Annotated in this window: 47 protein-coding genes and 1 tRNA gene (2 of these 48 cut by a window edge); 20 read left to right on the top strand and 28 right to left on the bottom strand. The window is 60.2% G+C overall.

Features of this window, described 5'->3' with window-relative positions; translation table 11 throughout:
* The 3 genes from GbCGDNIH8_RS00970 to GbCGDNIH8_RS00960 all read right to left on the bottom strand — a co-directional run.
* A protein-coding gene (locus GbCGDNIH8_RS00970; RefSeq protein WP_072571761.1) for a tetratricopeptide repeat protein crosses the window boundary here: on the bottom strand, positions 1 to 1,499 show its 5' portion. Its footprint begins 460 nt before the window's first position; the window shows 1,499 of its 1,959 coding nt (coding positions 1-1,499); its start codon is at positions 1,497 to 1,499; the stop codon falls past the left edge of the window.
* A gap of 51 nt (positions 1,500 to 1,550) precedes the next feature.
* Positions 1,551 to 2,933, bottom strand: coding sequence for an HlyD family type I secretion periplasmic adaptor subunit (locus tag GbCGDNIH8_RS00965; protein ID WP_072571760.1), 1,383 nt, complete (start codon positions 2,931 to 2,933; stop codon positions 1,551 to 1,553).
* A 142-nt stretch (positions 2,934 to 3,075) separates the two neighbouring features.
* A complete protein-coding gene (locus GbCGDNIH8_RS00960; RefSeq protein WP_072571759.1) occupies positions 3,076 to 5,349 on the bottom strand; it encodes a peptidase domain-containing ABC transporter in 2,274 nt (757 codons plus the stop codon).
* A gap of 254 nt (positions 5,350 to 5,603) precedes the next feature.
* On the opposite strand from GbCGDNIH8_RS00960, the gene GbCGDNIH8_RS00955 reads away from it, so the two are divergent.
* Positions 5,604 to 6,155: a GNAT family N-acetyltransferase gene (locus tag GbCGDNIH8_RS00955; RefSeq protein WP_072571758.1), complete on the top strand. Its 552-nt coding sequence runs from the start codon at positions 5,604 to 5,606 to the stop codon at positions 6,153 to 6,155.
* Between the two features lie 23 nt (positions 6,156 to 6,178).
* On the opposite strand, the gene GbCGDNIH8_RS00950 is transcribed toward GbCGDNIH8_RS00955, so the two are convergent.
* The 3 genes from GbCGDNIH8_RS00950 to GbCGDNIH8_RS00940 are packed head-to-tail and all read right to left on the bottom strand — an operon-like array spanning position 6,179 to position 10,007.
* Complete coding sequence (locus GbCGDNIH8_RS00950; protein WP_072571757.1) at positions 6,179 to 6,847, bottom strand: PqiC family protein; 669 nt, start codon at positions 6,845 to 6,847, stop codon at positions 6,179 to 6,181.
* 2 nt (positions 6,848 to 6,849) lie between these two features.
* A complete protein-coding gene (locus GbCGDNIH8_RS00945) occupies positions 6,850 to 8,568 on the bottom strand; it encodes a PqiB family protein (protein ID WP_072571756.1) in 1,719 nt (572 codons plus the stop codon).
* On the bottom strand, positions 8,565 to 10,007 hold the full coding sequence (locus GbCGDNIH8_RS00940; RefSeq protein ID WP_072571755.1) for a paraquat-inducible protein A: 1,443 nt from the start codon (positions 10,005 to 10,007) through the stop codon (positions 8,565 to 8,567). Before GbCGDNIH8_RS00940 ends, GbCGDNIH8_RS00945 begins: the two co-directional genes overlap by 4 nt.
* Positions 10,008 to 10,093: 86 nt before the next feature.
* Here GbCGDNIH8_RS00940 and arsC point away from each other — a divergent pair, with 86 nt between their 5' ends.
* Both arsC and GbCGDNIH8_RS00930 read left to right on the top strand, forming a co-directional pair.
* Positions 10,094 to 10,552: an arsenate reductase (glutaredoxin) gene (gene arsC, locus GbCGDNIH8_RS00935; protein ID WP_253736064.1), complete on the top strand. Its 459-nt coding sequence runs from the start codon at positions 10,094 to 10,096 to the stop codon at positions 10,550 to 10,552.
* A gap of 128 nt (positions 10,553 to 10,680) precedes the next feature.
* Positions 10,681 to 10,755 (top strand) — tRNA-Thr (locus GbCGDNIH8_RS00930).
* Between the two features lie 29 nt (positions 10,756 to 10,784).
* Here the strand turns inward: GbCGDNIH8_RS00930 and GbCGDNIH8_RS00925 are convergent.
* The 8 genes from GbCGDNIH8_RS00925 to GbCGDNIH8_RS00890 form a co-directional block, all read right to left on the bottom strand.
* Positions 10,785 to 11,696, bottom strand: coding sequence for a DMT family transporter (locus tag GbCGDNIH8_RS00925; RefSeq protein ID WP_072573488.1), 912 nt, complete (start codon positions 11,694 to 11,696; stop codon positions 10,785 to 10,787).
* 146 nt (positions 11,697 to 11,842) lie between these two features.
* On the bottom strand, positions 11,843 to 12,541 hold the full coding sequence (locus GbCGDNIH8_RS00920) for a response regulator (protein WP_072571754.1): 699 nt from the start codon (positions 12,539 to 12,541) through the stop codon (positions 11,843 to 11,845).
* Positions 12,538 to 15,237 carry a sensor histidine kinase gene (locus GbCGDNIH8_RS00915; RefSeq protein ID WP_072571753.1) on the bottom strand — a complete coding sequence of 900 codons (2,700 nt, stop codon included), beginning with the start codon at positions 15,235 to 15,237 and terminating at the stop codon, positions 12,538 to 12,540. The genes GbCGDNIH8_RS00920 and GbCGDNIH8_RS00915 overlap by 4 nt, the downstream gene beginning before the upstream one ends.
* A complete protein-coding gene (kdpC, locus tag GbCGDNIH8_RS00910; RefSeq protein WP_216634466.1) occupies positions 15,238 to 15,858 on the bottom strand; it encodes a potassium-transporting ATPase subunit KdpC in 621 nt (206 codons plus the stop codon).
* A gap of 9 nt (positions 15,859 to 15,867) precedes the next feature.
* Positions 15,868 to 17,964, bottom strand: a complete 2,097-nt coding sequence (kdpB, locus tag GbCGDNIH8_RS00905) for a potassium-transporting ATPase subunit KdpB (protein ID WP_072571752.1) — start codon at positions 17,962 to 17,964, stop codon at positions 15,868 to 15,870.
* A 15-nt stretch (positions 17,965 to 17,979) separates the two neighbouring features.
* The gene (gene kdpA / locus GbCGDNIH8_RS00900; RefSeq protein ID WP_072571751.1) at positions 17,980 to 19,686 is read right to left on the bottom strand and encodes a potassium-transporting ATPase subunit KdpA; all 1,707 of its coding nucleotides are present in this window, start codon (positions 19,684 to 19,686) and stop codon (positions 17,980 to 17,982) included.
* 3 nt (positions 19,687 to 19,689) lie between these two features.
* A complete protein-coding gene (locus GbCGDNIH8_RS00895; RefSeq protein ID WP_072571750.1) occupies positions 19,690 to 19,779 on the bottom strand; it encodes a potassium-transporting ATPase subunit F in 90 nt (29 codons plus the stop codon).
* A 292-nt stretch (positions 19,780 to 20,071) separates the two neighbouring features.
* Positions 20,072 to 20,473: a hypothetical protein gene (locus tag GbCGDNIH8_RS00890; RefSeq protein ID WP_072571749.1), complete on the bottom strand. Its 402-nt coding sequence runs from the start codon at positions 20,471 to 20,473 to the stop codon at positions 20,072 to 20,074.
* A 300-nt stretch (positions 20,474 to 20,773) separates the two neighbouring features.
* On the opposite strand from GbCGDNIH8_RS00890, the gene GbCGDNIH8_RS00885 reads away from it, so the two are divergent.
* Positions 20,774 to 21,451 carry a helix-turn-helix domain-containing protein gene (locus GbCGDNIH8_RS00885; RefSeq protein ID WP_072571748.1) on the top strand — a complete coding sequence of 226 codons (678 nt, stop codon included), beginning with the start codon at positions 20,774 to 20,776 and terminating at the stop codon, positions 21,449 to 21,451.
* 24 nt (positions 21,452 to 21,475) lie between these two features.
* Here GbCGDNIH8_RS00885 and GbCGDNIH8_RS00880 read toward each other — a convergent pair whose 3' ends face one another.
* Both GbCGDNIH8_RS00880 and GbCGDNIH8_RS00875 read right to left on the bottom strand, forming a co-directional pair.
* Positions 21,476 to 22,156, bottom strand: a complete 681-nt coding sequence (locus tag GbCGDNIH8_RS00880) for an OmpW/AlkL family protein (protein WP_253736063.1) — start codon at positions 22,154 to 22,156, stop codon at positions 21,476 to 21,478.
* A gap of 100 nt (positions 22,157 to 22,256) precedes the next feature.
* A complete protein-coding gene (locus tag GbCGDNIH8_RS00875) occupies positions 22,257 to 23,288 on the bottom strand; it encodes a LysR family transcriptional regulator (RefSeq protein WP_072571746.1) in 1,032 nt (343 codons plus the stop codon).
* Positions 23,289 to 23,399: 111 nt separating this feature from the next.
* On the opposite strand from GbCGDNIH8_RS00875, the gene GbCGDNIH8_RS00870 reads away from it, so the two are divergent.
* The 5 genes from GbCGDNIH8_RS00870 to GbCGDNIH8_RS00850 all read left to right on the top strand — a co-directional run bounded on the left by GbCGDNIH8_RS00870 (position 23,400) and on the right by GbCGDNIH8_RS00850 (position 30,862).
* Positions 23,400 to 24,659, top strand: a complete 1,260-nt coding sequence (locus GbCGDNIH8_RS00870; RefSeq protein ID WP_072571745.1) for a sarcosine oxidase subunit beta family protein — start codon at positions 23,400 to 23,402, stop codon at positions 24,657 to 24,659.
* A gap of 60 nt (positions 24,660 to 24,719) precedes the next feature.
* Positions 24,720 to 25,001, top strand: coding sequence for a sarcosine oxidase subunit delta (locus GbCGDNIH8_RS00865; RefSeq protein ID WP_072571744.1), 282 nt, complete (start codon positions 24,720 to 24,722; stop codon positions 24,999 to 25,001).
* On the top strand, positions 24,998 to 28,018 hold the full coding sequence (locus GbCGDNIH8_RS00860) for a sarcosine oxidase subunit alpha family protein (RefSeq protein WP_072571743.1): 3,021 nt from the start codon (positions 24,998 to 25,000) through the stop codon (positions 28,016 to 28,018). The genes GbCGDNIH8_RS00865 and GbCGDNIH8_RS00860 overlap by 4 nt, the downstream gene beginning before the upstream one ends.
* Positions 28,011 to 28,532, top strand: a complete 522-nt coding sequence (locus GbCGDNIH8_RS00855) for a sarcosine oxidase subunit gamma (protein WP_072571742.1) — start codon at positions 28,011 to 28,013, stop codon at positions 28,530 to 28,532. The genes GbCGDNIH8_RS00860 and GbCGDNIH8_RS00855 overlap by 8 nt, the downstream gene beginning before the upstream one ends.
* Positions 28,533 to 28,696: 164 nt before the next feature.
* On the top strand, positions 28,697 to 30,862 hold the full coding sequence (locus tag GbCGDNIH8_RS00850; protein ID WP_253736062.1) for a TonB-dependent siderophore receptor: 2,166 nt from the start codon (positions 28,697 to 28,699) through the stop codon (positions 30,860 to 30,862).
* Positions 30,863 to 30,959: 97 nt separating this feature from the next.
* Here the strand turns inward: GbCGDNIH8_RS00850 and GbCGDNIH8_RS00845 are convergent, their stop codons facing one another.
* The 5 genes from GbCGDNIH8_RS00845 to pip form a co-directional block, all read right to left on the bottom strand.
* The gene (locus GbCGDNIH8_RS00845) at positions 30,960 to 32,018 is read right to left on the bottom strand and encodes a WD40 repeat domain-containing protein (protein ID WP_095206396.1); all 1,059 of its coding nucleotides are present in this window, start codon (positions 32,016 to 32,018) and stop codon (positions 30,960 to 30,962) included.
* Complete coding sequence (locus tag GbCGDNIH8_RS00840; RefSeq protein WP_072571740.1) at positions 31,997 to 32,980, bottom strand: CobW family GTP-binding protein; 984 nt, start codon at positions 32,978 to 32,980, stop codon at positions 31,997 to 31,999. Before GbCGDNIH8_RS00840 ends, GbCGDNIH8_RS00845 begins: the two co-directional genes overlap by 22 nt.
* Positions 32,981 to 33,024: 44 nt before the next feature.
* The gene (locus GbCGDNIH8_RS00835) at positions 33,025 to 34,341 is read right to left on the bottom strand and encodes an O-antigen ligase family protein (protein ID WP_081368762.1); all 1,317 of its coding nucleotides are present in this window, start codon (positions 34,339 to 34,341) and stop codon (positions 33,025 to 33,027) included.
* Between the two features lie 5 nt (positions 34,342 to 34,346).
* Positions 34,347 to 35,024 carry a glutathione S-transferase gene (locus tag GbCGDNIH8_RS00830; RefSeq protein WP_072571739.1) on the bottom strand — a complete coding sequence of 226 codons (678 nt, stop codon included), beginning with the start codon at positions 35,022 to 35,024 and terminating at the stop codon, positions 34,347 to 34,349.
* A gap of 69 nt (positions 35,025 to 35,093) precedes the next feature.
* On the bottom strand, positions 35,094 to 36,047 hold the full coding sequence (gene pip, locus GbCGDNIH8_RS00825; RefSeq protein WP_072571738.1) for a prolyl aminopeptidase: 954 nt from the start codon (positions 36,045 to 36,047) through the stop codon (positions 35,094 to 35,096).
* Positions 36,048 to 36,110: 63 nt separating this feature from the next.
* Here pip and GbCGDNIH8_RS00820 point away from each other — a divergent pair, with 63 nt between their 5' ends.
* Entirely contained in the window at positions 36,111 to 36,503 is a 393-nt protein-coding gene (locus GbCGDNIH8_RS00820) for a DUF423 domain-containing protein (protein ID WP_072571737.1), read from the top strand.
* Positions 36,504 to 36,645: 142 nt separating this feature from the next.
* On the top strand, positions 36,646 to 36,921 hold the full coding sequence (locus GbCGDNIH8_RS00815) for a hypothetical protein (protein WP_072612669.1): 276 nt from the start codon (positions 36,646 to 36,648) through the stop codon (positions 36,919 to 36,921).
* A gap of 26 nt (positions 36,922 to 36,947) precedes the next feature.
* Here the strand turns inward: GbCGDNIH8_RS00815 and GbCGDNIH8_RS00810 are convergent, their stop codons facing one another.
* Both GbCGDNIH8_RS00810 and GbCGDNIH8_RS00805 read right to left on the bottom strand, forming a co-directional pair.
* Positions 36,948 to 38,096, bottom strand: coding sequence for a DegT/DnrJ/EryC1/StrS family aminotransferase (locus GbCGDNIH8_RS00810; RefSeq protein WP_072571735.1), 1,149 nt, complete (start codon positions 38,094 to 38,096; stop codon positions 36,948 to 36,950).
* Between the two features lie 9 nt (positions 38,097 to 38,105).
* Positions 38,106 to 40,061: a polysaccharide biosynthesis protein gene (locus GbCGDNIH8_RS00805; protein ID WP_072571734.1), complete on the bottom strand. Its 1,956-nt coding sequence runs from the start codon at positions 40,059 to 40,061 to the stop codon at positions 38,106 to 38,108.
* A 152-nt stretch (positions 40,062 to 40,213) separates the two neighbouring features.
* Here GbCGDNIH8_RS00805 and GbCGDNIH8_RS00800 point away from each other — a divergent pair, with 152 nt between their 5' ends.
* Positions 40,214 to 41,266 carry a glycosyltransferase family 4 protein gene (locus GbCGDNIH8_RS00800; RefSeq protein ID WP_072571733.1) on the top strand — a complete coding sequence of 351 codons (1,053 nt, stop codon included), beginning with the start codon at positions 40,214 to 40,216 and terminating at the stop codon, positions 41,264 to 41,266.
* A 6-nt stretch (positions 41,267 to 41,272) separates the two neighbouring features.
* Here GbCGDNIH8_RS00800 and dnaA read toward each other — a convergent pair whose 3' ends face one another.
* From dnaA to mutM, 3 genes are all read right to left on the bottom strand, one after another.
* A complete protein-coding gene (gene dnaA, locus GbCGDNIH8_RS00795) occupies positions 41,273 to 42,805 on the bottom strand; it encodes a chromosomal replication initiator protein DnaA (protein ID WP_253736061.1) in 1,533 nt (510 codons plus the stop codon).
* Between the two features lie 430 nt (positions 42,806 to 43,235).
* Positions 43,236 to 43,505 carry a 30S ribosomal protein S20 gene (gene rpsT, locus GbCGDNIH8_RS00790; protein WP_072571732.1) on the bottom strand — a complete coding sequence of 90 codons (270 nt, stop codon included), beginning with the start codon at positions 43,503 to 43,505 and terminating at the stop codon, positions 43,236 to 43,238.
* Between the two features lie 142 nt (positions 43,506 to 43,647).
* Positions 43,648 to 44,514, bottom strand: a complete 867-nt coding sequence (gene mutM / locus GbCGDNIH8_RS00785) for a bifunctional DNA-formamidopyrimidine glycosylase/DNA-(apurinic or apyrimidinic site) lyase (RefSeq protein WP_072571731.1) — start codon at positions 44,512 to 44,514, stop codon at positions 43,648 to 43,650.
* 70 nt (positions 44,515 to 44,584) lie between these two features.
* On the opposite strand from mutM, the gene GbCGDNIH8_RS00780 reads away from it, so the two are divergent.
* The 5 genes from GbCGDNIH8_RS00780 (at position 44,585) to GbCGDNIH8_RS00760 (ending at position 50,291) form a co-directional block, all read left to right on the top strand.
* The gene (locus GbCGDNIH8_RS00780) at positions 44,585 to 45,364 is read left to right on the top strand and encodes a class I SAM-dependent methyltransferase (RefSeq protein ID WP_072573483.1); all 780 of its coding nucleotides are present in this window, start codon (positions 44,585 to 44,587) and stop codon (positions 45,362 to 45,364) included.
* On the top strand, positions 45,361 to 46,623 hold the full coding sequence (gene coaBC, locus GbCGDNIH8_RS00775; RefSeq protein ID WP_072571730.1) for a bifunctional phosphopantothenoylcysteine decarboxylase/phosphopantothenate--cysteine ligase CoaBC: 1,263 nt from the start codon (positions 45,361 to 45,363) through the stop codon (positions 46,621 to 46,623). The genes GbCGDNIH8_RS00780 and coaBC overlap by 4 nt, the downstream gene beginning before the upstream one ends.
* A 14-nt stretch (positions 46,624 to 46,637) precedes the next feature.
* Entirely contained in the window at positions 46,638 to 47,075 is a 438-nt protein-coding gene (gene dut, locus GbCGDNIH8_RS00770; RefSeq protein WP_072571729.1) for a dUTP diphosphatase, read from the top strand.
* Positions 47,076 to 47,220: 145 nt separating this feature from the next.
* Entirely contained in the window at positions 47,221 to 48,945 is a 1,725-nt protein-coding gene (locus GbCGDNIH8_RS00765; protein WP_072571728.1) for an ABC transporter permease, read from the top strand.
* A gap of 17 nt (positions 48,946 to 48,962) precedes the next feature.
* The gene (locus tag GbCGDNIH8_RS00760) at positions 48,963 to 50,291 is read left to right on the top strand and encodes an ABC transporter ATP-binding protein (RefSeq protein WP_172822868.1); all 1,329 of its coding nucleotides are present in this window, start codon (positions 48,963 to 48,965) and stop codon (positions 50,289 to 50,291) included.
* Here GbCGDNIH8_RS00760 and GbCGDNIH8_RS00755 read toward each other — a convergent pair.
* Entirely contained in the window at positions 50,288 to 50,692 is a 405-nt protein-coding gene (locus GbCGDNIH8_RS00755; protein WP_157692502.1) for a P-loop NTPase family protein, read from the bottom strand. The two genes, GbCGDNIH8_RS00760 and GbCGDNIH8_RS00755, sit on opposite strands and share 4 nt — an antisense overlap.
* A gap of 37 nt (positions 50,693 to 50,729) precedes the next feature.
* Between GbCGDNIH8_RS00755 and GbCGDNIH8_RS00750 the strand changes: the two genes are divergently transcribed.
* From GbCGDNIH8_RS00750 to GbCGDNIH8_RS00740, 3 genes are all read left to right on the top strand, one after another.
* Complete coding sequence (locus GbCGDNIH8_RS00750; RefSeq protein WP_081369024.1) at positions 50,730 to 51,692, top strand: ArsR/SmtB family transcription factor; 963 nt, start codon at positions 50,730 to 50,732, stop codon at positions 51,690 to 51,692.
* A 48-nt stretch (positions 51,693 to 51,740) separates the two neighbouring features.
* Positions 51,741 to 55,232 (top strand): methionine synthase, encoded by a 3,492-nt coding sequence (metH, locus tag GbCGDNIH8_RS00745; protein ID WP_072571725.1) that lies wholly within the window; start codon positions 51,741 to 51,743, stop codon positions 55,230 to 55,232.
* A 145-nt stretch (positions 55,233 to 55,377) separates the two neighbouring features.
* Positions 55,378 to 55,938 carry a NifU family protein gene (locus GbCGDNIH8_RS00740; RefSeq protein WP_072571724.1) on the top strand — a complete coding sequence of 187 codons (561 nt, stop codon included), beginning with the start codon at positions 55,378 to 55,380 and terminating at the stop codon, positions 55,936 to 55,938.
* Between the two features lie 26 nt (positions 55,939 to 55,964).
* Here GbCGDNIH8_RS00740 and GbCGDNIH8_RS00735 read toward each other — a convergent pair whose 3' ends face one another.
* On the bottom strand, positions 55,965 to 57,671 hold the 3' portion of the coding sequence (locus GbCGDNIH8_RS00735) for a protein-disulfide reductase DsbD family protein (RefSeq protein WP_072573481.1). 75 nt of this gene lie beyond the right edge of the window; the window shows 1,707 of its 1,782 coding nt (coding positions 76-1,782); its start codon lies beyond the right edge, outside the window; it ends in the stop codon at positions 55,965 to 55,967.

Below are 57,671 nucleotides of genomic sequence, written 5' to 3'. Positions count from 1 at the left end.
AGTTCTGCAAACGCAACTTCGGCCTCCACCATGCCGGTAGAGGCAGCCCGTTCGATCCAGGAACGCCCGGCCTCGGCATCTACATCGAGACCCCGCCCTTCCAGCAACATACGCCCATACCAGTACTGGGCATTCACCACCCCATCCGCCGCCTTGCGCAGCCATTGAGCGGCGCTGCGCTCGTCTTTCTCGATTCCCACCCCTTCAGCAAGGCAGACGCCGAAATTGAAAGCCGCTACCAGATCACCGTTCGCAGCAGCCTGTTCAAAAATCTTGCGGGTTCTGATGCTCTCTTCTTCCGCAGCCAGCCCGGCCTGAACCAGACTGGCAAGGTCGGACACGGCTTCCTGATCGCCACGCTCGGCCGAAATACGGAACCAGCGAGCCGCTTCCTCCGGATCCCGGCTCATCCCGGCCCCCGTCAGACACATCAGACCCAGCGTGCGGGCCGCCTTGCTGTGCCCCGCATCGGAAGCGCGGCGAAACCACAGGGCCGCCTCGGCATAATTAGGCGGGACATCACCACCCCGCGCGTAAAGGTCGCCAACCAATGCCGCCGCTTCGGCATCACCCTGAAGGGCCGCACGACGCAGCCATGATTCACCTTCCAGCAGATTACGCTTGACGCCTCGTCCCTCCAGCAGCGCCAGACCCCAGCGCGCCTGGGCGGAAACCAGTCCTTTCTCTGCGGCCGCCTTGTAGTAGCCGGCGGCTGCTGCCAGATCATGCGGCACACCGGCGGCACGCTCATGCATCACTCCCAGCAGATAGAGCGCCGTCGGCAGCCCACCATTGGCTGCCACCTGCAACTGCTCGGCTGCTGCCTGAGTGGCTTCCGGCGTCACTGCATCCTTGAGCAGGGCCAATCCCACTCCCAGCGCCCCCTGCGGACAGCCTGAAGCAGCTGCTTTCTGGTACCATACCAGCGCCTGTTCCAGATCACGCACAGATTCCGGGCCCGTCGTCAGAATATATCCGACCAGCGCCTGCCCGTCAGAGGAACCGGCTTCCGCAGCCTTGCTCGCCCAGGCCAGCGCCTTGAGCGGATCGGCCTGAATCGTGGAAGCAGAGGTAAACAGACCTGATCCGGCACGGGAGGCAACTGTTCCTGCTCCCCCGGATCGCGCCTCCAGAGAGGCTTCCACCCCACCCAGCACATCTTCCGAGGCAGCCTTTGCAGGATCGGCGCTGGCTGGTTCCCCCTGCTCCCCGACGCCACGCAGATACAAGGTTGCCAGCAGGGTCTGCGCTTCCACGAAGCCCTGGCTGGCAGCCCTTTCCAGCCAACGTTCCCCTTCCCGGGGACTGAAAGGAACGCCTGCAGCCTCCAGATAGCAACGCCCAACCCGATATTGCGCTTCGGCCACACCTTTTTCGGCCACTTTGGCAAAAAGCGGAAATGCTTTGGGCCACTCTCCTGCTTCCGCAAACGCAGTTGCCTCCTGCATTCTGGCAGCAGGAGAAAACAGACCGGTGACCCGGTTTATCAGACGTGCCACAGCTGCATCATACCCCTCTGATCATGATCCCCGTTATTGATCAGTTACGGATCAGGGCTCCCGCATGCCTTCTGAAAACGCCGGCAAGACCCTGCCCAGAAGATATTTAAGGATCGTACGCTGCCCGACCTTGATGTCAGCCGTGACAGGCATGCCCGGAACAATGTGAAATCCGTCCGGCGTGTCGTGCAACGTGACCTTATCAATCGTTACCCGCGCCTTGTAGAAGGTCCTCTCTGCTGCCATTGAGGATTGCTGGGTCTCTTTCAGCTGTCCATCCCGCGCATCGTTCTGGCTGTAGCTGTCCGGGCTCATCACCCGGACCATTCCCTGGGCTCCGCCATATTGCGTAAACGGGAACGTATCGAATTTGACCGTCACCGTATCGCCAACATGCACGAAACCGGCATCCTCGCCCGGCACATCAGCCTCAACTTCCAGAGGAGCATCCAGCGGGACAATGGTGATAAACTGGGCACCCGACTGAAGAACCGACCCCACCGATACCTTGGCAATACTCTGGATCACGGCATCACTGCTGGCCTTCAATTCGACCAGTTTGTGACGCAGCTGGGCCTTTTTCAGGTTTTCGCTCTGCTCGCTATATTTGCGGCCTTCATCCTGAATATCCTGACCGATCTTGGCATCCCATTCCTTGATGAAACCGTCCCTCTCCGCCACCAGCGCCTGCAGGTCACGGCGGGCGGTTTCCGCGGTGGAGGTCGCAGTGGCCAGATCACGGGACATCTCAAGGCGGTTATCAACCGCCGCCAGTGAATTCAGCTTGCTGCCAACCTGCAATCGCTCCAGCTCATGCCGCATGCTCTCTACATTCGCCGCAATCGCCAGACGTTGGCGGTAGTAATTCGCCTCCGCCAGGCTTTTGGCGACCGTATTCTGCAAACCGCTGATTTTCTGGTTGTAATTCTCGATCTTGAATTTCCGCTCGGCCTGACGCTGTTCGTAGATCGCAGCCTGCAACCTGCTGTCCGGATTATCCGCCTGGGCAATATAGGGCTTGCCGTCAGCCTCCGCGTGCAGCCGCGCCAGTTCTGCCTCCAGACTGCGCACCTGGTCACGCAGTTGCCCCATATCCGCACTGGCAAAGGTCGGATCGAGTTGAGCCAGAAGCTCCCCTTTATGCACCACCTGCCCTTCCGTCACATTGATCGAACGGACGATGGCCGTATCAAGAGGCTGCACAACCTGGATAGGAACCCTGGAAATCACCTTGCCACGGGCAGTCACCACCTTGTCGACCGGCACCAGCCCCGCTGCCAGCAGCAGGGATGTGACCAGCCCGAACACGATCAGGGTGTTATGACGGGCTGTGGGCAAAACCGGCGTGGCAATGACGGCAGCGCTGGGAGATTCAAACTCCAGAAGCTCCGCCGTATCCTTGGCCTGCGCCAATTTAAGCTGTTTGCTGGCCATTGGCCTGCTCCCTTAAGCATTCAAACGGTGCCACTGCCTTGTTTTTCGCAGTGAATGCCGCCCTGAGACTGAGATGCCTTCACGCAGTAGAAGGCAGCCTGTGACAGGCAGAATCACAGGATCCTGCCTGATTTCTGTCGTTTCAGTCGCCCTGCGCGAGCATGGACGCAACCGGACCCTGCTTCTGCGCCGCTTCCATATGACGGTTCTGCTGGTTCCACAGCTGACGATAAATGGTGCACCGTTCCAGCAGCACCGCATGCGGCGCCATATCCTCGACCCGGCCCTGATCCATCACCACGATCAGATCGCACTCTGTCAGGGATGCCAGACGGTGGGAAACGATCACCATGGTACGTCCCTTGCCGATACGTACCAGATTGGCATTGACCAGCGCCTCACTTTCCGGATCCAGCGCGCTGGTGGCTTCATCCAGAATCATCAGACGCGGATCTGAAATCAGGGCGCGGGCAATGGCCAGACGCTGACGCTGGCCACCGGACAGGTTGGCGGAGCCTTCCTGAATGAAGGTTTCATAGCCCTGCGGCATCCGTTCAATGAATTCCTCGGCCCCTGCCAGCCGCGCGGCTCTCACCACATCCTCCAGCGTCAGGCCGGGCCGTCCGGCGATGATATTTTCGCGGATCGTGCCACGGAACAGGAAATTATCCTGCAACACCACACCGAAACTGCGACGCAGATGATGCAGATTGATTTCCCGCAGATCGGATCCGTCAATTTTCACGTAGCCTTCATAGTCCCGGTTGATCCCCTGCAACAATCTGGTGATCGTGGACTTGCCCGAGCCGCTACGCCCCACCAGCCCGAGCATGGTTCCTGCCGGGACACTGAATGTTACCCCACACAGAGCAGGCGCCTTGGAACCGGGATAAGTGAACTGCACATTGTCGAAGCTGATGGCACCGGCAAATTTGGGGCGCAGACCATTCTGAAGGGCATTGCTTTCATTCGGGTTATTAAGCACGGCGCCCACCTCACCAACGGACGTCCGCACCTCCTCGAAATCTTCCAGCAGACGCGCCATGCCCACCAATGGCGCAGCCACGCGTCCACCCAGCATCATGAAGGCTACCAGCGAACCAACTGCTACGCCGCTGTCAGGGTGGGTCAGCGCAAGATAGGCACCAATCAGCAGCACACCCCGGTCAATGAACCGCTCCAGCGGCGTGACAATGGTATTCGGCCAGTTGGACAACCGCCCGGCTGCAAGCCTCGCCCGCGCCGAAATCGCGGCCCGCACGTCCCAGGCTTCCTTCTGCTGGGGCTCCAGCCCCATTGACTTGACCGTACGGATTCCGTGCACGGTTTCCACCATGACAGTATTTTTGGCAATTTCCGCCAGCACAACCTTACCGACTGCGCGCCGCATCGGATTGAGGAAAGTGACAATGGTCAGGGTAATCAGCACCGAGATGCCAATGACCATCCAGGTCAGGGTCGCGCTGAGGTAAAACAGGAAAGGCAGCAGGACAATCAGGGTAAAGAAATCAAGAAATGTCTGAAGCAGCTTGCCGGTCATAAAGTCCCGGATGCGGAACACCTGATACAGGCGCTGAGTGGTCTCACCGGCAGGGTGCTGCTCGAAATATTCCAGGGGCAGCACCAGCAGACGGTTGAAAATATGCAAGGCCAGTTTGGCATCCAGCCGTGCCGCCACGATTTGGGTGATCTCACGCCTCGTATAACCCAGCACAGTCTCGAACACGACACAGACCAGCAGGATCAGGGACACCAGCAACAGGGTGGACATGCTCTGATGGGCAATGACCTTGTCGATAACGGTCATCACCAGCATGGGCGGGATGATGGTCAGCACGCTGAGGGTGATCGATGCCACCCCGATATCCACCAGATTGCGCTTTTCCTTGAGAACCATCCCCAGCAGCCAGCTGAAATTGAACGGTGCATCTTCCTCTGCCACACCACGCTGGGAGCGGATCAGCAGCGTATCGCCATCCCATGCCTGCGACAGACGCAGTTCATCAATAGCAATCGGATCATCGCTGCGGGGGGCCAGGGGGTCTTTCATGAAGACGATCTTGCGCTGGGGATCGACCCCCACCATCAGCCCGGCCCCGCCATCCTTGAACAGCATGACCAGAGGGCTTGTACCCTTCATTTTCATGAGCTGCCCCCAGCTCAGCCGCACCCCCCGCGCTGACAGGCCGCAATCCTTGGCCCATTGCCCGAGCATCGCCGCCGAAGGCGTTTCTCCGCTGATGATACGCAGCAGGCCCCGATCCAGAGTGATGCCATGGAAACGGCCAGCTTCCTCAACCGCAGCCAGACGGGCTTCGACCGCCGGCGGCAGGGCTTCGTTCTCGACATCGACAAGAGCCGCTTCCCGTTGCGGTCCCTGCGCTGAGGAGGGCAAAGCATCGCTGTTATTCTGCAAAAGCGTATCCTTTAAGCGAAATCAGCCTCATCACATGGCACGATGAGGTACATATTATCCAGATTAGATATCAGTGCCAGCTTGGCTTAGGGCTAAAATAAAAATACCGTTCTTGATGTTACAATATCGTGACTGATCTATAACATGCCATGATCATACAAGTCACTACAAAACAACTCATGGTTTACAATGACACGATGACCACTACTCTGAAATTTCAATAATACACCCCGATAACATCAAGATCGTTCATCATGACATACCGCCCTCCCGTTTTCCGCCCGGCGCAGCCTGAGGACAGTGCCTTCATCCAAAGCATTTACGCCCATCACGTGCTCCATGGAACAGGAACCTTTGAGGAAACACCCCCGGCAGTGGAGCAGATGGAGCGCCTGATCCACACCATCAAGAGCCGAGGCTGGCCATTTATCGTCGCTGAAGACCGCACCGGTATCATCGGCTATGCCTATGCAGCACAATTCCGGGACCGCTCCGCCTACCGCTACTGCGCCGAGGACAGTGTTTACGTGCGTGAGGATGTACGGGGACAGGGCGTTGGCAAGGCACTCCTGACCCTGCTGCTTCATGAAAGCGCCCGGGCCGGTTTCAAACAGATGGTCGCGCTGATCGGGGATGCGGAGAATATTGGCTCGATCGGCGTCCATGCCACGCTGGGCTTCAAATCAGTCGGACGCCTGCGGGAGGTCGGGGTGAAGCTGGGGCGCACACTGGATGTCGTGCTGATGCAGCGCGCCCTGAGCGATCTTGAGACAGAATCAGGACGAGAGAGTATCCAGTCGCTTTGACCCGTCATCCCGCATCCGCTTCTTCATCCATCCAGCCGGGGCAGGTCAGGGGCGGTGCGGGCCACCGCGGCGGCCATGGCATCGGCCATCTCTGCCAACGCCGCACTCAGGGCTGCGACCAGGGAAGCTGTATCAGTCGCTGATCCTCCACCTGATATCGGATGGCTGATCCGCACTGGCTGGGCCATCAAGGCAGTATGAGAGCGGGAGGAACGGATCGCGAATTGCGCCAACAGCAGCACAGAGCCATCGCCGGGAGATTCAAAACGCTGCAGATCGGCTTCAACAATGACGGTCGGATCGGCGGAAATAGCCCCCGATTCCGAAAATACCGTCGATCCCGGCAGACGCAGCGACAAATCCTGTCGTAAAACCCGGTCCACCATATCGGTCAGAGGCTCCGCCCAACGCTGGTTGGAGGCCAGAAACACCCTGTACCCATCGCTTGATCGCACGATTTCAGGCCGATCCAGATAGGCCGGCAGGCCAACCCGGCGCAGTTCCACCAACCAGTTACCCTGATAGACACGGGCGGGCGGCATGGTCGCCAGTGTGAAAAGCTGCGGATCGGGTGACGCACAACCACTCAACCCCGCCAGCCCGGCGGCCAGACCGCCCAGCACGGCGCGGCGTTTCACAGCGCCTGCACAGGCATGGCCAGACCTGATCATGGCCGGTTGCTTGAATACCATGATCAGTGCTCTCCTGCTCTGGCACGACCGAGAATCAGGGCCTCCGGGTGACGGTCCAGCAGATCGGCCAGAATCCGGATGGAACGGGCCGTATCGTTCAGCTGGGCCATCAGGCGATCCAGCTCCCGGTTGAAATGGGAATTCGCCCCGTACCCGTTATCCATAGAGCCGACCAGCGTATTCGCCCGGCTCAATGTTGCCTGCAGATCCTGACTGATTTTAGGCAGGCGGCGCAGCAAAGGGGTCGCGCCCTTATTGGCATTGTCCGCCAGTTCCCGCACGCTGGCCATTGTTTTGGATACATCGCGCAGCGTGTTACGAAGCTGCTCCCCTTTGGCGATGGCGGCCACCCCTTCCAGAGTCTGGTTCAGATTGGCACCGATCTCTGCGAAAGGAATAGCGTTCAACTTGGCAGCAATAGCCCCGAAAGAGGCTGTCAGCCCGGCTAAATCCGTCCCGGTGGCCTGTTGCAGCACGACTGCATCGCCTTCGTGCGTCAGCACGCTATCCTGACCGTTTTCATCCATCACCAGCTCGATCGCCTGCGCGCCCGTGATATAGCTTGTCGTCGCCAGTTTGGCGCGCAGGCCGCGCCTGACCAGTGCCGCCAGCCGCGCCTCGCTCTCCTCCTTGGAAACAGGCGGTCCCTTTATTTTGAGCCGCTCGGGCTGGACAACAAAATGAACCGGCACAATGACCATATTCGATTTGCTGTCGAACCCGAGATGAACATCGGTCACAAAGCCGACACGGATGCCGTACATCAGCACCGGAGCATACTTGTCCAGCCCACCGAGATCGCCCTTGAGATAGGTCACGAATTTCAGTTGCTCATGATAATGGGAGGCAGCAGCGGTATCCCGGTCACGGAACAGGAAGAAATTGGTTTTGTCGGTGGCTTCCGGGGTTTCCAGCGCCTCATTGGGCGTATCAAACGCAACCGCGCCGGATAGAAGGGCCTGAAGGCTTTCAATTTCCAGCCGGAAATCTCCCCCGGAGGTGGAAACGCTCATGCCTGAAGCACTCCAGAAGAAGGAGCCTTCATGCACATATTTATCAAACGGAGCACGGATGAAGATGGTCATGGTCCCCGATTCACCGGGTTTGCCCACATCCAGACTCAGAACCTCTCCCACGGGCCGGTCACGGAAAAAAACCGGGGCGCCGGTGCCGATCTGCCCGACCTTGAACGCCTTCAGCGTAAAAGTCTTGCCCGGCTCATCCGACCGCACCGCCGGGGGAGCCTCAAGTCCCTTGAATTGGTAACGATAATTCCCGCCCGGCCGGCCCGGATCGAGTTCGATAAAGGCCCCCGAAACAATGGTCTCCAGCCCCGAGATATCGCCTGCCGAGAGACGCGGGCGCACCACCCAGAAACGGGCATGATCGGTCAGAACGTTCTCCGCCTCCTGCCGCATGGCGATCGTGACCACGACATGAGACATGTCACTGCTCAGATTGATCGACTGGACCGTGCCAAGATCGACCGCCTTGTGCCGCACCTTGGTCTGGCCCGCGACCAGCCCCTCACCGGTCTGGAAAGTCAGGGTGATGGTCGGCCCTTCCTGACTGATGGTGCGGTACCCGATCCAGATCACGCAGATCGCCGCCAGAATTGGCACCAGCCAGATCAGGGAAAAGCGACGGCGCGGCAGACCCTGCGGATAATCCAGCCCGTCATCATCCTCGGGAGACACAGACGGCCGTTCGTTATTGCTCATCGGGACAGACCGCCTTGCACGGAAACACGGGAGGATGATGCCAGCCTGACTCTGTCAGGAACCTCATCAAAAGCCTGATCACGGGAACGCCTTGTGTTCCGTTGCCGGTCAATCGCTGCATCCCACATCAGGCGCGGGTCGAAAGTCTCCGCCGCCAGCATCGTTATGATCACCACACCGGCAAAAGCCAAAGCCCCCGGACCGGGCTGAATAGTTGCAATGAATCCCATATGCACCAGTGCGATCAAAATCGTCACTACAAAGACATCAATCATCGACCAGCGGCCAATCATTTCGATCACGTGAAAAATCCTGGTACGTGCTTTTACCCCCTCCATACTGGGTTTGCGCACCCGCAGGATCATCCAGACCAGCCCGATTACTTTCAGCACCGGCACCATGACGCTGGCAAAAAACACCAGCGCCGCCAGCGGCCACATATCTGCCTCGATCAGCTCCTTCACGCCACCGACAATCGTGTGAGGAGAGGTATCGCCCAATGAAGTGATGATCATCACCGGATAGATATTGGCCGGGATATATAAAAGCGCCGCGGCCGCCACCAACGCGATCGTTCTGGTAAGACTGTCAGGTTTCCGGCGATGCAGAAAACTGCCGCAGCGTGGGCAGGAGGCCCCATGATCCGCCCCCTCCACCACCAGCCCGCAACCATGGCAGCTGACGGCGTTCCGCGCGTCAAAGCGTCTTGTGGCAGCGCTGCGGCGGGCCTCCCCCATCAGTACAGGATCAGCGACAAGGCCACGCGCTTCCAGCTTGTTCCAGGCATCACGGGGATCAAGCGCCCAATCCATCGCCGCCATCACCAGCATCAGGCCGCCCAGAGCGTACAGAGCCACCCCGAACTGCACATGCGCCAGCGCCTCCAGACGGGAATAGGCGACCAGCATGCCGAGCATGAAAACCTCGATCATCGACCATGGCCGGACCCATTGGGCGACGCGCAGCAGAATATACAACTCCCGCGGGGCCTTGCGCATACGCGGTGCCGTAATGGCCGCCAACAGCCCGAAAAGACGGAGAAACGGCGCAATCAGGGTGGTGAACATCACGATCAGCCCCAGCCCCCACAGACCATATTCCCAGAACGCCAGTGCACCACCCAGCATGGTGCCGACATTTTCCCGGCCCCGCATATCGAAGATAATATACGGCATCAGACCAACCAGAATGAACAGCGCCAGCCCGGTCCCGGCCAGCGCCACCGTATCCCGTTCAGGCGAGCGTGTCGTGCGGCGCAGCACGGTGTGACAGCGGGTGCAGTGCACTTCCAGCTGCGATCGCGGTGGCTGGCGGTAAAACGCGCCACAGCCGGGGCATTCCAGCGCATGACGGTGCACCACGATGGAAGAGGCAGTCCGGGAACGGGCAGCGTCTGACGCTCCGTCAGGCTGCGAGTCTTGCTGATCGGCATGAACCATGCGGGTCGTGGACGCCTTTCACTGAATGCCGTTCACCGGTCTTTAGCGTGTTCCTGTCAGGTGTTCTATAAGGGTTCCGGGCATATATGGTTGCAAAGACTGACGATCCTGCCACTGCAACCATCCGGGGCAACCATCCGGGCCACAATGATGGAGAGGGACAGGCGATGACAGTGACGATCTACCACAATCCGGGCTGCGGTACGTCCCGTGCGGTTCTGGCCCTGATCGAGGAAGCAGGACATAAACCGGTCATTATCGAGTATATGAAAACACCGCTGACCCGCCCCAAGCTCAGCGGATTGCTGCATCGTATGAACGGCTCCGCGCAGGATCTGTTGCGTCGCAAAGGGCCGGCCTATGAACAATCCGGCCTCGACCGCCCCAATCTGTCGGAGGAGGAGATTCTGACCGCCATTCTGGCGGAACCCGCCCTGCTCAACCGGCCCATCGTCGATACGCCACTGGGCGTCAAACTCTGCCGCCCTGCCGAAACGGTCCTGGCCATTCTGCCGCCCGCCCCGGTCGCAGAGAACACAAACTGATCTTTCCCGCTCAGGATGCATGATATAAGGCGGCTTCTTCTCTTGCCGCCTGCCCTGGCTTTCTGTATATCGGCGCCGCTCAGGGATACATATGACCCGTCACAGGGTCTCTGGTTCGTATGCCTTGTGCCGACATAGCTCAGGGGTAGAGCAACTGATTCGTAATCAGTAGGTCCTCGGTTCAATTCCGAGTGTCGGCACCATTTCTCTCCGACATCACCGGATTATATCGTCAGGCATGCCCCGCATCCGAACCGGACAGGCATAGCATGCCACCAGCCAGCGCCATGCCCAGCCCCAGCAGATAGGCAGGGATCAGCGGCTCATGCAGAAACACCACCAGCCATATCGTCGATAAAGCAGGCGCTGCAAAAGCCAACGCGGTCAGCCGGGCAGCATGGGCTGATGACATCGCGTAGATCCACAGGATGTAAGAGACCCCGTTGATCAATACTCCGTTCAGCAGCAAGGCTGGCCATGCCGAGCGGGGTGGCAGACTCAACTGGCTGAACAGGACCAGCGGCACCAGCGAACATACAAGCGAGAACAGAAAAACCCAGACCGTGCCGGCAAACGCATCCAGCCGCAGAAAACGGGACAACACCGAAAAAAGCGTAAAGCTGAACGCCCCCAACAGCACGACGCACAGTGTAGCGAAACCGGCTCCTGCCGTGCTTGCATCCGTCTCTGACCCCGCTGGCAACACGGCATGCCCTGCGGCAGAAGCTGTGACCAGCAGAGCCGCAAAACCCAGCGCCATTCCCACCCAGCGCCGGAGACTCATCCGCTCGCCGAACGCGGCCATGCCGAGCAGGACGATCATCAGCGGCCAGCTCGATTGTGTGACCAGCACCGCCACCCCGTTAGCATGGCCGTAGCCGTAATAGACCGCCAGATAGAAGAAACAGTCGAGTATACCAAGCAGCGCAGGCAGCATCAGCAACCTGAGCCGGCTGGTATCCGCACGTTTCGGCAACAGATTGCGCCAGGCACGGCCACTCAGACGATGCACCGCCAGCACGGCCAGCAATGACAGCAGGTTGGACCAGCTCATCATCTGATAAAAATCGATCTGCGCCTGCGTGACCTTCGAGACGGTTCCGATCAGGCTCCACAGCAGGACACACAGTATGACAGCCAGCAACGGACCGGTCCGCGATCCATGAATGACCGTCCGGGGCGGCCCCGCAGACGGCAAAGCATTGTCAGGGGGAACAGAAGGAGCCGTATATTTTGTCACGGGTCAGAACAACCACCGCAGAAACCATACACCAAAGAGGATGGATGGCTTTACCGGTCCGCACCATCCTCCTCTATCAAACGATAGCCGATACCGGTCTCAGTCACGATATGGCGGGGCTGTTCGGGGTTGGCTTCCAGTTTCTGCCTGATCTGCCGGATATAGACGCGCAGTTGCTGTACATCGCCCTGCGCGCCCCATAATCTGGACATGATATGCTGATGGGTCAGCACTTTTCCGGCATGCTGCACCAGCATCCGCAGAATATCCCATTCACGCGGGGAGAGTTTGACCTCCTCCCCACCCTTGAAAACATGGCGGCGCACCAGATCGACCGATAAATCGCCGGAGACGAACACCGGCACGGTGCCTTCCGTTTGCAGGGAATGGCGCAACGCCGTCCGCAGGCGGGCCACCAGCTCCGCCATGCCGAACGGCTTGGTGACGTAATCATCAGCCCCCATTTCGAACGCCGCCACCTTGCCGCGTTCGTTATCCCGCGCCGAGAGGATCACCACCGGCAGAGTAGGAGCCGTTTTCCTGATCTGCCGCAGCACTTCCAACCCATCCATATCCGGCAGACCGAGATCAAGCAGCACGAGATCAGGTTTTTGTTCGGCCAAAACCTGCATTGCCACAGCACCGCTGGCGGCCTCCGTGATCCGCCATGACTGTGTTCCCAGCGTGGTGCGCAGCAAACGACGAATGGCCGGCTCGTCATCCACGATCAGCACGCAGGGGTCGCTCATCTGTTCTCCGCCTCCATTGGAAAGGTAATCATGAATTCAGCGCCGGAGCGGTCACTGCGATTGCGGGCCTCGATCACGCCCCCCATGGCTTCGATGAAACCCCGCGCAATGGCAAGCCCCAGCCCGGTACCGGGGCGGGAACGATCAGCCGAACGGAAGCGCGTGAATTTCTCAAACACGCTCTCCGTATCCTGCGTGGCCAGACCTGCTCCTTCATCCAGCACCCGAATCGTCAGAACGCCAGCGCCATGCCCGATCATGATGCTGATCGGCGTGCCCGACGGCGTGTATTTGGCCGCGTTATCAAGCAGATTGAACAGAACCTGCTCCAGCAAAACATCATCCAACAGGGGCATGGGCAGGTCGGGCGCGACGTCCAGCCGCACCGGATGATCCGACAGGATGCGGGCTGCACGGGACAAAGCGCTGGCCGCCACCTCCGCAATATCCACCCGCTCCCGTTTTGGTTGCAACGCCCCAGCCTCCAGCCGGATCATGTCGAGCAGATTCGCCACAAAGCGATTCAGCCGCTCAGCCTCCTCACGAATGGTCAGCAGCAATTCCCGCCGGTCCTGATCCGTCAGCAGCGCATCATAATCGTGCAGGCTGGAGGCCGCCCCCAAAATGGAAGCCAGCGGCGTGCGCAGATCATGCGAGAGCGAGGTCAGCAACGCACCACGCAGTTTTTCCGTCTCCGCAGTGAGGCGTGCCTCATCCAGATCTTTCGCCAGACCGATCCGCTCGATCGCCAGCGCCGTCTGATCTCCCAGAGCATCCAGAAGCTGTTGCTGCTCGGGATACAACAGATGGTCCTCGGCATGGGCGTCCAGACCGATCACCGCGACCGGCCCGCGACCGGTGCGCAGCGGGATGAACAGCCAGCCCACGCCCGGCAAGGTATCGGAGCCACGACCAGCCATACGATCGTTTTTCCAGGCCCAGCTTGCCGCCGCCAGATCATCGGCATCAATCTGTTCATCCGGGGTATAGGATGCACGCAGGATCAGCCGGTCGCCCTCCGGCATCAGGATCACGGCATTGCGTTCCAGCGCGGTGGCAATCTGATGGCACGCCGTCCACAGCAGATCCTCCAGCGTGACAATACCCGACAGACGACGGCTGAACTGATAAAGCGACTGCGTGATATCCGCCCGATGACGCGCCACCACCGCCTGATTACGGACCCTTGCCCCTAAATGGCTGGCGATCAGGGCAGTGGTCAGAAAAAAGAACATCGCCACCACGTTCTCCGGCGCGGCAATGGTCAAGGTGTAAAGCGGGGGCAGGAAAAAGAAATTGAAACACAGCATCCCCAGCAAGGATGCCCACAGGGAAGGCCATAAACCATACGCCACCGCCACCCACAGAATGGCGGTCAGAAATGTCAGTGATACATTGCCGACTTCCAGAATCTGCCGCAGCAGCATGGCAGCCCCGGTTGCCACGCCGATGATCAGCGTGCTGCTGATATAGGGCATGGCCTGACGCGGTTCCGGGGCGAACGGTGTCACCACGTCCTGGTCATCACCACGGGATCGGGCAACGATATGGATTGGAAAACTGCCGCCCGCCCTGATCAGGCGGTTCGTCATCGAACGGCTGAACCAGCGCGTCACACGTTGATACCAGCGCATCCGCCCTGCATGACCATCCGGGTGGGCCGCCACGATCTGCGTCACATTATGTGCCCGGGCATAGGCCAGCGCATCCAGCGCCTCATCCTGTCCGGGAATGGTGACGGTCTCCGCCCCCAGCGACCGGGCCAGATGCATCTGGCCTGCCATACGCGCCCTGGCATCTTCCGTGATGTCACGCCCGGTCTCGACATGCAGCACGATCCATGGCGCATGCAGATGATCGGCCAGCCGCCTGCCATAGCGCAGCAGGCTGGCATCCCGATCCTGCAATGTCAGCCAGACCATGATCCGCTCCCCCGCCGCCCATGGACCAGAAATGGCATTGGCCTTCATGTGATCGAGCAGCTGGGCATCCACCTGCTGCGCCGTCTGCCGCAGGGCCAGCTCCCGTAACGCCGTCAGATTGCCGGGCGAGAAATAATGCAGCATCGCCCGGCCGGCCGCCTGTGGGGCGTAGATTTTACCATCCCGCATCCGCTGTAACAGATCATTCGGTGTCAGATCGACCAGCTCGATCTCATCCGCTTCACTCAGCACGCGATCCGGCACCGTTTCCCGCACACGGATGCGGGTGATGCTGGCAACAATATCGTTGAGACTTTCCAGATGCTGGATATTGACAGTGGTCAGCACGTCGATCCCGGCGGAGATCAGCTCCTCCACATCCATCCAGCGTTTGGGATGACGTGATCCAGGTACGTTTCCATGCGCCAGCTCATCCACCAGCACCATCTGCGGCGCACGATTCAGGATTGCATCCAGATCCATCTCGGTCATCGTGCGGTCACGATATGGAACGGAGCGGAGGGGAATGATTTCCAACCCCTCAACCAAGGCCGCAGTACCGGCACGGCCATGCGTTTCCACGACGCCGATGACGAGATCAACACCCTCGCTCAGAAGATGATGCGCGGTGGTCAGCATCTCACATGTCTTGCCAACCCCCGGCGCCGCACCAAGAAAAATCTTCAGCCGCCCGCGACGACCTTCCTGCCCTTCTTTTTCCGCCTGACGCAGCAGGGCATCGGGATCAGGCCGTTCCGGGCGGGTATCCTGCATTTATTTCAGCGTATCCAGAGCCATGTTGAGTTGCAGGACATTGACCCTCGGCTCCCCCAGCCAACCCAGAAAAGGCTGTTCCGTCATCTGATTGACCAGAGTGACAATGCGATCTTCCGGCAGCTTGCGCACACGTGCAATGCGCTTCACCTGAAATATCGCCGCCTGCGGAGAAATATCAGGATCCAATCCGCTGCCGGAACCTGTTACAAGATCGACCGGAATGGAAAAACCTGCCGCCACCGCCTCAGGATTTTCAGCTTTCAGTGCCGCCGCAGAAGCCGCAACACGATCGACCAACACTTTCGAGGTCGGGCCGAGATTGGAGGCAGCCGAGGCCGCCGCATTATAAGGCACGGATATCGTCGCAGCCGCATTGGCCGGATCAGGCCCCATCGTTGCCGACAGGCGCGGATGAAAATAGCCTGGCTGCGTGAAATTCTGGCCGATCAGACGGGAGCCGATCAGTTTCCCATGGTCGTAAACCAGACTGCCCCCCGCTTTTCCGGGCATGATCAGCGCAGATAATCCGGTGATAGCCAGCGGATAGGCAATACCCGTGATCAGGGACAGAAACAGAAAAACCATGATCGCGGGACGAAGGTGACGCATGATGCTCATGACGCGCTCTCAAGCGAGGCCAAGGCTGACGACGATCATGTCGATCAGCTTGATGCCGATAAAAGGAACGACCATTCCACCCAGCCCGTAAACCAGCAGATTGCGCCGCAGCAAGGACGCCGCCCCGACCGGGCGATAACGAACGCCTTTCAGGGCCAGCGGTATCAGGGCAACGATAATCAGGGCGTTGAAGATCACTGCTGACAAAACCGCACTTTCCGGAGTGCCAAGATGCATCACGTTCAATGCACCAAGCTGCGGGTAAAAGCCGATGAACATGGCGGGGATAATGGCAAAATACTTGGCGACGTCATTGGCGATGGAAAACGTCGTCAAGGCGCCGCGTGTCATCAGAAGCTGTTTGCCAATTCCGACGATTTCGATCAACTTGGTTGGATCGCTGTCCAGATCAACCATATTGCCGGCCTCACGCGCCGCCACAGTGCCCGTGTTCATGGCCACGCCGACATCCGCCTGAGCCAGCGCAGGGGCATCATTGGTACCGTCCCCGCACATGGCCACCAGCTTGCCTGCCGCCTGTTCCTTGCGGATCAGGGCCAGCTTGGCTTCCGGTGTCGCCTGGGCCAGAAAATCATCCACACCGCTCTCTGCCGCAATGGCAGCAGCGGTCAGAGGATTATCTCCGGTGATCATCACTGTGCGGATGCCCATACTGCGCAATTCCGCAAAACGTTCGCGAATACCGCCTTTCACAACATCCTTCAGGTGGATTACGCCCAGCAGACGGCCACTATCGATCACCGCCAGCGGCGTGCCACCTGAACGGGCAATCTCATCGGCGCTGTCCCGCACGGCCTGGCGTGATGAATCAGAGGTCGCCGCCTCCAGCACACTGTCAACCGCCCCCTTGCGGATGCTGCGGCCACCGATATCGACCCCGCTCATCCGCGTCTGCGCCGTGAACGGCACAAAACGGGCCTCCAGTGTTTGCATCTCCCGTCCGCGCAGCGCGAATTTTTCCTTGGCGAGAACAACGATGGATCGGCCCTCCGGCGTTTCATCGGCCAGAGAAGCCAACTGCGCCGCATCGGCCAGTTCTTCTTCCGTCACACCGGGAACCGGAATGAACGCCGCCGCCTGACGATCCCCGATGGTGATTGTACCGGTCTTGTCCAGCAGCAGCGTATCAACATCTCCGGCGGCCTCCACGGCACGACCGGACATGGCCAGCACATTGAAGCGGATCAGCCGATCCATACCGGCTATGCCGATGGAGGATAGCAATCCACCGATGGTGGTCGGAATCAATGTGACAAACAATGCCACCAGAATGAACACCGAAATATGGCCGCCTGCATAAGCGGCAAAGCTCGGGATGGTCGCAACAGCCAGAATAAAAATCAGGGTCATGCCCGCCAGCAGAATGGTCAACGCAATTTCATTTGGCGTTTTCTGACGTTGCGCTCCTTCCACCAGAGAGATCATGCGATCCAGAAACGTCTCCCCCTGCGCCGAGGTAATGCGGACGATGATCCAGTCCGACAAAACCCGCGTGCCACCCGTCACCGCGGAACGATCACCACCGCTTTCACGAATAACAGGCGCCGATTCACCGGTGATGGCGGACTCATCGACCGAGGCAATGCCTTCGATCACCTCACCATCACTGGGGATGAAATCCCCTGCCTCGACCAGCACGACATCCCCGACTTTCAGTTCAGGCGCGGCAGCACCCTGATACATGCCAGTGGCGGAATAACGTCCGTCACTATCGGCAATCAGGCGTTTCGCCATTGTATCCGTTTTGGTACGACGCAAACTGTCTGCCTGGGCCTTGCCACGTCCTTCGGCAATAGCTTCAGCAAAATTGGCAAAGAGCAGTGTAAACCAGAGCCAGAGATTGATCTGAACCGCAAAACCGACATGCCTTTCGCCGGAGAGGATATCCCTGATCAAAAGAACAGTGGTCAGCAGCGTGACAATCTCGACCACAAACATGACGGGGTTGTGCCACATCACACGCGGATCAAGCTTGCGAAAGCTGTCGACAATAGCAGGCAGTATCAGATCACCCCGCAGAAGCTGTCTGCTGCGCGGATGGACCCGCTCCGATGCGGCGGGCGCATTGGATGATAGAAAGGTCATGGACAAAAACGCCTTTCAATACAAGGTGCCGCGGAGCATCGACAGATGCTCGACGATCGGCCCCAGAGCGAGAGCTGGCAGGAAAGTAAGTCCGCCGACGATGATGATCACACCGGCCACCAGACCAATGAACAGGCCGGTATCGGTCGGAAATGTTCCGGATGAAGGGGGAACGATTTTCTTGGCGGCCATGGAGCCGGCAATGGCCAGAGCGGGCACGATCACAAAAAACCGCCCGATCATCATGCCGATCCCGAGCGTGATGTTCCAGTATGGGTTGGCGGTCAGACCTGCAAAGGCACTTCCGTTATTCGCAGCCGCCGAGGTGTAGGCATAAAGGGCTTCGGTAAAGCCATGCGGACCAGTGGCAGACAACGCGGCCAGACCCGGTTTGACCACCACTGCAACAGCCGTAAATCCAAGCATCACAAGCGGCAGACACAACACTGCCAGCATCGTCATCTTGATCTCACGCGCCTCAATTTTCTTGCCGAGATATTCCGGGGTACGCCCGACCATGAGACCCGCCATGAACACCGCAATGATGGCGAACAGGATGAAGCCATACAGCCCGGCACCAACACCACCGATGATCACTTCACCCAGCATCATGTTGATCAGCGGCACCATACCACCCAGCGGCAGAAAACTCTCATGCATCGCATTGACGGCACCGCAGGACGCATCGGTCGTGACAGCGGCAAACAATGACGATGCCGCAACACCGAAACGGGTTTCCTTGCCCTCCATATTCCCCAGCGACTGATCGATCCCGAAAGCGGAAAAGGCCGGATTTCCGTGCGCTTCGGCCCAGTAGACAGCCGTCACGCCCACAAGGAACAGAGCGGCCATGGCCCAGAATATCGCCCAGCCCTGACGCTCATTGCCAACCATACGCCCGAACATGTTGGTCAGTCCGGCTCCAATGGCAAAAATGCTGATCATCTCAACGAAATTCGTCAGCGCATCAGGATTTTCAAATGGATGGGCAGAATTCACATTGAAGAAACCACCGCCATTGGTCCCCAGCATCTTGATGGCTTCCTGCGAGGCAACCGGTCCCAGCGCAATGGTCTGACGTATACCTTCATAGGTGGTAGCAACCACACTGCCCGAAAATGTCTGAGGAATACCTTCAAAAACATAAAACAGGCTGAGCACGACAGAAAGCGGCAGCAGCACATACAATGTTGCGCGCACCATATCGACCCAGAAATTGCCGATGACTTTTGATTCCCGCCGGGCAAACCCCCTGATGATAGCTGCGGCCACAGCAATACCCGCGGCTGCGGATACAAAATTCTGCACTGTCAGGCCGAGCATCTGGCTGAGATAACTCATAGTCGTCTCACCGCCATAGCTCTGCCAGTTTGTATTGGTGACGAAACTGACAGCAGTATTGTAAGCCAGATCAGGCGCCACGCTCCCCTGTCCCGCCGGATTCAACGGCAGGGAGGCCTGCAGACGGAGAATGGCGTAAACGGCCAAGAAGCAGACGATTTTAAAGCTGAGCAACGCCAGGGCATAGTGCGACCAGGACTGTTCCTCTTCCGGCCGTACACCTGAAAACCGGTACAATGCCCGCTCCACCGGCCCGAGAACGGGCGACAGAAAAGTCCGCCTGCCCTCCAGCACGGAGACCAGAAATCCCCCCAGCGGCCTTGTCAATGCAAGAACACAGAGAAAGAAAATGCCGATTGTGATCCATCCCGCCATGGACATGGTTCAGAACCTTTCCGGCCGGATCAGGACGGCGGCAACATAGACCAGCAAAAAAATGGTCACGCCACCCGCCAGAATGAGATCAAGGGTCATGCCTCAGATCCTCGCGCATGCCATCACGAAACCGATACAGGCGATAAAGCCCACCAGTCCAAGGCCAAGATAAAATCCGTCGAGCATTTCATACTCCTCTGCAGATCAGATTTATCGCGCGACCGGGATAGGAATGAGAGAGGGAGAGACCTACCAGCGGTATAGGAATCTCATAGGCGCCCAAACGAGAGCCTGTTTTGTAAAAGGAATGTTGTTTTGCAGCATCCCCGGGTCGGGCTGACCTGGCCCGGAGATAGCTGTTCATCAGGAAAAAGCTTTTTGAGACGTGTGTTCAGTAATAATAAAAGGGTGCCCACGGCCCCCACGCAGACCATTCCATGGCGTAATCCTGATCCATGGATGCCGTTGCCTGCTGCTCATCCGCCAGGTGCTGCTCAAATACTTCATGTCGATAGTTGCTGTAAGCCTTCTGGTCCCCGACATAGACACAGCCGCATAGTGTCGGATCGGAATAGACATACAGCATCTGGCCATTGCGTACCTGCCGGACAAATTTATGGGGCGGCAAGGTTTTCATGGATGCAAGTCTGGCAGGCGTATCAGGCAGATGAGGCACGAAACCGGCCGCGGCCAGCTTGTTTTCCTTCTGGGTCACGTTCTGACCGCATCCTGCGACGGCAAACAGAATGGCAACTATAGGCAGCATGCGGGCCACAAAAATTTTACAAGACATCACTGATCCCTGTTTTTAAATCAAATTCAGTATAGTGCATCATCAAAATTCTTCATCAAGTAAAATTTGTTAACCGTAACAAAACACCTCTATTAGACAATATATAAAATTATAGACACTTTACATAAAAAAAACTTTATCAAAATGACGGATTACCCACCAGAAAATTAGATTATTTTTTATTTGCTATTTTTCTGATAATCTCTTTTTGGTTCACTTTATTCTAGAACAATACAAAATCTCTTTACGGACCACCAGAATATGGCTCTATATTCTGGTTAGAAGGATTTTCTCTGTAACATGAACAAAAAAATTGCCTCCCAGACATCTGACAGGAAGCCTCCGGCATCTGAAGATGTGCCTTTGATCACCGGCTCCAATGCTCCCCCTGTCAGAACGGAGGCTCCTCCTGCTTCGCTGGAAGCTGCCATTGGGGCGAAAGTGCGCCGCCTGCGCCAACGTCTTGGCATTACAGCGGCCGATCTGGCGGCAGAAGCGGATTTATCAGCCGGGATGCTCTCGAAAATCGAAAATGGCTCTACGTCGCCGTCACTGGCAACACTTCAGGCATTGGCGCGCGCTCTGAATACGCCAATCTCAGGGTTCTTCAGCGATTTCGATGAGCGACGCGATTGCAGCTATGTGCCGGCCGGTATGGGCCTGAGCATTGAACGGCGCGGCACCAAAGCCGGGCATAAATACGAGTTGCTGGGGCATTCTCTGGGATCCGGCCTGGCCGTAGAGCCGTATCTGATCACCCTCAGCAAGGATGCCGCCCCCTACACACAGTTTCAGCACGAGGGAACCGAGCTGATTTATATGCTGTCCGGCAGCATTCGCTACCGCCATGGGGACGGGCTTTATACCTTGAATCCCGGTGACATGCTGTCTTTTGATTCAGCAGCGCTGCATGGACCGGAGGAGCTGACAAAATTGCCAGCCCAGTTCCTGTCGATCATCGTTTATAACCGGGAATGATCAGCAGCGGACGCTCCGTTATAATCAGAAGCGATAACCGATACCGAAGCCAACCACAGTCGGATCAAGCGATGTACGGGCCTGAATTGCGCCGCCATTGATTCGGGCGCGCGTGTTCAGGAACATCTGTTTGACATCCACATTGAGGAACCATTTTCCGGTCAGGTTATAATCCGCACCAACCTGAATGGACGGACCAACCGTGTTTTCCAGCGCAAATTTAGAAACCGTCGGACCAGCAGGGTTGCTGTCATAGAACCAGGCAACCGTCAGGCCGATACCGACATACGGGCTGAACCGCTCATGCGGCATGAAATGGTATTGCAGGGTCAATGTCGGTGGCAGAACATAGGTGCTGCCAACATCCACGTTTCCCAGCGCAGTACCGACCGCCGAAACGGAATGGCGCGTGCTGGCGGCGATCAGTTCCACCGCGATATGGTCCGTGAAAAAATAGGACAGATCCAGTTCCGGTGCGGCCTGCGGCGTGGCATCGACACGACCGCCAATGCTGGTGGCGCTGGATTTGTTCTCCGGCAACACACCAATGGCGCGCAGACGGACCATGAAATGCCCGGCGGATTTTCCAACCGGCGTCTGGTCCCAGAAACCCTGCCCCACGGACACAGGAGGCACGGTGGTCAAAGGGGCTGCAAACGCGGCGGCCGGAGCATTCATCAGCAATGCGGCAGACAGCATCTTCATGAAACGGAACGACATCGGCTTCGTCTTTCGGTAGATCAGGCACGGAGATATACCCTGCCGCCATCCTGCCGAACTCTGATCCCTCGGGCCTTGATATGTCTCAATCACCCATTCCGTCATCCGCATTTGGCCCAGTCACGGATGACAAGGGCGGCAGCACCTCCGTTTTTCCTTCACACACCCAGCCCATAGAACGGCGCAACCACGGCATGGCCTCAGCCTCCAGCGCCTTGCGCACCCCCTGCGCCAGGGAACGCGGCACTGTTCCGAGTTCCCTGCGCCGCGCCACTAAAGTCAACTGGCGCCGCAGGGATGGTCCCGGCAGAGGCAGGCAGTGTATGCGGCTCAGATCTGTACGCGCCTCATAGATACAGAGCGGCGTGGTAATCCCCCAGGCAATCCCCTGCTCCACCATCGCCATAACGCCATAAGGCGTATCGAATTCCTGATGACGTGGCAGATCAAGTTGCAGACGGCGCAGATGCCGCTCTATGTCGATGCCCGTGCGGGAACGGGCGCTGTACCGGGCCAGGGGCAGTTGCTCGGACAGCGCGGTCAGGGAGGCAGCGGCGGATAATCCTTCCGGCAAATCAATCCCCCCTGGAAGCGCCAGAATATAAGGCTCATTGAACAGGTTCCAGCGTTCCAGCCCGTCCAGATCCTGCAACGCATCCGTGCCGAGGCAGATATCCAGATGCCGCGTCAGCAATGCACTGGCATGGCTGGCGGTCAGGCCGGACAAAAACATGACCTGATCTGCCATCGTCTCCAGCAGTTGCGCCAGCGGCCCCAGCACAGCACGCGACAGGGAATCCACCATGCCAATCCGCAGCAACGCCAGACGCCTCTGCCGTACCTGCCGCAACAGCGGGGCAATCTGCCGTGCCTCCTCCAGCAGAGCCGCGCCACGCTGCCGCAACAGCACACCTGCAGGCGTGGGCGAAAGCGGTCTCACCCCGCGATCCAGCAAGGCGACACCGCTGCGTTTCTCGATCTCGGCAATGGCCTGCGAGACAGCCGGTTGCGACAGGCCCAGCCTGCGCGCCGCCCCCGCCATGCCTCCTGAGTCGCAGACCGCGAGAAAAATCTCCAGCAGGCGCAGGTCGAATGGCAGTCCAGGGCTGTGCAGCATGGGCGGTCTCCTCCGATGCAGGAGTATAAGAAAAAATTATACCCTGTCCCCTCGTCTCTGCCGCTACGCTTTCCCGCATGCGCCCCATGCGCCCGCCGGAGAAGCATCGCCGTGTTGTCAGACCGCTATTCCATTCTGTCCGTCATCTCGCAGGCGCTGCGTGGCCATAAAGGGTGGAAACCCGCCTGGCGTGATGCCGCACCCGCATCATCCTATGATGTCGCGATCGTGGGTGGTGGCGGACATGGATTGGCCACAGCCTATTATCTTGCCAGCCGCTACGGCATCCGCAACGTCGCTGTACTGGAAAAAGGCTGGATCGGTGGGGGCAATGTCGGTCGTAACACCACCATCATCCGCTCCAATTACGGGCTGCCGGGTAATATTCCGTTCTACGAACTCTCCATGAAACTGTGGGAGAATCTGGAACAGGACATCAACTACAACGCCATGGTCAGCCAGCGCGGCGTGCTGAACCTGATCCATTCCGATGGCCAGCGCGACGCCTATGCGCGGCGCGGGAACGCCATGCGACTGCACGGGGTGGATGCCGAGCTGCTGGATCGCGAGGCAGTGCGGGCAATGTATCCGTTCCTGAATTTTGATCATGCACGCTTTCCCATCAAGGGCGGTCTGCTGCACAGACGCGGCGGCACAGTGCGGCATGATGCGGTGGCATGGGGCTATGCCCGCGCCGCCGACCGTCTGGGGGTCGACATCATCCAGAACTGTGAAGTCACCGGGCTGAAAATCGAACATGGCCGCATTCTCGGGGTCGAAACAAAACGGGGCTTTATCGGCGCGAAAACGGTGGCGCTGTCAGTGGCTGGCTCCTCCAGTAAGGTCGCGGCCATGGCGGGCATGCGGTTACCGATCGAAAGCCATGTGTTGCAGGCTTTTGTCAGTGAAGGTTTGAAACCAATCATTCCCGGCGTCATCACCTTCGGCGCGGGGCATTTCTATATCAGCCAGTCGGATAAAGGCGGCCTTGTGTTTGGCGGCGATATTGACGGCTACAACTCCTACGCCCAGCGCGGCAATCTGCCGACCATCGAGGATGTATGCGAAGGCGGCATCGCACTGATGCCCGCCATTGGCCGCGCCAGATTGCTGCGGCACTGGGCCGGGCTGATGGACATGTCGATGGATGGCAGCCCGATCATCGACCGCACCCCTGTTGACGGGCTGTATCTGAATGCAGGCTGGTGTTACGGCGGCTTCAAGGCGGTTCCGGCGGCAGGATTGTGTCTGGCCCATCTGGTCGCCACCGGCGCCCCGCATGAGGTTGCCAGAGCCTACCGTCTGGACCGCTTCGCCACCGGTCATGTGATTGATGAAAAAGGCATGGGCGCACAGCCCAACCTGCACTGACGCGGTTTCAGAACCTGCCTGATTTGAACGACGATCAACGACACTGAAAAGGACCAGGATATGCGCATCGCCTGTCCCTGTTGCGGCCCGCGCGGCCTGGAAGAATTCCTGTATCGTGGCGATGCCACCCGCACCCTTCCTGCGGCCTCGGCCAGTACGGAGGCATGGGCGGACTACACCTATCTGCGCGACAATCCGGCAGGGGTGCATGAGGAATACTGGTTTCATGCCTCCGGTTGTCAGAACTGGCTGCGTGTCAGGCGCGATACGCGCGACCATAGCATCATCAGCGTCACACTGGCCCGTGATCCGTCCCCCTCTGCAACAGGAGAGGCACGATGAACGCCCCCCTTTCCCAAAGCTGCCGTCTGCCCTCCGGCGGTATGATCGATCGCACCAGCCAGCTGCGTTTCCATTTCGACGGGCGCGCCTACACGGGTCATGCGGGTGATACGCTGGCCTCCGCCCTGCTGGCCAACGGGGTGAAGCTGGTCGGGCGTTCGTTCAAATATCACCGCCCGCGCGGCATTCTTTCCGCGGGCGAGGAAGAGCCGAACGCGCTGGTGCATCTGCGCAGCGGCGCAAGGCAGGAGCCGAATACCCGCGCCACGACAATCGAGTTGTTCGACGGCCTGACCGCCACCAGCCAGAACCGCTTCCCCTCGCTGCGTTTCGATCTGCTGTCAGTCAACCAGTTGATCTCTCCGTTTCTGGCAGCGGGGTTCTACTACAAGACCTTCATGTGGCCTGCCGCGTTCTGGGAAAAGCTGTACGAACCGGCCATTCGCCGCGCCGCCGGTCTCGGTGCCCTGTCGGGCGAGGCCGATCCTGATCGCTATGAAAAAGCGACGGCTTTCTGTGACGTTCTGGTGATTGGCTCCGGCCCTGCCGGGCTGGCGGCGGCGGTCGCGGCGGCACGGACCGGAGCCCGCGTTATCCTCGCCGAACAGGATAGTCGTTTGGGCGGCCGCACCCTGACCGAGCGCCGCGACATTGACGGCCAGCCCGCCGCGCAATGGGCCGCGACGATGGAAGCCGAACTTGCCGCCTGCGCGGAAGCCCGCATCTTCCGCCGCACCACCGTGTTCGGAGTGTACGATGGCGGCACGTATGGCGCACTGGAGCGCGTGGCCGATCATCTGCCGGTAACTCCGGATCATCTGCCACGCCAGCGCCTGTGGCGCTTCATTGCCCGTCACTGCATTCTGGCCGCCGGCAGCATCGAACGCCCACTGGTTTTCGACGGCAATGACCGTCCCGGCGTGATGCTGGCAGGCAGCGTCAGAAGCTATGTTAACCGCTTTGCCGTGCGACCCGGTCAGCGCGCCGTGATCGCCCTGAACAATGATGATGCAGCCCGCACTGCGGCTGATCTGGCGGCAGCCGGAATTTCCATCGCCGCCCTGATCGACCAGCGGGCAGAAACCTCGCAGGCCGTACGCGATATCGCCCACCGCACTGGCGCAAGACTGTTTGCCGGGGCGCAAATCAAAAAAGCGCATGGCGGCGCAAGTGGTATACGCAGCGTCAGCGTCGCGGGTACCAATGGCGGAGTCGCCTCACTCCGCGCTGATCTGCTGGCCATGTCGGGCGGCTGGACACCCGCCCTGCATCTGACCACCCATCTCGGCGGCAAGCCGCGCTGGGACGATACGGCCAGCACCTTCCTGCCCGATACCGGCAGATTACCACCCGGTATGAGCGTGGTGGGAGCTGCTGCGGGTTGTTTCGGCCTCAGCGCGGGGATTGCCGAAGGAACACATGCAGGGCTGGAAGCAGCCGAATGCTGTGGGTTCTCGGTCCCTTCAGCCCCTGCGCTTCCGACCACGGATGATCTCGATGCCAATCCGGCCCAGCCGCTGGGTACCGTTCGCAGCGTCAAGGGCAAGGCTTTTATCGACTTCCAGAACGATGTCACCGCGAAGGACGTGGCGCTCGCGCATCAGGAAGGCTTTGTTTCGGTCGAGCATCTGAAACGCTACACCACGCTGGGCATGGCCACAGATCAGGGCAAAACAGCCAATATCAACGGGCTGGCCCTGATGGCGGGGATCACAGGCGCCGGCATTCCTGCCACCGGCACCACCGGCTTCCGTCCGCCATACACACCGGTTTCGATCGGTGCGCTGGGGGGAGCGCATCATGGGCCGCAATATCGTCCGCGCCGCCTCACCCCGCTGCATCGCTGGGCTGAAGCACGCGGCGGCGTCTTCACCGAGGTCGGGCAATGGATGCGCGCCCAGTATTTCCCGCGTCCGGGAGAAGCCGACTGGCTGGCCACCGCTACCCGGGAGGTCAATGCGGTGCGAAACGGCGTCGGGTTCTGCGATGTCTCCACACTCGGCAAGATCGACATTCAGGGTGCGGATGCCGCGGAATTCCTTGATCGGGTCTGCGTCAATCGCCTCTCACGCATCCGCAGCGGTCGCGCCGGATATCTGGTGATGCTGCGCGAGGACGGATTTGTGCTGGATGACGGCACCGCCGCACGGCTCGGAGAAGATCATTATCTGCTGAGCGCTTCCACCGCCCATGCCGGGCAGGTGTTTCAGCACCTCCTCTACTGCCATCAATGTCTGTGGCCGGAGCTGGACGTGCAGATTGCCTCCGTCACCGAGCAATGGGCGCAGATCGCCATTGCCGGTCCACGATCACGCGATGTTCTGCGCCGTCTGATCGACCCTGCATGCGATCTGTCCCGCGAGGCATTCCCGCGCATGAGCGTGGTCGAAACCATGCTCACGGATGGAACGCCTGTACGCCTGTTCGGCCTCTCCTTCTCCGGTGAACTGGCTTATGAACTGGCCATCCCCGCCCGTCGCGCAGCCGGGATTGCCGACCGGCTGATGGAAGCCGGGGCAGAGTTCGGCATCACCCCCTACGGCACCGAAGCCATGGGGATCATGCGGGTGGAAAAAGCCTATCCGGCTGGCAGCGAGTTAAACGGGCAGGTCACCCTGCATGATCTGAACGCCGGAGGATTGATGGCCGACAAGGAATGTCTCGGTCGTGCCATGGCACTGCGCCCGGCCCTGACTGATCCTGGCCGTCCGCGCCTGATCGGTCTCCGTCCGGTCGATGCCAGCTTCCAGATCGATACCGGCATCAGGATGCGGGCAGGTGCGCATCTGCTGCCCCGCGGGGCCGAAGCCAGTGCCGCCCATGATCAGGGCTCCATCACCTCTGCCGTCTATTCCCCCACTCTGGGCCATTGGATTGCGCTGGGACTGCTGTGTCAGGGGCCTGAAAGGGCAGGCGAAATCATCCGCGTCTATGATCCCGTGCGCGGAGAAGATTATCTGGCCGAAATCGTTTCCTCCGCCTTCGTCGATCCTGCCGGAGACCGCTCCAATGTCTGAAACACCTTTTGTGATGACGGAACAGAACCGGGCCATTGCACTGATCAGCACCAGACGGGGTGGTCATTCCGCGCTGCGGGATGCTTTCCTCACCGGATACGGCATCTCCCTGCCAGAGACCGGGAAACGCAGCGCCGTGCCCGGTATGGAGGTGCTGTGGAACGGCAGCGAACAGTATCTGGTCATCGGTCATGATCCCGACCAGGCCCTTGCATCGGGCATACAGGCCGCCGTCGGGCGCAATGCCTCGGTCACGGAACAGAGTGACGGACGGGTGATCTTCTATCTCTCCGGCACTGCCATCAGGGATGTGCTGGCAAAGCTGGTCCCGATCGATCTGCATCCACGCAGCTTCGGCCCGGAGCATACAGCCATCACCACCATGGCCCATGTCACCGTGCAGATATGGCGCTCCGACCAGGTAAACGGTTTCCACCTTGCCATACCCCGCAGCTATGCGGAGTACGCCATCGCCATGATGACCGAGGCCGCCCGCGAGTGGCAGGCCAGTTAACCACACCTGAATAATCGGCAATCATCATAATCTCCGTAAAGCGTTGCAATTAAGCAACGCTTTACGACGATCTTCAAATGAGAACGATTATTATAATCATTACCTCTTCCAAAGGGGGAAGCGTTTCCGGTAAGCGCCCTTGCCACGTGAGCCGGAGACTTCAGATGACATTCAAAGCCCTTCTTCTTGCCAATGCCGCCATGACGGCGGGCATGCTGGCTGTCATGCCGCAGGCACATGCCGACAGCGTGGCACATAAAACTTCTCAGACCGATACTTCGGCCTTACCCACCCTGTCTGTGCAGGGGCAGAAGACGACAGCAGACACGCCTGTCCAGGGATTTCTTGCAACGCGCGATACCAGCGCCACGAAAACCGACACACCTATTCTGGAAACACCGCAAGCCGTGACGGTCATTACCCAGGACCGTATGCAGGTACTCAATACGCGCAGTATCAGTGAAGCCCTGCGCTATACAGCAGGCGTCAATGCGGATTCGTATGGTGCCGATGTGCGTGGCTTTTATGGCTCCATTCGTGCCTTTACGCCTGATGTCTATCTGGACGGCACGCGCACAATCATCACCACCACCTCCCAGGCATTCCAGATCGAGCCATGGGGTATGGAACGCATTGAGGTACTGCGTGGAGCGGTCTCTCCACTTTATGGTTCAGGTAATCTCGGCGGTCTGATCAATGCCGTCAGCAAACAACCCAGACTGAACCAACAGAACCAGATGCAGATTCAGGGTGGCTCCTTCGGCCGTATTCAGGGTGCGGTGGATGTGGGTGGGAAACTCAACAAGAGCGGAACACTGCTGTGGCGTTTCAATGCACTGCTACGTGATTCAGGCACTGGTTATAAAAACATCAAAAACAATCGCATTTATATTGCCCCCTCCATCGCGTGGAAACCGGATGCCGATACCAGTGTGACCCTGCTGGCCAGCTATATGCAGGATGATGGAGGATCAACCGCCCAGTTCCTTCCCGCCAAAGGCACGGTCCTGCCGAATCCCAATGGTCGGATTCCGCGTGACTTCCTGAATGGCGATGAGCAGTTCGACGTTTATTCCAAGCGCCAGATCGCTGTCGGATATGCAGCGGAACACCATATTCTGTCGAACTGGGTGGTGCGCCAGAACATGCGCTTTGCCCATCTCGACCTGAATTATCGCTCCATCTACGGAAATGGATATGCGGGCAGGAGTCTGCGCACGCTGAACCGCGTCGCAATGTGGCAACAACCCATCATGAACACGGTGACGCTGGATACAAATACAGAATACAAGATCGCCACAGGCCCAATCGGTCATGACATTCTGCTGGGTGTCGATTTCCGCAGCAATGCCAACCAGCAACGCAACGCGAGCATCAACGGTCCTACACTGGACGTTTTTGCGCCCGTCTATCGCAGCTTCACATGGCCGACTTTCGCGGGCCCGCGCGGTGTCAGACTAACCAGCACAAACCAGACGCAGACACAGACCGGTGTCTATCTGCAGGATCAGCTTTCCTACCATAACTGGCATCTGACCCTGACAGGACGGCAGGATTTCGCATCCACCACCACAGTTAACAATCTGAAAAAGTCTACAACTTCCCAGGATAATCAGGCTTTCACCGGTCGTGCTGCCCTGCTCTATGCATTCCCGAACGGTGTCTCACCCTACGCAGCCTATTCCACATCGTTCCTGCCACAGGCTGGCACAGATATGGATGGCAATGGTTTCCAGCCTCTGACCGGCGATCAGATCGAAGTCGGTATCAAATATCAGCCGCCCTCGACCAACGTGCTGTTCACGGCTGCGGCCTATGATCTGCACCAACAGAACGTGCTGACTCCGAACCCGATTGCACCTACATTCAGCGTGCAGACTGGCGAAATCCGCAGCCGCGGCATTGAACTGGAAGCAACCGGCAAGATCACCCAGAACCTCTCCCTGATCAGTGCCTTCACATATCAGGAGCCGCTGATCACAAAGAGCAATGTGGCCGGTGCAACCGGATCACGGCCCTTCGCACAGCCGAGCCATATGGCATCGGTGTTTCTGGATTATACCTATCCGGTCAACGAGGATCTGAGCGTCGGGCTTGGCGCCGGCACCCGCTATACTGGTGAAACAGCCGGTGACGTACCCAACACCTTCACGGTACCGAGCTTCCTGATGTTCGATCTGGTGGCCCATGCCGATTACAAGCAATGGCGCCTGCAGGTGAATGCCACCAATCTGACCGACAAAACATTCGTCGCCGCATGCAGCAGCATGAATGGCTGCGCATATGGTCAGGGCCGGGCCGTGTTCGCCTCTCTCGGATACCGCTGGTAATCAGCAGCCTCCACCGAAAACCGATATGAAAAATGGCTCCCGGTCATATCACCGGGAGCCATTTTGCTGTTCCTGGACATTCAGAAAATAAAGCGCCTTAGTCCTGACGGGAAAAATCGATCCAGGCGGCAAAGCCGCTTTCGGTGCCGAAAGCCAGATGACGTCCATCCGGGCTCCATCGCAGCACCGTGATCTCTCCACGGCCAGGCGCACAGACAGGCAGAATACGACCGGACTCGATATCAGCCATGACCGCCAGCCCGTCGGAATATCCTGCCGCCACCGCCTCGTGACGCGGATGGCAGGCTACCGCCGTGCATAAACCATCCGGGATCGGAGCCAGTTCCATGGGCTGTTTTCCCATCGGGCCACCACCGAAAAACGGCCACAGCACAACGGCTTCGGCGCCGGAGCTCGCCAGCCATTTACCGGTTCTGGAAAAAGACAGTGACCGTGTTTTGGCGGGATAGCCGCTCATGCGCATGTGATGCCCGTCACTCAGCCGCCAGCCATGCAGAGAGTTTTCCTGCATGGATGTCACCACCGCCTCTGCTGCCGGATGCACGGCCACACCGGTATGGCTGCCTTTCCACGCAAGAACACGCGGATTGTCGGTTTTGGACGCCACATACCAGATGCTGACGCCATTATAATGGGAGGCAAACAGACGCTTGCCCTTCACATCGAAAGCCAGCCCCGTGACCGTGGACGCGTGCTCAAGAGTTTTCAGCAGCTTTCCCTGTGCATTGAAGACATGCACCGCCCGGCCTGCCGTGCAGGCAATCACTCCGGCAGCACGATCCGGATGCACGGCAATGGTCTCTACCCATTTGCCCTTGAAACCGGCCAATGTCTCTACCGTCCAGTCAGACCGGATCAGACGCAACTGACCGTCATCACCGCCTGCCAGAAAACCATCCGCCGCGGGAGATGCAGAGAAAGAGAGAAGTCCGTCCTCATGCGTCCTGATCTGAACCTTTTCAGTCGGATCGGACAAAGACAGAACCTGCACACTGCCATCCGCCGCTGCAAAAGCCACATGCGACTGACTGAATGCCGCACCAATTGCATAGGCTCCAAGCTGTACCTGCTGCCCGCGGGACGTCAGCAGAAAATCCTCATCCATCTCCCCGCTCATGATACCGCCGCGCGGCATGCCTCAAAACCGCGTCGCAACTGCGGGCGGTTCAGATCACGCCCGATAAACACGATCCGGCTGCGCTGCCCTGGCTCCGCCGGGCCTATGTAATCGCCATCCGCCAGCATATGTACGGCCTGAAACGCAAAGCGCTGATCTTCACCAGCATAGTGTAAAATTCCTTTGGTGCGCAGCAGATCCTGCCCTTTGGTCTGAAGCAGCTCGGCAATCCATGCATTGAATTTCTGCGGATCCAGCGGGCCATTCACTTCCAGGCTGATGCTTGTTACCCCCTCCGAATGATCATGCGATTCATGATCGAGGAAATCAGGATCATTTGCCAGAATGCGATCCAGACTGAACGCATTCAGCCCCAGTAATTCCGTGACCGGCACATCGGCGCGATGGGCACGACGGATCACGGTATGCGGATTGATGGCCTTTATTCTCACCTCCAGCGCATCCAGTTCTTCCGGCGTGGCAAGATCGGTCTTATTGAGGATGATGACATCCGCGAACGCGATCTGGGTCACGGCTTCGGTGCTTTCTTCCAGCTGACGCGGCAGATGCCTAGAATCCACCACGGTCACGATCGCATCCAGCCGGGCATTGCGCCGTACATCCTCATCCATGAAGAAAGTCTGTGCGACCGGGGCAGGATTAGCGAGGCCGGTGGTCTCGACAATAATGCCATCGAACCGTCCGCGCCGCTTCATCAGCCCGGAGATGATGCGGATCAGATCACCACGCACTGTGCAGCAAACACAGCCATTGTTCATTTCGAACACTTCTTCGTCCGCATCGACGACGAGGTCGTTATCGACACCCAGCTCACCGAACTCATTGATCACCACGGCAAACTTCTTGCCATGCGGCTCCGTGAGGATGCGGTTGAGCAATGTCGTTTTGCCGGCCCCCAGAAAGCCGGTCAGCACAGTGACGGGAATGTGTGGCGGAGCGGAAGCAGCTGTGTCTGTCATGGTCGTTGTCTTTCCTGTCATGCGGCTTGCACCGACGCCGTTTTCTACGAAACAGAGATAACGCGTTCCTTGTCTGATCCAAGAGCCAGCCTTGCCTCCGCCAGACCGAAGCCAAGCAGCAGGAAGAACCAGCCGGAAAGAGGCATGGATGTCACGCTGCTGGCGGAGGCGAGCGGCCATTCCTGAATCACCACAGCTGCCAGCAAACCGACCCGCAGTGGCGTGGGATGGCGATACAGCCCACGCGTCAGTGCCACGATCCAGGCAATCACCAGTGCGGAAAACAGCACCAGCCCCGGATAGCCGGCATCCGTCAGCGCCTGCAGATAATGATTATGCGGATGCTGCACGCAGATCGCAGCACCCCCACCATCGGGTGAACGATCTCCCAGCGCTCGCCCGATAGAGCTCACGCGGAAATAACGCGGATCGTCACAGCCCGTGCGAAATCCGTCAAATCCCCTTCCGGTCAGCGGATTATCCGCCGTCATCACCAGTGAGCGGCTGAGAATCTGGCCGTAATGGCTGCCTCCGAACGCCCCCATCTGCTGGCTGAATTTTTCCACCAGCCGGTGATGCACCTGAGGCGAAATCACCGGGGACGCCGCCACCAGCAACGCTGCCAGCCCGGCCAGTGCCGCCAGCGGAAGGCGCAGCCGCCGCAGATAGATAAAGGCCACACCCAGCCCCGGCCCGAACACCAGCAGCAAGGGCATCCGCTCCCCCATCAACACCAGCAACACAAAAGAAACGGTGATCAGAGCCATACGCAGTATGCCACCAGCTTGCCACGGTGTCCGCAACGCCTGCATCAGCATCGGCAGCAACACCGGAAACAGCAGACGGGAATAAGGGGGAGCCGCTCGGGGATGCTGATAAGGACCGGTCAACTCCCCATCGGGACCACGGGGCCAGCCGAACATGTTATGGCCGGTCACGAACTGAAAAGCCGTCTGGGCGGCCATATAGAAAAACGTGATTTCCAGCAGCCGCCGCAGCCACAGCCTTACCTGCCCGCTTCGCAACAGCAGATATTCCAGGGCCACCACAAAGATCAGAAACCTGACCGTCAGCACCGCCTGCAACAAGGAGGGTAGTCCCCCTTGCCCCAGACTCCCAACCGGCAGGGAGCACAGGACCAGCCAGCCCCACCAGAGCAAGCCGATCTTCAACCAACCGGTACGCAGCCAGCCCCATTCATGAACCAGCGCCGAGCGGATCAGGAACAGGGCCGCGATGCCTGACGTCAGACATTCCGCAATCCCGCGCCCATGCGTCAGAAAAATCGGCAGCAGCAGTAAGGCCACCACCGAGGCACGTTCAATGCCGGCGCTGACCGCCGCACGGGAAACAGTGCTCACGGGGATCAGGCGATCTGCTCATATTTCGGCAGATGCCAGGATTCGGGTTCGGCCGCCGCCGCCGCATACCATTGCTGCATCAGTGGATGCGCCCGCACCGCATCCCGGTAAGACGCAGCCGCTTCAGAAAGCGGCACATCATAAGTCAGAAAGCGTGCCACCACCGGCGCATACATGATGTCGGCGACCGTCAATGCCCTACCGTAAAGATAGGGGCCACCGGCCCCGAACCTCGCCCGCGTTTCGCTCCAGACCTGATCGATACGTGCAAGATCGGCCAACACCGCCTCACTGAACACCAGACCCGGAAAATGGCGGCAGACATTCATCGGCATGGCGATCCGCAATTCCCGGAAGCCAGCATGCATTTCTGCCGCCACACTGCGCGCATGCGCACGGATCATGAACTCGGACGGCCACAATGCAGGCTGAATCTCGGCGCAATATTCGCAGATTGCCAGACTGTCCCAGATCGGCTGCCCCTCCACTTCCAGCACCGGCACAAAGCCACTGGGGGAAGCCTGCTTCACCTCAGGTGTATGCCCTCCCGCCAGTTTATAGACCACTTCCTCCGCCTCAATCCCCGCCAGCTGCACCGCCAGCCAGCCCCTTAACGACCAGGAGGAATAGCGACGGGTGCCAAGCAGCAGACGCGGACGACTGGAGGCAGAAAAAGCAATCATGCTCTGCAATCCCTGAAAAACTAAAAAAAGCCATCAAAGCAAACGGGTCCGAGACGATCGGCCATGCTTTCAGCCGATCTGACGACGGAAACGCTCCACCGCCGCAACCAGCGCGCGCCTTGTGCCGGGTTCCAGTGCAGAGTGTCCGGCGTCAGGGATCACAGTCAGTTTCGCGCACGGCCAAAGGGCGGCAAGATCAAAAGCGGAATAGGCCGGGCAAATCATGTCGTAACGGCCCTGCACGATCTCGGCGGGCAGTGTGGCGATACGGTCCATGTGCCCAAGCAATCCCTCCGGCGGCAGAAAAAGCCGGTTGGCAAAATAATGCGCCTCGATCCTCGCCAGCCCCAAAGAGCCGCGATCCCGCGCAAACAGGCCGACCGTATCCGGATTCGGCAACAAGGTGCTGCACGACCCTTCATACAAAGACCATGCCTGCGCCGCGGGCATATGCACCGCAGGATCAGCATCGTTCAGCCGGCGGATATAGCCCGCCAGCAGATCGTGCCGTTCTTCAGGAGGCAGAAAATTGGCGAACGCGGCATGGGCCTCCGGAAACACCTGACGAAGGCCATAGAGAAACCAGTCAACCTCTTCCTCCCGGCCCAGAAAAATGCCGCGCAGCACACAGCCCAGCACCCTGTCCGGATGCGCCTGAGCATAGGCCAGCGCAAGGGTCGATCCCCAGGAGCCTCCGAACAGCAGCCAGCGCTCAATACCAAGATGAACGCGCAGCAATTCGATGTCTTCGATCAGATCCTGCGTGGTATTGCGCGCCAGACTGCCCAGCGGACGGGACCGGCCCGCCCCGCGCTGATCAAAAATCACAGCCCGCCAGTAAACGGGGTCAAAAAAACGGCGATGGACCGTGCCCGCCCCCGCCCCCGGACCGCCATGAAGGAACAGCACCGGGACGCCGTGAGGATTCCCCACCTGCTCCCAATACATCACATGGCCACCTGACAACGGCAGGTAGCCGGTTTCGTTCGGACCTATATCCGGAAAGAGATCGCCACGGGGCATAAGGGTATTTTACAGATGTAAGCCCGTGCATGAAATAGGGCTGCTTTCAGGAGGATCGCATAGATGGCCCGCGTTCTGCTCACCCTTGGCGGATTATCCGGCTGCATGGCAGTTGTCATGGCCGCCATCGCTGCCCATGCCTTGTCCGACCCTGATACAATCCGGCTGGTACAGACGGGGGTGCAGATGCAGGGCTGGCACGCCATCATGATGATCATCTCGGCGCTGCTTGCCACGCATCTGAATAAGGGAGGGGTCGCCCGGAAAATCGCCCTGGCTGCCGGAGGCGCTTTTTTCGTGGGCACCGTTCTGTTCTGCGGCGATCTGTATGTCCTGGCCCTGCAGGGAATCAGCCTCAGCCCGCTGGCACCTATTGGCGGCGTCACCCTGATGCTGGGCTGGCTTGGTGTGGCAACAGCCGGGGCAGTCGGACAAAGCACCTCTTTCACGCACTGAAACACAACGGTTTCAGTGCGTGAGAAGCATTGCTCTTATGCCGCGTTTGGCATTGTTTCCCACCAAAGTCATTCCCATCCTCATGGTCGCAAACCGGACCAAAAAAAACCAGATCCGGTCGCCATTGAGGAAAGCGAATATCATGCAACACACACACGGAACACGCCGGCAGGGAACATCCTGGCGGGCGATCCCGTCCATTCTGGCGTTGGGCCTGCCGCTGCTGATGGCAGCCTGTGCCGGCCCGGCCCCGGAAACCGGCACAACCCATGCCAGGCTGATGAACAACCAGGATCAGACGGCCTGGCTGGGCAGCGGCAAAATCGCCACGGAGAGTTACGACTTCAACAAGAGCGTCGCCGCACATAACGTTTTGTGCAGCTGGGAGCCAACCTTCAATCCTGATAACTGCCGCTGATCAGCATCCGGATCATATCGGTGAGGTCAGGCCAATGAAGCCAGAATCGCGTCACACACGCGATGGGCTTGCGCCTCACTGAGATCCGGGTGGATCGGCAATGCCAGAATACGCGTGGCAAGCTCCTCGGAAACAGGCAGCGACGCACCATCGTGAGAAGGAGCGTAGGCAGGCTGCACATGCAGCGGCCGCGGGTAATAGATGGCTGTCGGCACACCCTGATCTTTCAGACGGGCCTGCAAGCCGTCGCGTTGGGCCGCATCCTTGAGCAGAATGGCATAGATCGCCCAGGCGGAACGACTGTCCGGCACACGGGCCGGAGTGGTCAGACCAGCGACCCCCGCCAGCCTTGCATCATACAGGGACGCGATTGCTTCACGCGCTTCCAGCTCCTGCCCGAACACCGTCAGCTTGCTGAGCAGCACCGCTGCCTGAAGCGTGTCGAGTCGGCCATTCATGCCGGTGCGCAGAACCTCGTATCGTGTCGTTCCCTCGCCATGGGTGCGCAGGCTGCGATACAACGCGGCACGCGCCGCATCCTCGGTGAACAGAGCACCACCATCGCCGTAGGCCCCCAGCGGTTTGGAGGGGAAAAAGCTGGTCGCCGTGGCAACTGCTTCCTGCCCAAGCCTGCGATCACCCAGGCTTGCACCGAAACTCTGGGCGCAATCGTCAAGCGTGAACAGGCCGTGGCGCTCGGCGATCGCGCGCAGCGCGGCCCATGGCGCGGGCTGGCCGAACAGATCCACGCCGATCACCGCACGCGGACGCAATACGCGTGCACGTTTCACATCCTCAATCCTGCGTTCCAGCGCCACAGGATCAATCTGGAACGTAGCCGGATCAATATCCACGAAAACCGGCACCGCGCCCAGCACCAGAGGCACTTCCGCCGTCGCCGTATAGGTGAAGGCAGGCAGGAACACGGCATCGCCCCGACCAATTCCCTCTGCCATCAGTGCAATCTGCAACGCATCCGTGCCGGAACTGACGGAAACACAGTGTGTCGCCCCGCAGAACGCGGCCAGTTCCTCCTCCAGCGCCCGGACCTCCGGCCCCAGCACGAACTGGCAATGCGCGAACACCGCCTCGACACGGGGGCGCAGATCCTCCGCGATGCGGCGCTGCTGCGCTTTCAGGTCGAGGAAAGCGATCGGGGCTGCTGTCTCTGTCATGGGTCTCACTCAGCTGGAAGCCGTTTGTAGCAAAGCCGTCCTGTCATCATTGGGCTGATGCACGAACTCAGGCACCATCTGTGCCAGCACCGCCAGCGCCGCCGCATAGTCGGCACGTCGACAGGCAGCCGCCAGAATGTCGATCGCATCGGCCACCATCTCCGCCTCCACCACACGCGGACGGGCCATCAGCAGGCCGGGATAGATGGTGGCCTCCGGTGGTTCCTTGCCATGGAACAGCTCTTCATACAATTTCTCGCCAGGGCGCAGACCGGTGAACCGGATTGCAACATCCTCATCCGGCCTCAGCCCGGCCAGACGGATCAGCTGGCGGGCCAGATCGACGATCTTCACCGGCTCCCCCATATCCAGCACGAAAATGCCGCCTTCGGGGACAGCAGAGGAGGCCGCCCCGGCGCTGACGCCGACAACCGTCGCCTGCAAGACCAGTCCCACCGCTTCACGCACCGTCATGAAATAGCGGCGCATATCCGGATGGGTCACGGTCAGCGGGCCGCCGCGCTCCAACTGTCTCTGAAACAGCGGCACGACCGATCCGGTGCTGCCCAGCACATTGCCGAACCGCACGGTGACGCAGCGCATACCGCTCCCATGGCGCTGCGCCAGACGATCCAGCGCCTGACAGTACATCTCGGCCAGACGCTTCGAGGCCCCCATGACGCTGGTCGGATTAACCGCCTTGTCAGTGGAAATCAGCACCATGCCCAGCGCCCCGGCCTCCGCCGCCGCATCCGCCACGATCCTTGTGCCGACAGCATTGGTCAGCAGGCCCTCCAGTGGATTGGCCTCCACCATGGGGACATGTTTCAAGGCCGCGGCATGAAACACCAGCTCCGGTTTCTCCACCTGCATGATCGCATGCAATCGGCCAGCATCCCGGATATCGGCCACAATCGGCTGACGCGGAACAGCGGGGAAAGATTCTCCCAGTTCCAGATCAATCTGCCACAGCGCGTATTCACCGTTATCCAGCAGCAGCAGGCGGGAGGGGCCGAATGCCGCCACCTGACGACTGAGTTCACTGCCGATCGTGCCACCTGCGCCCGTCACCAGAACGCGACGGCCCTGAATCAGTCGGGCCATGCCTTCCCGATCCAGTCTTGCCTGCGGACGGTTGAGCAGATCCTCAATCGCCACCGGCTTCAGGGTTGCCCGCGCAGAATCTGCATCAGCCGCGGCACTGGTCAGCAAGGTAGGATCGGCGGCACGGCGGAGCTGCACGCCCTGCCTTTCCGCCACATCCATCAGCATACGCATCCGCTCCCCGCCCAACTCCGGCGCGGTAATGACGATCTGCCCCGGCAACTGACCTTCTGTCCGCAGACGTTCCAGCACCTCATCGGCCCTATCAACCGTGCCAAGAATAGGCTGTCCGTGAATACGCCGCCCTGTCTGACGGGGTGACAGTGCCAGCAATCCGACCACACGCAGCGAGGCACGACGATCATTGGCCGTCGCGCGAAGAAACAGATCAGCGCCCTCGCCCGCGCCGACCAGCAGCACAGTCTGCACCGGCGGGGCTGCTTCCGACGCATCCATGCGCGCCCCGAAACGGACATTGCCTTGCGTCAACCGATAGGCCACCCGTGGCGTCCCCAGCACCAGCAGCAAGGTCATGGCGAAAATGACAGGAAAACTTTTACTGGGCAGCGGCGTGTGCGCCATGACCAGAGCAAGCGTGAACAGAACAGCGCCGCTGATGCTGCATGCAGCGACACCGACCAGATCGCCGATCCCTGCAAAACGCCAGTATTGGGTAGGCAGGCGGAATGGAATGCCCCCCAACACCACGCTCAACGCACTGAGCAACAACCACCAGGAGGCCGGGACCGGATCAGTCCCAGGCCGGGCAAGCCAGTGCGCCACCGGAACGGCCAGAGCCGCCAGAGAACCATCCAGCAGGATGTTCAGCACGATACGGGAATAAACGCGTCCGGACGCCATGAGCGACCTATAAACAGCTCCAGCCCTCTTGCCGAGGGGGGATATCTGCGAATTACCGTGTCCCATGCACGCGTCAGACAGGCTGGTGTTGCGGTTCCACGCGGCATCGGCCATGGTCCGCCGCCTTTTCCGGCCCGTTACGGGAGCCTTGCATGACGTTCACGGCCTTTCTTCACCATCTGCTGTTCTGCGCCGCACTGGCAGGGCTTTCAGCCATGATCGTACGGATCATGATCACCGTGCGGGTCATGGACCAGCCTGATTTGCGCAAGGCCCACAGCATTGCCACCCCGAAAGGGGGGGGGGTGGGAATTGTCGTCGCTTTTCTGGCCGGATTGCTGGCCCTGTATATCTGGGCGGATTTTTCCCGGATTGCGGATCCTTATTTCCGGGGGGTCATTATCGCCTCCGTCGCGATCGCTTCCGTGTCGATGATCGACGATATTCGCAGCCGCTCCTTTACCGTCAAGCTCGGTACCCAGATCCTCGCCGCCCTGACCGTCATCGCCAGCGGGCTGAGCCTGCGCGATCCGAACCTTCCGTTTATCGGGCCGGTTTCCCTGGGATGGATTGCACCGATTGCCAGCATGATGTGGCTGATCTTCGCCACCAATGCGATGAATTTCATCGACGGGCTGAACGGACTGGCCTCCGGCGTCTCCCTGATCGCCTGCCTGTTTCTCGCCTGGATCGCGGAGGAACAGGGCGGGTATTTCATCTATTTCGCCGCCCTGCTGCTGGCCTCCGGAATTGTGGGGTTTCTGCCTTTCAACTTTCCCAAAGCCCGGATTTTCATGGGCGATGTCGGCAGCCAGTTCTGCGGCTTCGTACTCGCCATGCTCGGCATTGCCGCCAGCCGGTTCGACAATGTGGACATGTCGTTTCTGCTGGTGCCAATGCTGCTGTCCGGCGTGCTGTTCGATGTCGCCTTTACCCTGATCCGGCGTGGCCTCAATGGCGAAAACGTCACCGCCGCCCATCGAGGACACCTGTATCAGGTCGCCTCCCGCAGCGGTTTCAGCCGGGAAGCCGTCACCCTGATCCATTGGGGTTTCGCAGTACTCGGAGGCTGCGCCTGCCTGCTGTTCATGCAGGCAGGGCCGAGCGGAAAACTGGTGATCCCGGCGCTACTGCTGGTGCCGCAACTGATCTGGCTCGGCTGCGTCGTGCTGGCGGCCAGGAAACATGGAACGTCCTGGCGATAGGCGAAATCAGGATTCCAGCATCCGGCGCAGCAGCTCAACATCTTCGCCAAAAGCCGCATCCCGTTCCATCAACTCGGTCACACGGCTGATGGCATGCATCACGGTGGTGTGGTCGCGATTGCCGAATTTGCGGCCGATTTCCGGCAGGGAGCGGCTGGTCAACTGCTTGGCGAGGAACATCGCCACCTGTCGCGGTCGCGCCACCGCCCGCGCCCGGCGGGCAGAGGACATGTCCGTAAGACGGATATTCCAGTGCTCCGCAACGCGGCGCTGGATTTCCTCAATGGTGATACGACGGTCATGCGCCTTCAGAATATCGTGGAGCACTTCCTGCGCGGTTTCCAGCGTCAGGGCCCGGCCAAACAGATTGGCATGAGCGATCAGCCGGTTCAGCGCGCCTTCCAGCTCCCGCACGTTCGAGGTGATCTTGTGCGCGAGGAATTCCAGCACTTTGGGCGAGACCTCGACGCCGGCCTTCTGCACCTTGGCTTCGAGAATCGAGATACGCAGCTCAAAGGTCGTGGCATGCAGATCAGCCACCATGCCGCAGCCGAGACGGGTACGCAGACGATCTTCCAGCCCTGACAGATCGGAAGGTGATTTGTCAGCCGAAACAACAATCTGCTTGCCCGCATCCACCAGCGCATTGAACGTGTGGAAGAATTCTTCCTGCGTATTGTCCTTGCCGATCAGGAACTGAAGGTCATCCACCATCAGCACATCGACGCTGCGCAGTTCTTCCTTGAACTCCATGGTGGATTGGCTGCGAATAGCGGCGATAAAGCGATACATGAACTTCTCCGCCGACATATAGGCGACAGAGACCGGCGCCCGCCCCGGACGGTTCAGCTCCCAGGCGATGGCATGCATCAGATGCGTCTTGCCGAGACCAACACCGCCATACAGGAAGAGCGGATTGAAACCCGGGCTGGCCGGGCTTTCCGCCACACGGCGCGCGCAGGCATAGGCGAATTCATTGGGTTTACCGACCACGAAGGTCTCGAAGCTGAAGCGCCGATCCAGCGCATGCATATCGCCGCGCCCGGCCTCATCCAGCGCAGGGCCAGCCAGAGAAGAACCAGCCAGAGTGCCTGCTTCCGGAAGACTGACCTGACCCGCGGCCGATGAGACCGGCGATACCCGCTCTGCCGGCACAGATGTTTTCTGGACGATGCCGCTTTCATACAGGCTTTCGGTCAGACCATGGCCGCTCTCCGTCACCGAGCCGAGGCGGATATCCACCCGCCTGACCGCAGGATTTTCCGCCTGCCACAGCGTATTCAGGCGATCGGAGTAATGAGAACGCACCCAGTCACGCAGAAAACGGGTCGGCAGGTGAATGGCAACCTCATCTGCCTCCAGCCCGGCCAGCGTCATTTGTCGCAGCCAGGTCCGGTATTCAACTTCCCCGACCTCGGCCCGCAGCCTCTGACGTACACGATTCCATTGCTCGGCCAGCAGGCCAGCCGGAACCGGACGCTCGGTTGCTGGCGTAACATCGGCAAAGTCATCGCGTTTTTTTGCAGAGTGAACGGACATATCCTGTTCCGCGCTGCCGCCGTGTTCTGACACTGCCCGCACCTACCCGGATCAAGCGGCCCTGAAAAGGAGCCGATATTCAAACGACTGTTGCTTCGTCTGCCTGAACAGGAGCCATGGACGTCCTGTCAGGCCTCCCTCACCATATGCAGGAAGCCGATATCTTAAGGTTGCATCGGAGATGATCCGGAAGCAATCCAAAAGTCATACCTTATGGTCAGAAAGATTTGAACGATAACGACACTGAGAACCAAAGTTCCCGAAAAAGGACAATGGCCTTAGACAACAAAAATACTGCCGCCCGTCAAATGGACAGCAGTATTCGTGCAGATTGATAGTGCCGAAAATCAAAACACTGACTAAAGCCAGATGCCTGATAACAGAATGACAGGACCGATATTAAAATACCGGTTCTGTAATCCAGTCAGGCTCAGGCGGTGGCCAGAGCCTTGATCCGTGCCGTCAGACGGGACAGACGGCGCGCCACCGTGTTGCGATGGATCACGCCCTTGCCGGCGGCGCGCTGCATTTCCGGCTGCGCCTCACGCAGGGCTTCGTTGGCGGCAGCGTGATTGCCGGACGCGATCGCGGTTTCGACCTTCTTGACGAAGGTGCGCATGCGGGACTTGCGCGCCGCGTTACGCTCCGTGCGAACCTTGATCTGCCGGATGCGCTTGCGCGCTGAAGCGGTATTAGCCATCGATCTTCAAACCATTCGGTAATGCTAAGGACGGGTCCGGCGGAGTGGCCCGCCTGTGAGGGGCGGATATCTACGCAGCAGCCCGCAGAGAGTCAAGGAAACTTGCACACCCCGTCATTCGGCGCCGGCAACCCTGCCCCCTTCATCCCGCCTGTTTCCCCACCTGTTGCTGGGTGCATGGACAGAAATACGTGCTTCGACCACCCTGCACGATCTGGACGATCCCCTGACAGCGGGAGGACAGGCCCGGACAATGTTCGCAAGGCTGGCCCGCACGGCCATAGACTTTCCAGGCATGCTGGAAATAACCCAGTTCACCATCCGGCTGCACATAGTCACGCAGGGAGGAGCCACCTGCGGCAATCGCTTCCGTCAATGTCTCGCGAATCGCGGGAATCAGCCGCCGGAGGTCGGCGCGGGAGAGGTCTCCCGCGGCCCGCAGCGGATTGATTCCGGCCCGGAACAGGGCCTCCGAAACATAGATATTGCCCAGCCCGGCCACGATCCGTTGATCCAGCAGAGCCAGTTTCACCGCCGTGCGGCGACCGGCAAATGCCTTTTCCAGACCGGAGAGACAAAACGCATCTTCCAGTGGCTCCGGTCCCATGGGGGAGAGCAGACGATGCGCATCCTCCGCCGCAGTCGGCACCAGATCCATCATGCCAAATCGCCTCGGATCGACCAGTGCTGCGATCCAGCCATCCTCGGCCATCAGGGAGACGTGTTCATGCCGCTCCGGCAAGGTCGTGTCATCAGGGGCGCGCAGCACGAAACGACCGGACATGCCCAGGTGAATCAACAGGCTGTCACCGCCCTCCAGACGCATCAGAATATATTTTCCACGCCGACGGAAATCCTGCACGAACGAGCCCGTCAACCGGGCCGCCAGACCGGGCGGCAGAGGAAAGCGCAGATCAGGCCGCCTGACCTCCGCCCGCACGATACGACGCCCCTCCAGACGCGTACGCAGGCCCCGCATCACCGTTTCAACTTCCGGCAGTTCCGGCATGAAGCGCATTCCTTGTTTCAAGCGTCACGCAATCGTTTTACTTCGCCGCGTGACCTCCTATACAGCCTGCATGACAGAGTCACACGGCACCGTCCCCCCGATGAATGATCAGACATCCGGCGAAACCGATTTCGGCTTTCGGGCCGTCCCGCGTGGTCAGAAAAAAACGCTGGTGCGCGAGGTCTTCGCCAGTGTCGCCCCCAAATACGATCTGATGAATGATGTGATGTCCCTCGGCATCCATCGTCTGTGGAAGCGGGTGTTCAACACCGTGCTCGACCCGCGCCCCGGCCAGACATTGCTGGATCTGGCGGGAGGCACCGGGGATATCAGCTTCAACTGGCTGCGTTCCGGTGGTGGCGATGCGATTCTGTCGGACATCAACCCGGCCATGCTGGGAGTAGGGCGAGACCGCGCCGCCAGCCGCGGATTGCTGGGCAGCCTGCGTTTTCTGGTGGCCGATGCCGAAACACTGCCGCTGCCCGACCGCAGCGTGGACCGGGTCTCCATGGCGTTCGGCCTGCGCAACTGCACGGACAAGCTGGCCGTGCTGAAAGAAGCCCGCCGTGTGCTGAAAACCGGCGGTCGGTTCCATTGTCTGGAATTCAGCCGTGTGACCGTCGCCGCATTGGAACCCGTCTATGATGCCTGGTCGTTTCAGGTGCTGCCCCGGCTGGGTCAGGCCATTGCCGGGGATCGGGACAGCTATCAGTACCTGGCCGAAAGCATCCGCATGTTCCCCGATCAGGAAACCCTGGCCGCTATGATGCGGGAGGCCGGATTCTCCCGTGTTTCCGTGCGCAACCTGTCCGGCGGAATCGCCGCCATTCACAGCGGCTGGCGGTTGTGACGGACGCCGCTTTGCCTCAGCGTCTGGCCGGAAAAGCCGTCCTGCTGATCGTGGGCGGTGGCATTGCCGCCTATAAAACCCTGCCCCTGATCCGCCTGCTGCGCGCCGAAGGATGCAGCGTCTCCGCCATTCTGACCAAAGCGGGGAGCGCTTTCGTCACGCCGCTCTCGCTTCAGGCGCTGACCGAGCAGCCCGTGCATATGGACCTGCTTTCCCTGACCGAGGAAAGCATGATGGGCCATATCCAGCTCTCCCGTGCCGCCGATCTGCTGGTCATCGCGCCTGCCACCGCCGATCTGCTGGCGCGCATGACCGCAGGGATGGCTGATGATCTGGCCGCCACCGTCTTGCTGGCCACTGACAAACCCGTGCTGGCCGCCCCGGCGATGAATGTCCGTATGTGGCAGCATCAGGCGACACAGGCCAATATTGACACATTGACGGCACGCGGCATCACGCTGGTCGGGCCGGAAGAAGGGCCGATGGCCTGTCACGAATACGGACCCGGCCGCATGGCGGAGCCGGAGGTGATCCGTGATGCGATCCTCTCCCTTCTGGTCTCCTTCCCTGCCTCCTCCCCTGCCTCCTCCCCTGCCGACATCATACCGCAGGACCTGTGCGGGCATCACGCGCTGGTGACATCCGGCCCGACGCATGAGCCGCTGGACCCGGTGCGTTATCTGGCCAATCGCAGTTCCGGACGGCAGGGTCATGCGATCGCGGCGGCTCTGGCACGGCGGGGAGCACGGGTCACGCTGGTCAGCGGGCCGGTCTCCATTCCTGATCCGCAAGGTGTCACCACGATCCATGTGGAAACCGGGCGGCAGATGATGGCCGCCTGCGAATCCGCCCTGCCCGCGGACATCGCCGTCTGCGTCGCCGCTGTCGCCGACTGGCATGTCGAAGCCGCCGAGCAGAAACTCAAGAAAACCGGCGGCACACCTCACCTCACACTGCTGCCGAACCCCGATATTCTGGCGACGCTGTCCGCGCCCGGCCCAAGACGCCCGGCTCTGGTGGTCGGCTTTGCCGCCGAAACGGAATCCGTGCATCAGCACGCCCGCGACAAGCGCCTGCGCAAAGGGTGCGACTGGCTGCTGGCCAATGACGTCTCCCCCGACACCGGCATCATGGGCGGAGACGATAACACCATCCGCCTGATCACCGCGGACGGGGAGGAGGACTGGCCCCGCACGTCCAAAACGGAGGTCGCAGACCAGCTCGCCGCCCGCATCGCAGCCTTTATGAACGCATCCTGAGGATCGAGACCGCCATGAATATCCTGATTCAGGTCCTTCCGCATGCGGAAGGACTGCCTCTCCCCGCCTATGCCACTCCCGGTGCCGCCGGGATGGATTTACTGGCCGCCATCACGGAACCGGTCACCATCCCGCCCGGTGGCCGGACCCTGATCCCGACCGGACTGCGTATGGCGCTGCCGCCGGGACATGAACTCCAAATCCGCCCCCGGTCCGGTCTGGCCCTGAAATACGGGATCACCCTGCCCAATACCCCCGGCACGATCGACGAGGATTATCGCGGCGAAGTAGGCATCATCGTGCTCAATACGGGCGCGGAACCGTTTATCGTCGCGCGCGGGATGCGGATCGCCCAGGGGGTGCTGGCTCCGGTGATCCGTGCCACGTTTCAGACGGTTGATTCACTGGATGACACGGAACGCGGCGCGGGTGGATTCGGCAGCACCGGCTGATCCCGGTCGGTTCATTTCTCTGCTGTCACCAAAACGCAATTAAACAGCGGGGTGACGGCTCCGGCATCATGCTCTAGGAGGCAGGAAGCAGGACATTCTGCTGCATCCTGCCGCTTTCAGGCCGCTCTGGCGCGAGGACGAAACGATGTCCGAAACTGTTTTTCCCGCTCTGGCATCGCGACGCCGCCTTCCAAACCTGTTCGATCTGGTTTCGATTGCCGTGGTGTTCGCCGTACTGGTGGCCATCGTGCATGTGACACGTGGCACATTGGTGCCGCTGGATGATCGCTATGCGCATGCCGTTTCACTCGATCCGTGGAACCTGCCCGCCTATGCGTTCCGTACCACGTTGCGCATGCTGCTGGCCCTTGCTGCCGCGTTGTTTTTCACTTTCACCTACGCGACCTGGGCCGCCAAAAGCCGCCGCGCAGCCATGCTGCTGATCCCCATGCTCGACATCCTGCAATCGGTGCCGATCCTGGGCTTCCTGACCTTTACCGTCGTGTTCTTCATGAACCTGTTTCCGGGACAGGTGCTGGGGGCGGAGCTTGCCTCCATCTTCGCGATCTTCACCAGTCAGGCCTGGAATATGGCGTTCAGCTTCTATCAGTCCCTGACCACCCTGCCGGGTGATCTGGTGGAAGCAACCCGTGCGTTCCGCCTGTCTCCCTGGCAGCGTTTCTGGAAGCTGGAAGTGCCATTCGCCATGCCGGGGCTGGTCTGGAACGCCATGATGTCCATGTCCGGCGGCTGGTTCTTCGTGGTGGCGTCGGAAGCAGTCTCGGTCGGCGACAATACCTGGATGCTGCCGGGGATAGGCTCCTACGTCGCCCTGGCGCTGCGTCAGCAGGATATGGCTGCAATCGGCTATGCCATTCTCGCCATGGCGGTGGTGATCCTGCTGTACGATCAGTTGCTGTTCCGTCCACTGGTCGCATGGTCTGAAAAATTCCGGTTCGAGACGACGCAGGGTTCAACCTCCGAGGAACCGTGGCTGCTGCGCCTGCTGCGTCGCACCGCCTGGCTGCGTGCCGGAAGTGAAATGCTGGCCACAGGTTTCAATGCCTTCACCAATCTGCGGATCGGCTTCCGTCTGCCGCGCCTGATCCGCGCTTCAAACCAGCCTTCCCGCATTGTCGATGTGCTGTGGGGTCTGGTCGTCATTGGCATGCTGGTCTGGTGCGCCTGGCATATCTACACCTTCCTGTCGGGACGCATCGGACCTTCAGATGTGCTGCAAGCCGTGCTGATGGGGTGCATTACCATGCTGCGCGTCATCGTGCTGATGATCATTGCCACATTGATCTGGGTGCCGATCGGGGTTGGCATCGGTCTGCGCCCGAACGTGGCGCGTTTTGTCCAGCCGCTGGTGCAGTTTCTGGCGGCCTTCCCGGCCAACCTGTTCTTTCCGCTTTTCGTGCTGGTGATCGCCCGTTTCTCGCTGAACCCGGATATCTGGCTGACGCCACTGATGATTCTCGGCGCACAGTGGTATATCATGTTCAACGTGATCGCGGGGGCCGCCGCCTTTCCCGGCGACATGCAGGAAGCCGCACGCGGTTTTCATATCCGCGGCTGGCTATGGTGGCGGCGGGTGATCCTGCCCGGCATTTTCCCCTATTACGTCACCGGTGCCATTACCGCCTCCGGCGGCGCATGGAACGCGGCCATCGTCTCTGAAGTCGTGACCTGGGGACCGAATACGCTGCAGGCGCACGGGTTGGGCCGCTTCATCGCCGATGCCTCTGCCGATGGAAACTGGCCACGAACCGTGCTGGGCGTGGCGGTGATGTCGGCCTTCGTGGTCGGCTTCAACCGCGCCCTGTGGAAGCCGCTTTTCAACTTCGCCACCCGCCGCCTGACCTACTGATAGAAGGAATGGATTTCATGGCCATGGACACAGCCCTCGCCGCCCCACCCCTTCTGGAAGTCAGGAACGTCCGGCAGGCTTATCACAAGGACAGCAACGCCGATTTCGTCGTGCTGGATGATGTCGACCTGACCCTGCGGGAGGGCGAGATCGTCGGATTGCTGGGCCGCTCCGGCTCCGGCAAATCGACGCTGCTGCGGATCGTCTCCGGCCTGCTGCCCCCTACCTCCGGTGAGGTGACGTGGAAAGGACGCCCGCTCAACGGCCCCGCCCGCGGTGTCGCCATGGTGTTCCAAAGCTTCGCGCTGTTTCCCTGGCTGACCGTGCAGGAAAATGTCGAGCTGGGTCTGGAAGCACAGGGCGTCAACCGGGCCGAGCGGGAACGCCGCGCCGAAATTGCCATCGATCTGATCGGTCTCGGCGGCTATGAAAGCGCCTATCCCAAGGAACTGTCCGGCGGCATGCGGCAGCGTGTAGGGCTGGCCCGCGCGCTGGTGGTCCATCCTGATCTGCTGCTGATGGACGAACCGTTCAGTGCGCTGGACGTACTGACCGCCGAAACCCTGCGCACCGATCTGATCGACCTGTGGAGCGATGGCAAGCTGCCGCTGAAATCGGTCCTGATGGTCACGCACAACATCGAGGAAGCGGTGCTGATGTGCGACCGTATCCTCGTTTTCTCCTCCAATCCCGGGCGGGTGGCGCAGGAGCTGCGTGTCCCGTTCCCCCATCCACGCGATCGGCATGACATCGCCTTCCGCCAGATGGTGGACGACATCTACGCGATCATGACCCGCCGCCCGCTGCCGACCAAGCATGCCGCAGTCACACCGCATGGTATTGGTCAGGCCCTGCACCCCGTTTCCACCAACCTCATGGCCGGTCTGCTGGAAACGCTGGAGGCACAGCCTTACAACGGTCGCGCCGACCTTCCGCCGCTCGCCGCCGCCCTGCAACTGGACGTGGACGAGTTGCTGCCGCTGGGCGAAACCCTGCAAATGCTGCGCCTGGCCGAGCTGGAAGAAGGCGATATCCGGTTGCTGGATGCCGGGCGGGCCTATGTCGAAGCTGAAACCGACACCAGAAAAGAAATTTTTGCGAACGCTCTGCGCTCCCATGTGCCGCTGGTGGCGGCGATCTGTCAGGTTCTGGCCAGCCGCCCCAATCATCGCGCCGCCGCCGTTCGATTCCGCGACGAGCTGGAAGACCATATGAGCGAGGATTACGCCCGTTCCACCCTTCGCACCGCGATTGCGTGGGGCCGCTACGCGGAGCTGTTCGAATATGACGAGGAGGAAGACCAGTTCAGCCTCATCATCAGGGAAAACGAGCCGGAAACAGCCTAGGCTTCGATCCCGTCCTGCTTCTCCGCCGGAGGCACAGGGCGAAACCGGGCCGCCAATAACGGATCGTTCCTGAGTGTCTCTATCGCCTGTTCTGCCGCTTCCGGACTACTCATGATCACGACGACGCTGTTAAAATCCACCTGACCGCGTACACGATCGAGAAACAGGACGGATAACGCCTCCGCCAGCGGTGAGCGCAGCGTGCAACAGGCACAATCGGCGCCATGCCGCCTGTCCCGAGGCGCTGCTGGTTGAAAGATCCTTGTGTTAGCGGGGCGATTCTCTGCCGCGATCCCGGCTTCCATCAGCATGGCCACGCCGTCCGCGACCGGTGTCGGCATGACAGCGGTACGAATATCGACAGGAATACGGGCATCCAGAAACCAGGCCATAGTGGACATAAAGATATCTTTATGTCATTTGTCCAGTATGGAGTTGATGCTCACCCAGTTACGCGCCTGCGCCGAACCGACCCGCCTGCGTCTTCTGGCGCTGATGGCACTCGGAGATTTCTGCGTGGTGGAGCTGACCGATATTCTCGGCCAGTCCCAGCCCCGCCTGTCACGCCATCTGCGCCTGCTGGTAGAGGCCGGATTGCTGGAGCGCACGCGGGAAGGCTCCAATGCATGGTTCAGCCTGGCCCAGACCGGACTGGGCCGGGATCTGGCCGCCAAGCTGCCCGCCATCGACGCAACCCTGCAAGCCGATCGCCGTCAGGCTGAGCGTGTACTGGCAGAGCGTGCCCGCGCGGCGACCGAGCGATTCCGTCGCGACGGTGCGGAATGGGATGAAATGCGCGCGCTCGGCCTGCCCGCCGAAACCGTCGAAGCTGCGCTGCTGGCGGATGTGGAAATGCTGTCCCTGCCTGCTGGCGCCACCCTGCTGGATATCGGCACCGGCACCGGACGGATTCTGGAACTGCTTGCCCCCTTCATCGGCTCCGGACTGGGCATCGATGCCAGCCGCACCATGCTGGCGCTGGCGCGGTCCCGCCTGTCCCGCGCCCGGCTGCGTCATTGCAGCGTCCGTCAGGCGGACATGATGCGCCTGCCACTGCCCGATGCCAGTTTCGACCTGACGATCCTGCATATGGTGCTCCATCACAGCGAGACACCCGGGGCAGTCATCACCGAAGCCGCCCGCATGCTGAAACCGGGCGGCACGTTGCTGATCGTCGATCTGGCTGCGCATGAACGACAGGATCTGACCCGCGCCCTGCATCACCGCTGGCCCGGCTTTTCCGACGCCGACATGCGCCGTGCCCTGACCTCTGCCGGATTGCAGGCCATGCCTGCCGCCGCAATATCCGGGCCCATCGACATTGCCATCTGGCGCGCCACCCGCCCTGCCGGTACTACACCGGCGGCATTCGCCCTGGAGGCGGCTTCCGTCCATGACTGAGCCGCTGCCCGGTCTGCTCCCCTCACGATTCCAAAGCTGGAGACTCTCATGAGCCGCCCCCATCTGCTCGATGCCCTGCGCGACCAGGTTCTGCTGTGCGACGGTGGCATGGGCAGCCGCGTGCAGGCGCTGGATCTCGATGTCGAGCGGGACTACCTCGGCAAGGAGAACTGCACCGAGATCCTGAACCTGTCCCGCCCCGATCTGGTCCGCGAAATCCATCGCGGCTACTATGAGGCCGGGGCGGATATGGTGGAGACAAACAGCTTCGGCGGCTCCCCCGTTACCCTTGGCGAGTTCGAGCTGGGCGACCGCGCGCGGGAGATCAACCGGATCGCCGCCGAACTGGCCCGCGAAGCTGCCGACAGCTTCAGCGATGGCCGACACCGCTATGTGGTGGGCAGCATCGGGCCAGGCACCAAGCTGCCCTCGCTCGGCAATATCGACTATGATCCGCTGGAGGCCGGGCTGGCGGAACAGTGCCGGGGCCTGATCGATGGCGGTGTGGATGCGTTTCTGATCGAGACCTGTCAGGACACGCTCCAGATCAAGGCCGCCGTCAACGGTGCCAAAAAGGCGCGGGCCGAGCTGGGCGTTGATACGCCGATCTTCGTGCAGGTCACGGTGGAGACCACCGGCACGCTGCTGGTCGGCCCCGATATTGCCGCCGCCGCGACCGTGATCCATGCGATGGACGTGCCGCTGATCGGGCTGAACTGCGCCACCGGACCGCAGGAAATGGCCGAGCATGTCAAATGGCTGGCCGCGAACTGGACCGGGCTGATCTCCATGCAGCCCAATGCGGGCCTGCCGGAGCTGGTGGACGGCCAGACCCACTATCCGCTCTCGCCAGAGGAAATGGCGAGCTGGGTCGAACGCTATGTCAGCGAGGATGGCGTCAATCTCATCGGCGGATGCTGCGGCACCAATGTTCCGCATATCCGCGCGCTGGATGCCATGCTGCGACGCCGGGCCGGAGCACGTCTGCGGCCCGCACCTGTCAAACGCAATGCGATCTGGGTTCCCTCCGTCGCCAGCCTGTACGGCCAGACATCGCTGAGGCAGGAAAATGCCTATTTCTCCATCGGCGAGCGCTGCAACGCCAACGGATCAAAGAAATGGCGCGAGGCGCAGGAACAGCATGACTGGGACACCTGCATCTCCATGGGACGGGAGCAGGTCGGCGAAGGATCCAACGCGCTGGATATCTGCACCGCCTTCGTTGGTCGCAACGAAGGGCTGGAAATGGATGAGGTGATCCGTCGCTTCACCAGCAGTGTGAATGCGCCTCTGGTGATCGACAGCACCGAAACGCCGGTGATTGAGGCCGCATTGAAACTGCATGGCGGCAAACCGATCATCAACTCGATCAATTTCGAGGACGGGGAACACGCTGCCGAAGAACGCATGATTCTGGCGCGCAAGTTCGGTGCCGCCGTCATTGCCCTGACCATCGATGAAGAAGGCATGGCCAAGACGCCGGAACGCAAACTGGCTATCGCCGAGCGTCTGGTTCAGTTCGCCTGCGAAAAACACGGCCTGCCGCAATCCGATCTGCTGATCGACCCGCTGACCTTCACCATCGCCACCGGCAATGAAGATGATCGCAAGCTGGGTGAATGGACTCTGGAAGGCATCCGCATGATCCGGGAGAAATTCCCGGAGATTCAGATCATTCTCGGCCTGTCCAATATCAGCTTCGGCCTGAATCCGGCGGCCCGTGCCGTGCTGAATTCGGTGTTTCTCGATCATGCGGTCCGGGCAGGCATGACCGGCGCGATCGTGCATGTCAGCAAGATCCGTCCGCTGCACCAGATTCCGGCAGAGGAAGTGAAGGTCATGGAAGACCTGATCTTCGACCGTCGTACGGAGGATTACGATCCCCTGCAACGTCTGCTGGAAATGTTCGCGGATCGTAAAGCCGCCGATGCCGTCAAGAAAACCCGCGCCGCCACGGTGGAAGGCCGGCTGAAAGACCGCATCGTCGATGGCGACCGCAAGGGCCTGACCGACGAGCTGGACGAGGCGCTGAAGACCCATGCGCCGCTGGACATCATCAACACCATCCTGCTGGACGGCATGAAGGTGGTGGGAGAGCTGTTCGGCGCCGGCAAGATGCAGCTTCCCTTCGTGCTCCAGTCGGCGGAAACCATGAAAGCCGCCGTCGCCTATCTGGAACCGATGATGGAGCGCGTGGAAGGCCAGCAGAAGGGCACCATCGTACTGGCGACGGTCAAGGGCGACGTGCATGATATCGGCAAGAACCTCGTCGACATCATCCTGACCAATAACGGCTATCGCGTCGTCAATCTCGGCATCAAGGTGCCGCTGGCGGATATGGTGGCGGCGGTGAAGGAACATCGCGCCCATGCCATCGGCATGTCCGGTCTGCTGGTGAAATCCACCGTCATCATGCGCGAAAATCTGGAGGAAATGTCCCGTCAGGGCGTCGATGTGCCGGTCCTGCTGGGCGGTGCGGCGCTGACTCGGAATTACGTCGAGGATGATTGCGTGGCGGCCTATGCCTCCGGCCGCGTCGCCTATGCGCGTGATGCGTTTGACGGGCTGCATCTGATGGACAAGGTGACCGGCAACGCCTTCGACGACTACCTGTCCGCCATTCAGCAGAAACGCAAAGGCAAATCACGCAACCAGAGCCGAACACTGGGCAAGGCCGATGCACGCGCTTTCCAGCCGGTGGATCTCAATGCCACGCGGGCGCGGCGTCATCGTCTGACGCACGCCGTTCCAGCCATCGAACCGCCTTTCTGGGGTGCGCGCGTGGTGGAGGCCACACCGAAGGCGATCATTCCCTTCCTCAATGAGCGCAGCCTGTATCAGTTCCAGTGGGGTTTCCGGAAACAGGGCCGCTCGCTGGACGATTTTCTAGGCTGGGCCAAGCAGGAACTGCGCCCCGTGATGAAGCGGATGCTCGCCCTGTGCGAGGAGCAGGACATCCTGAAACCGCAGGCTGCCTACGGCTACTGGAAAGCCGCCGGGCAGGGCAATGATCTGATCCTGTTCGAACAGGATGGCAGCACGGAACTGTGCCGCTTCTCCCTGCCCCGTCAGCCGAAGGAAGATGGGGAATGCATCGCCGATTTCTTCCGCGATGTGGACGATGCGGAACGCGACGTGGTCGGGTTGCAGGTGGTGACGGTCGGACAGAAAGCCTCCGACATGGCGCGGGTCTGGTTCGAGGAAGACCGTTATCAGGATTACCTCTATCTCCACGGCCTGTCGGTGGAGATGGCGGAAGCCATGGCGGAATACGTGCACAAACGCATCCGCGCCGAATGCGGCTTCGCGGCGGAAGATGAGCGGGACATGGAAAAGATGCTGGCGCAGGGTTATCGCGGCAGCCGCTATTCCTTCGGCTATCCGGCCTGCCCGAAGCTGGAGGATCAGGAACCGATCCTGAAACTGCTTCAGGCAGAGCGGATCGGGGTCGATCTGTCGGATGAATATCAGCTTCATCCGGAACAGAGCACCTCGGCTCTGGTCGTGCTCAACCCGCATGCGAAATATTTCTCGGTCTGAGCAAAAACGGGGCTGTTCACACATTCCCGCGGCGCGGGCCTGATGCGCAGGGGCCAGTACGGCCCTTGCGTTCAGACGGCAAACAGACGATCTACTCTGGTAACAGGACTGAAAAAGTCCATATTCCTGACGTCCGGAGATCTGCATGTTCATCGAAACCGAGGGCACGCCCAATCCCGCCACCCTGAAATTCCTGCCCGGTCGGGATGTGATGCCGGGTGGAACGGCGGATTTCGCCTCCCCTGCCACCGCCCAGCGCAGCCCGCTGGCGCTGGCGCTGTTTGAACTGCCGGGTGTCGCGCGCGTCTTTCTCGGCACAGATTTCGTCACCGTGACCAAGTCCTCCGATGTCGAATGGCCGGAGCTGAAGCCGCAGGTGCTGGCCGCGCTGATGGATCATTTCGTCACAGGCCGTCCGGTGCTGGACGATACCCCCTCCGACGTGATGGAGGAGGATATCCGCCCGGAAGATCGTGAAATCGTCGATCAGATCAAGGAATTGCTGGATACCCGCGTCCGCCCGGCCGTGGCCGGAGATGGCGGGGATATCGTATTCCGCGGCTATCGCGACGGCGTGGTCCTGCTGCATATGCAGGGCGCATGCAGCGGCTGCCCCTCCTCCCGCGCGACACTCAAGCACGGGATCGAGAACATGCTGCGGCATTACGTGCCGGAAGTTCTGGCCGTGGAGCAGGTGGAAGCCTGATCTTCGGCTCAGCCGCCGGGAAAGCGTTACCGCGCCGTGATAGCGTTGATGACGATTTCCGGCGTCAGAATCTGCGGAAGGGTCACAGGATCCCCCCCACCGGCCGGATAGAACAGATAAAGCGGCACACCATCGCGCCCATGGTCGCGCAGAAACGCCGTCAATTTACGGTCCTGCCGGGTCCAGTCACCCAGCAGGTAGGCAACACCGCCGTTCCGGAACGCCTCCCTGACCGTCTGGTTACTGAGAGCCACCTGTTCGTTCACCAGACAGGTGACGCACCATGCGGCGGTCAGGTTGACGAAAACGGGTTTCCCTTCCGCCCGCAATGCCTCCAGGCGCGCCCTTGAGAAAGGCTCGGCCCCCTGCCGCTCTGCCATCGTGCTGCCGGCCACATCCACCACACTCAATGCAGACGCCTGATGCAGGCGTTGCAACAGCAGCAGGCTGACTGCAATCGCCAGCACCGCCAGCCCGCGTCCGACCAGGCTGCGCATGCCACTCCCGAATTGTGCGATCCCCCAGACCCAGGCAGCAAAAGCAATGGCCGTCAGCCCTTCCCCCACAATCAGCACCCCATTGGCCCCGGCTTCCTGCGCGATCACCCAGACCAGCCAGCAGACCGAGGCATAGACCGGGAAAGCCAGCGCCTGCTTCAAAACCTCCATCCAACGACCGGGCTTGGGCATGGCGGCAACCAGTTGTGGAAAAACCGCCACCAGCATGTAAGGCAGGGCCAGCCCCAGCCCCATGGCCAGCAGGATCGCCAGCATGGTCACAGCCGGCGCGTTCAACGCCACAGCCAGCGCCACCCCCATGAATGGAGCCGTGCAGGGCGTGGCCACCACAACCGCCAGCAGGCCGGTAAAGAAACTGCCGGACAGGCCATCCCGGCTGCTCAGCGTATGGCCTGTGCCAACCATCCTGGCGCCAATCTGGTAAACCCCGGACAGGTTCAGCCCCACCCCCATCAGCAGCCACGCCATTCCCGTCACGAAAACAGGTGAGGCGAACTGGAATCCCCACCCTACCGCCGTCCCGGCATGGCGCAGCCCGATCGCCACCACCCCCAGCACCAGAAAAGCCAGCAGGACACCCACCGTATAAGCCACAGCATGGCTGCGTACGGCGGCTCTCTCACCACTGCCGAGGCGGGCCAGCGCCAGCGCCTTCATGGCCAGCACCGGAAAGACACAGGGCATCAGATTGAGGATCAGACCGCCCAGCACCGCGAACAACAGCACCATCGGCAGGGAGGATGTATCAGAGGATGTATCACTGGCCTGCGATACCTGTCCGGAAACGGTGCTGGCAGAAGAGCTTTTCCCTCCCTGACCCTCCGGTAAGGTCAGATGAAAACGACCTTCCTCCGGCACACAGAGTGTCTGACAGATCAGCCAGTTCGCATGCAGATCGATCTCGATCGGACCATGCGCTCCGTGCGGATCGATCATGACCGGCAGCACGACCGTTCCCTGATAGGCGTTGACCGTCAGCGGGCCTTCTTTCAACTGCCTGGTCGGCGGCCAGTCGATAGGGCCGGCCGTGACCCCGGATGGCAGGGTAAAGGTCAGCTCCGGCGGCAGTCCCGAATCGCCGGGATCCTTGCCATAGATATGCCAGCCCGGAGCCATCCTGAATTGCAGCCCGAGTCTAAATGGATGACCGGACGCATAGTTGTCCGCATCGCTCAGCAGCGTCACCGTCGCATGATTGCTGCTGACCGGCGCGCT

Origin of the sequence: Granulibacter bethesdensis (assembly GCF_001889545.1) — a bacterium.
Classification (GTDB): domain Bacteria; phylum Pseudomonadota; class Alphaproteobacteria; order Acetobacterales; family Acetobacteraceae; genus Granulibacter; species Granulibacter bethesdensis_B.
The sequence above is the reverse complement of the archived record's forward strand: the minus strand, read 5'-3'. Positions and strand labels throughout refer to the sequence as shown.

Coding starts and splice junctions, on each gene's coding strand:
- GbCGDNIH8_RS00965 (WP_072571760.1), bottom strand. CDS start 2,933: ATGGCCAGCAAACAGCTTAAATTGGCGCAGGCCAAGGATACGGCGGAG.
- GbCGDNIH8_RS00955 (WP_072571758.1), top strand. CDS start 5,604: ATGACATACCGCCCTCCCGTTTTCCGCCCGGCGCAGCCTGAGGACAGT.
- GbCGDNIH8_RS00950 (WP_072571757.1), bottom strand. CDS start 6,847: ATGGTATTCAAGCAACCGGCCATGATCAGGTCTGGCCATGCCTGTGCA.
- GbCGDNIH8_RS00945 (WP_072571756.1), bottom strand. CDS start 8,568: ATGAGCAATAACGAACGGCCGTCTGTGTCTCCCGAGGATGATGACGGG.
- GbCGDNIH8_RS00940 (WP_072571755.1), bottom strand. CDS start 10,007: ATGGTTCATGCCGATCAGCAAGACTCGCAGCCTGACGGAGCGTCAGAC.
- arsC (WP_253736064.1), top strand. CDS start 10,094: ATGGTTGCAAAGACTGACGATCCTGCCACTGCAACCATCCGGGGCAAC.
- GbCGDNIH8_RS00920 (WP_072571754.1), bottom strand. CDS start 12,541: ATGAGCGACCCCTGCGTGCTGATCGTGGATGACGAGCCGGCCATTCGT.
- GbCGDNIH8_RS00915 (WP_072571753.1), bottom strand. CDS start 15,237: ATGCAGGATACCCGCCCGGAACGGCCTGATCCCGATGCCCTGCTGCGT.
- kdpC (WP_216634466.1), bottom strand. CDS start 15,858: ATGAGCATCATGCGTCACCTTCGTCCCGCGATCATGGTTTTTCTGTTT.
- kdpB (WP_072571752.1), bottom strand. CDS start 17,964: ATGACCTTTCTATCATCCAATGCGCCCGCCGCATCGGAGCGGGTCCAT.
- kdpA (WP_072571751.1), bottom strand. CDS start 19,686: ATGTCCATGGCGGGATGGATCACAATCGGCATTTTCTTTCTCTGTGTT.
- GbCGDNIH8_RS00895 (WP_072571750.1), bottom strand. CDS start 19,779: ATGACCCTTGATCTCATTCTGGCGGGTGGCGTGACCATTTTTTTGCTG.
- GbCGDNIH8_RS00890 (WP_072571749.1), bottom strand. CDS start 20,473: ATGTCTTGTAAAATTTTTGTGGCCCGCATGCTGCCTATAGTTGCCATT.
- GbCGDNIH8_RS00885 (WP_072571748.1), top strand. CDS start 20,774: ATGAACAAAAAAATTGCCTCCCAGACATCTGACAGGAAGCCTCCGGCA.
- GbCGDNIH8_RS00880 (WP_253736063.1), bottom strand. CDS start 22,156: ATGAAGATGCTGTCTGCCGCATTGCTGATGAATGCTCCGGCCGCCGCG.
- GbCGDNIH8_RS00875 (WP_072571746.1), bottom strand. CDS start 23,288: ATGCTGCACAGCCCTGGACTGCCATTCGACCTGCGCCTGCTGGAGATT.
- GbCGDNIH8_RS00865 (WP_072571744.1), top strand. CDS start 24,720: ATGCGCATCGCCTGTCCCTGTTGCGGCCCGCGCGGCCTGGAAGAATTC.
- GbCGDNIH8_RS00860 (WP_072571743.1), top strand. CDS start 24,998: ATGAACGCCCCCCTTTCCCAAAGCTGCCGTCTGCCCTCCGGCGGTATG.
- GbCGDNIH8_RS00855 (WP_072571742.1), top strand. CDS start 28,011: ATGTCTGAAACACCTTTTGTGATGACGGAACAGAACCGGGCCATTGCA.
- GbCGDNIH8_RS00850 (WP_253736062.1), top strand. CDS start 28,697: ATGACATTCAAAGCCCTTCTTCTTGCCAATGCCGCCATGACGGCGGGC.
- GbCGDNIH8_RS00845 (WP_095206396.1), bottom strand. CDS start 32,018: ATGCCGCGCGGCGGTATCATGAGCGGGGAGATGGATGAGGATTTTCTG.
- GbCGDNIH8_RS00840 (WP_072571740.1), bottom strand. CDS start 32,980: ATGACAGACACAGCTGCTTCCGCTCCGCCACACATTCCCGTCACTGTG.
- GbCGDNIH8_RS00830 (WP_072571739.1), bottom strand. CDS start 35,024: ATGATTGCTTTTTCTGCCTCCAGTCGTCCGCGTCTGCTGCTTGGCACC.
- pip (WP_072571738.1), bottom strand. CDS start 36,047: ATGCCCCGTGGCGATCTCTTTCCGGATATAGGTCCGAACGAAACCGGC.
- GbCGDNIH8_RS00820 (WP_072571737.1), top strand. CDS start 36,111: ATGGCCCGCGTTCTGCTCACCCTTGGCGGATTATCCGGCTGCATGGCA.
- GbCGDNIH8_RS00815 (WP_072612669.1), top strand. CDS start 36,646: ATGCAACACACACACGGAACACGCCGGCAGGGAACATCCTGGCGGGCG.
- GbCGDNIH8_RS00810 (WP_072571735.1), bottom strand. CDS start 38,096: ATGACAGAGACAGCAGCCCCGATCGCTTTCCTCGACCTGAAAGCGCAG.
- GbCGDNIH8_RS00805 (WP_072571734.1), bottom strand. CDS start 40,061: ATGGCGTCCGGACGCGTTTATTCCCGTATCGTGCTGAACATCCTGCTG.
- GbCGDNIH8_RS00800 (WP_072571733.1), top strand. CDS start 40,214: ATGACGTTCACGGCCTTTCTTCACCATCTGCTGTTCTGCGCCGCACTG.
- dnaA (WP_253736061.1), bottom strand. CDS start 42,805: ATGTCCGTTCACTCTGCAAAAAAACGCGATGACTTTGCCGATGTTACG.
- rpsT (WP_072571732.1), bottom strand. CDS start 43,505: ATGGCTAATACCGCTTCAGCGCGCAAGCGCATCCGGCAGATCAAGGTT.
- mutM (WP_072571731.1), bottom strand. CDS start 44,514: ATGCCGGAACTGCCGGAAGTTGAAACGGTGATGCGGGGCCTGCGTACG.
- GbCGDNIH8_RS00780 (WP_072573483.1), top strand. CDS start 44,585: ATGACAGAGTCACACGGCACCGTCCCCCCGATGAATGATCAGACATCC.
- dut (WP_072571729.1), top strand. CDS start 46,638: ATGAATATCCTGATTCAGGTCCTTCCGCATGCGGAAGGACTGCCTCTC.
- GbCGDNIH8_RS00765 (WP_072571728.1), top strand. CDS start 47,221: ATGTCCGAAACTGTTTTTCCCGCTCTGGCATCGCGACGCCGCCTTCCA.
- GbCGDNIH8_RS00760 (WP_172822868.1), top strand. CDS start 48,963: ATGGCCATGGACACAGCCCTCGCCGCCCCACCCCTTCTGGAAGTCAGG.
- GbCGDNIH8_RS00755 (WP_157692502.1), bottom strand. CDS start 50,692: ATGTCCACTATGGCCTGGTTTCTGGATGCCCGTATTCCTGTCGATATT.
- GbCGDNIH8_RS00750 (WP_081369024.1), top strand. CDS start 50,730: ATGCTCACCCAGTTACGCGCCTGCGCCGAACCGACCCGCCTGCGTCTT.
- metH (WP_072571725.1), top strand. CDS start 51,741: ATGAGCCGCCCCCATCTGCTCGATGCCCTGCGCGACCAGGTTCTGCTG.
- GbCGDNIH8_RS00740 (WP_072571724.1), top strand. CDS start 55,378: ATGTTCATCGAAACCGAGGGCACGCCCAATCCCGCCACCCTGAAATTC.